Source organism: Laedolimicola ammoniilytica, assembly GCF_025567165.1.
In the GTDB taxonomy this organism is placed as follows: Bacteria; Bacillota; Clostridia; order Lachnospirales; family Lachnospiraceae; genus Laedolimicola; species Laedolimicola ammoniilytica.
Map to the genome: position 1 here is coordinate 1 of NZ_JAOQKC010000003.1, position 57,671 is coordinate 57,671.

Consider the following 57,671-nt stretch of genomic DNA (forward strand, 5'->3'; position numbering starts at 1 on the left):
TTTAAAGAAAGGAGAGTCCACTCAAAGAGCGAATATACAGAAACAAAAACTCAAGGTACAGAAACTTCATCATAAAATAGACGATATCCGTACGGACTATATCAACAAAACAATCGCAGAGATAGTGAAAACCAAACCATCTTATATAACGATTGAAGATTTAAACGTATCAGGAATGATGAAGAACAAACATCTATCAAAGGCAGTTGCTTCGCAGAAGTTTTATGAATTTAGAACGAAACTTCAAGCTAAATGCAAGGAAAGCGGAATTGAACTTCGTGTAGTAGACAGATGGTATCCATCATCTAAAACTTGTCACTGTTGCGGAGCTATCAGGAAAGACTTAAAACTTTCAGACAGAATCTTCCGATGTGACTGTGGTTATATCGAAGACAGAGATTTCAATGCTGCACTTAATCTGAGAGATGCTACGACTTACGAAGTTGCATAAATAAAGGCAAACGTAGGTATGTACCGAAGGCTATTTCGGGAATTAACGACTGTGGAGTGTACAAGAACTTGTGAGTAGATATGATTTTGGTCAATCCAAAGCATACACGATGAAACAGTAAGTAAAACTTGTGAGAGTTTACATTATCTCGATGTGAGTATATTTACATACATTTTGAGTGGCAGGAACTGACATGAAGAGTATCAAACCGGAAGAATTAGAGAAAAATGTATTTCATATGATCGGTAAGGAGTGGTTGCTGGTCACCGCCGAGAAGGAGGGCAAGGTGAACACCATGACCGCTTCCTGGGGCGGCCTGGGCGTCATGTGGGGCAAAAATGTGGCCTACATTGTGCTGCGTCCCCAGCGCTACACCAAGGAATTCGTGGACGCGGGGGAGACCTTTTCCCTGTCCGTACTGGACGAGGAGTACCGCAAGACCCTGAATTATCTGGGAACTGTGTCCGGACGGGATGAGGACAAGATCGCGAAAGCGGGATTGACGGTAGAGCATGAGGGAGAGACTCCTTATTTTGGCGAAGCCAATACGGTACTGGTGTGCAGAAAGCTGTACGCTCAGAACTACGATCCGGCCTGCTTCATCGACAAGTCCTGCGATGAAAAATGTTATCCGGACAAGGATTATCACACCATGTATATTGCAGAGGTGGAGAAGGTTCTGGTCAGAGAATAAAAAAGTGAATCTGGAATCAGACGTGAAAATGGCGGCCTTGCGGGAGAAATCCTGCGGAGCCGCCATTTTTTGACTGCGAAAATATTGTAAAACATTTGCTGCGCAATGAAAAATAAAGACTGAAAATTGCGTGGAAAATCAAAGGTTTTGTGAAAAAAATATATAAAGTAAGACTTTACGAAATGGATTTTATACAATGTGTCGGATAAAAAATGCCGTTTCCCATAGAAAAACAGAAAAGAAATGGAAAAGAACAGGTAAAGTTTCTGCGAAAAGTGCGAAAGATAGCGGAAAAGCAGAAAAAAGCAAGTTCGTGAAAAGAATATCAATATTCAACAAAGTGTATGATTGCTGATTTTGAAAGAGAACACTATAATAGGACACATAGTAGATAAGAGATACGAATGAATCACTTGTTAAATTATCTACAAAAAAACCACAGACGTCGGCCGCAGAAGGGCCGATAACTATGAAAGGAGAAGTTTTACAATGGGATTCAAAACTGACATCGAAATCGCACAGGAAACAGAGATGCTGCCGATTACTGACATCGCGGCAAAGGCAGGTATCGACGACAAATATCTGGAGCAGTACGGAAAGTACAAAGCAAAAATTGACTACAACCTGCTGAAGGAGAAACCGGCTGAAAACGGCAAGCTGATTCTGGTAACTGCTATCAACCCGACTCCGGCAGGAGAAGGAAAAACTACCACATCCGTAGGCCTGGCAGACGGTATGCAGAAGATTGGCAAGAAGGTTATGGTAGCCCTTCGTGAGCCGTCCCTGGGACCGGTATTCGGCGTAAAGGGCGGAGCAGCAGGCGGCGGATACGCACAGGTAGTTCCGATGGAGGATATCAACCTTCACTTCACCGGCGACTTCCACGCAATCGGCGCAGCGAACAACCTGCTGGCAGCGATGATTGACAACCACATCTTCCAGGGCAACGCTCTGAACATCGACCCGAGAAAGATTACCTGGAGAAGATGCGTAGATATGAATGACCGTCAGCTGCGTAACGTAGTAGACGGACTTGGCGGAAAGACCAACGGTATGCCGAGAGAGGACGGCTACGATATCACTGTAGCATCCGAGATTATGGCTGTTCTGTGTCTGGCTAAGGACATCACAGACCTGAAGGAAAGACTTGCAAGAATTATCATCGGATATACATACGGAAAGGTTTCCGAGCAGAAGCCGGTTACCGCTGGCGATCTGAACGCACAGGGCGCTATGGCAGCTCTTCTGAAGGACGCTCTGAAGCCGAACCTGGTACAGACTCTGGAGCATGTACCGGCTATCGTACACGGTGGACCGTTCGCAAACATCGCTCACGGCTGCAACTCCGTAACCGCTACCAAGATGTGCCTGAACCTGGCTGATTACACCATCACAGAGGCAGGCTTCGGCGCTGACCTGGGTGCTGAGAAGTTCCTGGATATCAAGTGCCGTATGGCAGGACTGAAGCCGAACGCAGTTGTTATCGTAGCGACTGTACGTGCTCTGAAGTACAACGGCGGCGTTCCGAAGGCAGACCTGAACAATGAGAACCTGGAGGCTCTGGAGGCTGGTCTTCCGAACCTGCTGAAGCACGTAAGCAACATCACCAACGTATACAAGCTTCCCTGCGTAGTTGCTATCAATGCATTCCCGACCGATACCAAGGCAGAGCTTGACCTGGTAGAGAAGAAGTGTAAGGAGCTTGGCGTAAACGTGGTTCTGTCCGAAGTATGGGCAAAGGGCGGCGAAGGCGGAGTTGCTCTGGCAGAAGAAGTTGTTCGTCTCTGCGAGCAGCCGAACGATCAGTTCACCTTCTCCTATGAACTTGAGGGAACCAGCATTGAGGATAAGCTGAATGCTATCGTAACCAAGATTTACGGTGGTAAGAGAGTCGTTCTGACAGCAAACGCTCAGAAGCAGGCAAAGCAGCTCGAGGCTATGGGCTTTGGCAACTGCCCGATCTGTGTAGCTAAGACACAGTATAGCCTGACTGACGACCAGACCAAGCTGGGCGCTCCGAAGGACTTCGAGGTAACCGTTCGTAACCTGAAGATTTCCGCGGGCGCAGGCTTCATCGTAGCCCTGACCGGCGAAATCATGACCATGCCTGGTCTGCCGAAGGTACCGGCTGCCGAGAGAATCGATGTAGACGAGAACGGCAAGATCAGCGGACTGTTCTAAGAAAATCCGGATTGCATCCGTATTTCCTCAGATGCTCCGCAGGAAACGCTTGAACAGCGTTTCTATAGAATAGCTACCCATTATAAACCTAAATAAATAGACACAAGGGAAGGACCATTTGGCCCTTCCCACTTGTGTGCATAGGGAAACAATGATATAATAAAAAAATAGTATTTTGATACATAAAGGAGAACGATATGGGATTTTCAACCAGCAGATGTGATGAATTTGTAGAGGTACTGGCTTCCAAAGCTCCCGTTCCGGGCGGCGGCGGAGCATCCGCACTAGTAGGCGCAGTGGGAACTGCCCTGGGCAACATGGTAGGCAGCCTGACCGTCGGAAAAAAGAAGTACGCAGACGTAGAGGAAGAGATGTACGCGCTGAAAGAGAAGGCAACCGCTCTTCAGAATGATTTCCTTCGTCTGATTGAGAGAGACGCAGAGGTTTTCGAGCCCCTGGCCAAGGCTTACGGCATGCCCCGCGAGACCGAGGAGGAGAAGGCTGAGAAGGCGCGCGTCATGGCGATCGTCCTGAAGGACGCCTGCTCTGTACCCATGGAGATCATGGAGAAGTGCTGTGAGGCGCTGGATCTTATCGTTGAATTTGCGGCAAAGGGTTCAGCCCTGGCCATCAGCGACGCAGGCGTAGGCGCTGCATTCTGTAAGGCAGCCCTGGAGGGAGCTTCCCTGAACGTATTCATCAATACCAAGTCCATGGCGGACAAGGAGTACGCGGCAGAGCTGAATGCAAAGGCAGACGCTATGCTGGAGAAGTACACCAAGATTGCGGACGACATTTTCGCAAGTGTCACAGCAAGACTGAGATAAAATAAAAGGAAGGAATAGGAAAAATGGCAAAGCAGTTATTAGGAAAAGAAGTAACAGCAGCACTGAACGAGCGCATCAAAGCAGATGTGGCAGCACTGAAAGAAAAGGGCATCAACCCGACTCTCGGAATCATCCGTGTGGGCGAGAACGAGAGCGATATCTCCTATGAGAGAGGCGCAACCAAGCGTTGTGAGACTCTGGGTGTGGCATGCGAGAAGATTCTGCTTCCGGCAGACGCTACCCAGGAGCAGGTTCTGGCAGCTGTAGATAAGGTCAACAAGGATGACAACATTCACGGTGTCCTGCTGTTCCGTCCGCTCCCGAAGCATCTGAACCAGACTGAGATTGAGAATGCCCTTGACCCGGCTAAGGACGTAGACTGTATGACCGACGGTTCCATGTCCGGCGTATTTACCGGCAAGGCAGTAGGCTTCCCGCCCTGCACACCGCAGGCGTGCATGGAGATTCTGGATCATTACGGAATCGACTGCACCGGCAAGAAGGCTGTTGTTATCGGACGTTCCCTGGTAGTTGGTAAGCCGGCTGCCATGATGCTGATCAAGAAGAACGCGACCGTAACCGTATGCCATACCAAGACTGTAGATATGCCCAGCGTAGCGCGCGAGGCAGATATCCTGATCGTGGCAGCAGGCCGTGCAGGCGTTGTAACCAAGGATTATGTGGCTCCGGGCCAGACTGTCATTGACGTGGGAATCAATGTAAATGCAGAAGGCAAGCTTTGCGGCGATGTGGCTTACGCAGAGGTAGAGCCCATCGTAGACGCCATCACCCCGGTACCGGGCGGCGTAGGAAGCGTAACTACTTCCGTGCTGGTTGGACATGTGGTAGAGGCAGCTAAGAGAAAATATATGTAAATAAGACAGCTTGGAAAGCTGCGTGAAAGGACAGCCCGGGCGGGGTAAAAATTCCGCTTTGGGCTGTCTTTTATTGACTTTTTCTCTGGGGTCTCGTACACTATGTATGATGAAACGAAAGAGAGGGAGGCATTTCCACCTATGAAGCTAAGTACTGCCATTCTGGCGGATAAATTAAAGTCTAAATTCGGCCTGCAGAATAAAAAGGCCCTGTCCGACAAGCTGCATCTGGAGCAGGTCTTGTTTTACGACGGTAGCGATGAAATGCAGCCAGACAAAATCTATATCTACAGCCAGAAGCCGGGGGCCGGGGAAATGCTGGTAGTGCCAGAGCAGGCGGTTCTGTTCTGTATCGGTAAAGTGCCGACCCGGAATACAGAGAACGACGGACAGGTCTTTCAGGTCATCGATGAGACCTCGCCCTTTGTGCTTTTTAATGAGATTCAGCGGATCTTTGATTACTATGATCGGTGGGAGAAGCGGTTGCAGGAGCTGACGCAGCAGGCGGACACGATACAGGAGCTTCTGGACGAGAGTTTCCGTATCTTCCTGAATCCCATTGTGGTAAGCTCGGCAGATTACTTTGTCATTGGTTATTCCAGTGTCATCGACACCCGGGAGGAGCTTTCCAGTCTGGTGGATCTGGATTCCGTCATCCAGTCCAGCGACGAGTACCGGAATGGTCGACGCATCCTGAACCAGCGGAAGAAGAGGGGCGCCTACTACCTGCCGGAATATATCACCGGGGCGAGAACCCTCCGTGTCAATCTGTTCGAGAACGATCAGTTCATTTACCAGGTCATGATGGTAGAGAGCTTAAGCCGCTTCAAGTCTTATGACGGCGCGCTTCTGGAATATCTGTCCGCTTATATTCAGATGGCGCTGACCCGCCTGATTGATTCCCGGGTAGAGATCGGCCACCGGCTGGACCGCATCTTATCCGACATTCTGTCGAATCCTGGACGGGTTAATCGGAGCGCGGAAAAATGGTTCTCCGAATTCGGGTGGCTTGCGACTCACCGCTATTTCTGCATCAGCCTGAAGGTCAACTCCCTGGATTGGGCGAACATGACCGTCCGTTTTATCTGTAAGCACATGGAAAGCATGATGGGAAAAAATGGAAGCTGCGCCTTTCAGTATAAAAATAACATCGCCATTTTCGTAAACCTGACTCTGCTGGAAACCGGAACCGAGGAGGTCCTGGAAAAAATGGTGAATTTCCTGAAAGATACCTTCTTGAAGGCCGGGGTCAGCAATGAATTTACGGGCTTCCATGAGATAGACGCCTATTATCGGCAGGCCGTGGCGGCTCTAGACGTGGGCTGCCGGAGAAAACCCTACCGGTGGATTTACCGCTTCGACGAGGTGGCTTTGGATTATGTGCTGGAGCGAAGCAGCGCGGAGCTTCCGGTGCGGCTGGTCTGCTCCGACAAGATTCTGAAATTGCAGGCCTACGACGAGGAACATCACACAGATTATTATCACACCTTGAAGACCTACGTGGAGAGCCAGCTGAACGCGGTGCAGACTGCCAAAAAACTGTTTATCCATCGAAGCACCTTTTTATACCGGATGGAAAAGATCGAGGAGCTGGTGAAGCTGGATTTGAATGATTACGATGCGCTTCTCTATGTGATGATGACCTTCCGGATTCTGGAGCAGGAAGAACAGACATAAGAAACAGAATAGAAGAAACGCCCCTTGCATATATTTTAACAGCATATATGGAAGGGGTATTTTTATGGACAAAAGTTCCGAATATAACCTGTATCAGGACATCCGAACCCGGACGGGAGGCGAGATTTATCTGGGGGTGGTGGGGCCGGTGCGGACCGGGAAATCCACCTTTATCAAGCACTTTATGGATTTGTGCGTGCTGCCGGGGATCACGGATGAGCATGAGCGAATCAGGACCCGGGATGAGCTGCCCCAGTCGGCGGCGGGCAAGACAATTATGACCACGGAGCCCAAATTTATCCCCAAGGAAGCGGCCACAGTGCAGATTTCCGAGGATGTGGAAATGAAGCTTCGGATGATCGACTGCGTGGGCTTTCTGGTACCCGGAAGCGAGGGGCATATCGAGGACGGGGCCGAACGGATGGTGAAGACGCCCTGGATGGAGGCGGAAATTCCATTTTCCGAGGCGGCGGAAATAGGGACCAGGAAGGTGATTACCGAGCATGCCACCGTGGGGATTGTGGTGACCTGCGACGGATCCTTCGGGGATATTCCCCGGGCCAATTACATAGAGGCGGAGGAGCGGACTGTGGAGGAGCTGAAAGGTCTTGGGAAGCCTTTTCTGATTCTGCTGAACTCGGAAAAGCCCTACAGCGGACCTGTGATCTCGGAGGCAGGGGCCATGCAGGAGAAATACGGCGTGGCAGTGCTGCCGGTGAACTGCCAGCAGCTTAAAAAAGAGGATGTGACGAAGATTCTGACTCAGCTTCTCTATGAATTTCCGTTGGTGCGCCTGGAGTTTTTCGCTCCCCGCTGGACGGAAATGCTGCCGGTGGAGCATAAGATCAAGCAGGATATGCTGGCCCGGATCCGGGAGCTGGCGGAGCGCCTGAATACCATCCGGGATGTGCGGCAGGAAAATCTGGCCTTCGACAGTACCTACGTGGAACGGGCTGTGCTTAAGGAGGTGCGGATGGACAGCGGCAGCGCCCGGGTGCAGTTTGAAGTGGATGAGAAATATTATTATGAGCTCCTAAGCGAACTGACCGGCAGCGATATTCCCGGCGAATACGAGCTGATTGCCCTGATCCGGGAGATGTCCCGAATGAAGCAGGAGTATGAGAAGGCCGAAGCGGCGCTGGCTTCCGTGCGGCAAAAAGGCTACGGCGTCATGCTGCCGGAGAAGGCGGACATTACCCTGGAGGAGCCGGAGCTCATTCATCAGGGCAGCAAGTACGGCGTCAAAATCCGCTCGGTAGCTCCCAGCATTCACCTGATCCGGGCGAATATCGAGACCGAGATTGCCCCTATCGTGGGAAATGAGTCCCAGGCTCAGGATTTGATGACCTATCTGAAGGACAGCGCGGGGAGCGGGGAAGGGATCTGGACCACCAATATCTTCGGAAAATCCGTGGAGGAGCTGGTGGAGGACGGTATCCGCAGCAAGATTTACCAGATCGGGGATGAGAGCCAGGTGAAGCTTCAGGATACCATGCAGAAGATCGTGAACGAGAGTACCGGCGGGCTGGTGTGTATCATTATTTAAAAGAGGAAAAATATGGAAGATCGGGATCTTCAGGGCGGAGATTCCGGTCTTTTTGTGCCGGATAGCGCCTCATAAACAAGAAAACCGTTTACCTCCGTCCGCATTTATGCTACACTATTGACTGTGTTCTTTGTACACTACAAGTTAATAGGAGGGAAGTAATGTTAGAAAAGTTGTTTAAACTGAAAGAGAATCATACGACCGTGAAGACGGAGATTCTGGCAGGTATCACCACATTTATGACCATGGCGTATATCCTGGCAGTCAATCCCAGCGTCCTTGGTGCAACGGGAATGGATCAGGGCGCGATTTTCACCGCGACGGTTCTCGCGTCTGTCATCGGTACCGTATGCATGGCCCTGTTCGCAAATTATCCGTTTGCGCTGGCGCCTGGTATGGGACTGAATGCTTATTTTGCGTATACCGTAGTCATCGGAATGGGATATCCCTGGCAGGCGGCGCTGGCAGCCGTATTTGTGGAGGGCGTTATCTTCATTCTGCTGTCCCTGTTCAATGTCCGTGAAGCGATCTTCAATTCCATTCCGGCGAACCTGAAAAAGGCCGTATCCGTAGGTATCGGTTTCTTTATCGCGTTCATTGGCCTGCAGAATGCCAAAATTGTGGTAGGCGGCGCGACGCTGGTAGAGTTCTTCTCCCTGGACGCAGTAGAGGGAGGCACCATGAACGATGTGGGAATCACCGTATTCCTGGCTATCGTGGGCGTGTTTATCACCTCTATCCTGGTCATTAAGAATGTAAAGGGCAACATCCTATGGGGTATTCTGGCCACCTGGATTCTCGGCATTATCTGCCAGTTTGCGGGCATCTACGTGCCGAACCCGGATCTGGGCTATTATAACCTGCTTCCGGATTTTTCTGCCGGAATCTCCATCCCGAGTCTGGCGCCGATTTTCTGTAAGCTGGACTTTACAGCGATTCCGCTGAGCCAGTTTGTCGTAATCGTATTCGCGTTCCTGTTTGTGGATATGTTCGATACCCTGGGAACTCTGATTGGTGTGGCTTCCAAGGCGGACATGCTGGATAAGGACGGCAAGCTCCCGAATATCAAAGGCGCGCTGCTGGCAGACGCTGTAGGTACTACCGCAGGAGCTCTTCTGGGAACTTCTACCACCACGACTTTCGTGGAGAGCGCATCCGGCGTTACCGAGGGCGGAAGAACCGGTCTGACATCCATGACCACCGCAATTCTCTTCGCATTGGCGCTGCTGCTCTCTCCGATCTTCCTGGCCATCCCGTCCTTTGCGACGGCTCCGGCTCTGATTGTGGTAGGTTTCTATATGGTAAATCAGGTAGGCATGATCGATTTCACCGATTTCGCTGAAGGCATCCCGGCTTTCATCTGCATGGCGGCTATGCCCTTCTTCTACAGTATTTCCGAAGGTATTTCCATGGGCGTTATTTCCTATGTGGTACTGAATGTGGCGACTGGTAAGGCGAAAGAGAAGAAGATCAGTATCGTGATGTATATTCTGGCGGTGCTGTTCCTGGCGAAATATTTCTTTATCTAAAGGAAGACAAGCGATGCTGGTAAAGATCTATACAGACGGTGCGGCCCGCGGTAACCCGGACGGTCCGGGAGGCTATGGCGTGGTGCTGCATTATACGGACAGCAAGGGGCAGCTCCATGAACGGGAGTACAGCCAGGGCTATCAGAAGACCACCAATAACCGGATGGAGCTGATGGCTGTGATCGTCGGCCTGGAGGCCCTGAAGCGGCCCTGTCAGGTGGAACTCTATTCCGATTCCAGATATGTGACGGACGCCTTCAATAAACACTGGGTGGACAGCTGGCTTAAGAAAAACTGGAAGGGCAGCTCCGGCCCGGTCAAAAATGTGGATCTCTGGAAGCGCCTTTTAAAGGCGAAGGAGCCTCATCAGGTGGAGTTTATCTGGGTCAAGGGCCATGACGGCCATCCCCAGAACGAGCGCTGTGATCGCTTAGCCACCACGGCGGCGGACGGTGACGACCTGATAGAAGATACAGGACTGAACACCTGAAAAATAAGAAAAATTAGAATAAAAACCGAAAATATTTCGGAAGCCGATGGTTTTCTGCAAAAAAGAAGACGCATCGGCTTTTCTTATAAGAAAATGTCGAAAGAATCAATTAGAATAAGTAATAAGCGGCCTCCGATCCGCCCTTGCAATTCAAAAAATCATGGTTTATACTTTTCTACGTACTTAATGAGAAAATCCTGAAGCGGCATCTTTTGCCGTTATCCGTACAGAAATGCATCTTTCATAGAAATTCATTACAGGACGGAGGTATCCCATGAATAAAGAACAAATCCATGAACAATATGAAGAAGACGAGAAGCTCCGGGAGGAATGCGGCGTGTTCGGAATCTATGATTTTGACGGCCATGACGTAGCTTCTACGATTTATTACGGCTTATTTGCCCTGCAGCACAGAGGACAGGAGAGCTGCGGTATCGCAGTCAGCGATACGAACGGCCCGAAGGGCGTGGTAAAGAGCCATAAAGGCATGGGCCTGGTAAATGAGGTCTTTACGCCGGAACAGTTAGACGCCCTGAAAGGCGATATCGGTGTGGGACACACCCGCTATTCCACCGCAGGCAGCAGCACCCGGGAAAATGCCCAGCCGCTGGTATTAAACTATGTAAAGGGAACCCTGGGATTAGCCCACAACGGCAATCTGGTGAACGCGCCGGAGCTTCGAAGAGAACTCGAGTATACCGGAGCGATTTTCCAGACTACAATAGATTCCGAGGTTATCGCCTACCATATTGCCAGAGAGCGAATCCATACCGCAAGCGTCGAGGAGGCAGTCTCCCGGGCCATGGACAAGATCAAGGGAGCCTATTCCCTGATCGTCATGTCCCCCAGAAAGCTCATCGGAGCCAGAGACCCCTATGGCTTCCGCCCCCTTTGTATCGGCAAGCGTGATAACGCCTACATCCTGGCCAGCGAGACCTGCGCCCTGGACACCATAGGCGCCACCTTCGTCCGGGATGTGGAGCCCGGCGAGATCGTGACGATTACGCCCAAGAGAGGGATTGAATCCGATAAGAGCCACTGTCTTCCGAAGGATCAGGAGGCGCGCTGTATCTTCGAATACATTTATTTTGCCCGTCCGGACAGTCATTTCGACGGGGTCAGCGTCTACCAGGCGCGGATTCAGTCCGGCAGATTTCTGGCTATGGACAGCCCGGTGGAGGCCGACCTGGTGGTGGGCGTGCCCGAGTCAGGTAATGCGGCGGCCCTCGGCTATTCCCTGGAGTCCGGCATCCCCTATGGCACCGCTTTTGTGAAAAACGGCTACGTGGGCCGTACCTTCATCAAGCCCGGTCAAAGCAGCCGGGAGTCCAGTGTCCGGGTGAAGCTGAACGTGTTGAAAGAGGCTGTGAACGGCAAGCGCGTCATCATGATTGACGATTCCATCGTCCGCGGCACCACCAGCGACCGCATCGTGAAGATGCTCCGGGACGCCGGAGCCAAAGAGGTACATATGCGGGTCAGCTCCCCGCCCTTCCTGCATCCCTGCTATTTCGGTACGGACGTACCGGCGGAGGAGCAGCTGATTGCCCACAACCGGACCATTGAGGAGATCCGCCAGGTTATCGGAGCCGATTCCCTGGCCTATCTGCGGACGGACCGCCTGGGTGAGATGATCGGCGGTATGGGCCACTGTACGGCTTGTTTCACTGGCAAGTATCCGATTGCGCCGCCTACGGAGGATATCCGGGGCAGCTTTGAGAAGTAAGCCCGGAAAAATAGGATTGAGATATCCGGATAAATATAGTAAAATAAATGGAAAAACAAAGAGGAGAGAGAACATGAGTACAGACAGATACGTAAGCCCATTATCTGAGCGCTACGCAAGTAAAGAGATGCAGTACATCTTTTCCCCGGACAAGAAGTTCCGCACCTGGAGAAAGCTCTGGATTGCCCTGGCTGAGACCGAGATGGAGCTGGGACTTCCCATTACCCAGGAGCAGATCGACGAGCTGAAGGCCCATCAGGACGATATCAATTATGATGTGGCCAAGGCCCGTGAAAAAGAGGTGCGCCACGATGTTATGTCCCACGTATACGCATACGGCTGCCAGTGTCCGAAGGCAAAGGGCATCATCCATCTGGGAGCTACTTCCTGCTACGTAGGCGACAATACGGACATCATCATTATGACTGAGGCCCTGAATCTGGTACATAAGAAGCTGATCAATGTATTGAATGAGCTGGCAGCTTTTGCAGATAAGTATAAGGACCTGCCGACCCTGGCGTTTACCCATTTCCAGCCGGCCCAGCCCACCACCGTGGGAAAGAGAGCGACCCTGTGGATGCAGGAGTTCTGCCTGGATCTGGAGGATCTGGAGTATGTCATTTCTACGATGAAGCTCTTAGGATCCAAGGGAACCACCGGCACCCAGGCCAGCTTCAAGGAGCTGTTTGAGGGCGACGAAGAGAAAATCAATAAAATCGATCCGATGATTGCAGAAAAGATGGGCTTCAGGGAGTGCTATCCGGTATCCGGCCAGACCTATTCCCGGAAGGTGGACACCCGTGTCCTGAACGTGCTGGCAGGCATCGCGGCCAGCGCTCACAAGATGTCCAACGACATCCGTCTTCTGCAGCATCTGAAAGAGGTGGAAGAGCCCTTCGAGAAATCCCAGATTGGTTCCTCGGCCATGGCATATAAGCGTAACCCCATGCGCAGCGAGCGTATTGCGTCCCTGTCCCGTTATGTCATCGTAGACGCCCTGAACCCGGCCATCACCAGCGCTACCCAGTGGTTTGAGCGTACTCTGGACGACTCTGCCAATAAGCGACTGTCTATCCCCGAGGGCTTCCTGGCTATCGACGGTATCCTGGATCTGTGCCTGAACGTGGTAGACGGTCTGGTGGTATATCCGAAAGTCATCTACAAGCACATGATGGCGGAGCTTCCCTTCATGGCCACCGAGAACATCATGATGGACGCGGTCAAGGCAGGCGGCGACCGTCAGGAGCTGCATGAGCGCATCCGTGAGCTTTCTATGGAAGCAGGTAAGAACGTCAAGGTCAATGGCGAAGAGAACAACCTTCTGGAGCTGATTGCCGCAGATCCGGCCTTCGGCCTTTCCCTGGAGGATCTTAAGAAGACTATGGAGCCCTCCCGCTATGTGGGACGCGCCCCGGAGCAGGTAGACGCGTTCCTGGGACAGGTGGTAAAGCCGATTCTGGAGAAATACAGCGATATTCTTGGAGAAAAAGCAGAAATTAACGTATAAACCCCTTGCAATTACGGGGGAAATGTGCTACATTGTAAGAGAATGAATAGCGCGGCCGACAAAGAGTGAACGAAAGTTCACTCTTTGTTTTTGAAATAAAAAACACGACCGCCCAGGGAAAGGAAGACTATGACAAAGAGAGAAGAGTACGAACAGAAGACAGAGAAGCTTCTCATACCCATCATGGAAGCCAACGGCTTCGAGCTGGTGGATGTGGAGTATGTAAAAGAAGCCGGCAACTGGTATCTGCGGGCTTACATCGACAAGCCGGGCGGAATCACCGTGGATGACTGCGAGGTGGTGAACCGGGAGCTGGGTGATCTGCTGGACCGGGACGATTTTATCGACGAGTCCTATATTCTGGAGGTCAGTTCCCCGGGCCTGGGCCGTCCCTTAAAAAAGGAGCGCGATTTCATCCGGAGTAAGGGCGAGGAGGTTGAGATCCGCACCTACCGCATGGTAGACAGACAGAAGGAATTCCGGGGCGTATTAAAAGCCTGGGATAAGGACACGGTAACTATTGAATATGAGGACGGACAGGAGCAGGTATTCGAGAGAGACAACATTGCGCTGATTCGTCTGGCGTTTGATTTTTAAATAGATTTGGGAATAACCAGGAGGAAAGAAAAGAATGAACACAGAACTGCTGGAAGCTCTGGAGCTTTTGGAGAAGGAAAAGGATATCAGCAAGGAAACCATGCTGGAGGCCATTGAGAACTCACTGCTGAAGGCCTGCGAGGCACACTTCGGCAAGGCCGACAACATCAAGGTTAATATCGACCCGGTGACCTGCCAGTTTTCCGTGCTTGCGGAGAAAAAGGTCGTAGAGCAGGTAGAGGATGATGTGACCGAGATCAGCCTGTCCAACGCGAAGATGATCGACCCCAAGTACGAGTTGGGCGATATCGTAAATGTGGAAGTGAAGTCCAAAGAGTTCGGCCGTATCGCCACACAGAACGCCAAGAACATCATTCTGCAGAAGATTCGCGAGGAAGAGCGCAAATCCCTGTTTAACCAGTATTACGGCATGGAGAAAGAGGTTGTGACCGGTGTTGTGCAGAGATATCTGGGCCGCAATGTCAGCGTGAATCTGGGTAAGGTGGACGCTATCCTCAATGAGAACGAGATGGTAAAAGGCGAGGTCTTCAAGCCCACCGAGCGTATCAAGGTCTATATCCTGGAAGTGAAGGACACCAACAAAGGACCGCGTATCCTGCTGTCCAGAACCCATCCGGAGCTGGTAAAGCGCCTGTTTGAGTCTGAGGTAACCGAGGTCCGCGACGGCACTGTGGAGATTAAGTGCATCGCCCGCGAGGCAGGATCCAGAACCAAGATTGCCGTATGGTCTAACGATCCGGATGTGGATCCGGTAGGAGCCTGCGTCGGCATGAACGGCGCCCGCGTCAACGCCATTGTGAGTGAGCTGCGCGGTGAGAAAATCGACATCATCAACTGGAACGAGAACCCGGCTCTGCTGATAGAGAACGCGCTGAGCCCGGCGAAGGTTATCGCGGTTCTTGCGGATCCGGAGGATAAGACAGCCAAGGTGGTCGTTCCGGATTATCAGCTGTCTCTGGCCATCGGTAAGGAAGGCCAGAACGCGAGACTGGCTGCCCGTCTTACCGGCTTCAAGATCGATATCAAGAGCGAGACCCAGGCAAGAGAGATCGAGGGCTGGCTGGATGTAGACGAGGAGTACGAGGAGTACGAGGACTTCGAGGACTACAAGGAGGCGCAGGCTCTGGAGGAGGCTGAGGCCGGAGAGACAGCAGAGGCAGAGGAAGAGAGTCAGAATGAATAAAAAAGTACCGATGCGCCAGTGTGTGGGCTGTCAGGAGATGAAGAGCAAGAAAGAGATGCTTCGCATCCTTAAGACCGCAGAGGATGAGATTGTGCTGGATGCCACAGGCCGGAAGAACGGCCGGGGCGCGTATCTGTGTTTTTCCAAAGAGTGTCTTTTGAAGGCGCGGAAGAACAAGGGACTTGAGCGCTCCCTGAAGATGGCCATTCCTCCTGCAGTGTACGACAGTCTGGAAAAGGAGTTGGATGAACTTGGCACAGAATAGAGTATTATCCATGATAGGTCTGGCCCAGAAGGCCGGCAAGACCGCCAGCGGCGAATTCGCCACCGAGCATGCGGTTAAGTCCGGAAAGGCCGCACTTGTCATTGTGTCGGAGGAGTCGTCCGACAATACAAAAAAGAAGTTCCAAAATATGTGTGACTACTACGAAGTACCCGTGTATTTCTATGGTGGAAAAGAGGAGCTGGGCCACGCAATGGGCAAGGAATTCCGTGCGTCCCTGGCGATTCTGGATGAGGGACTTGCGAAGAGCATAGAGAAAAATTTGAAACTTTAACTTTAACGGAGGTAGAAATTTGGAGGGAAACAGCCATATGAATACAAATGGAGAAGAGCAGGAAGTAAAGAAGAAGAAAAAAATCATTGCTGTATACAATACTCACAACAGTAAGACCGGCATCAAGGATCCGAGAGCCGAGAAGAAGCAGCAGGCAGCCCGCCAGGCACAGAGCCGTCCGGCAGCAGCAAAACCGGCTGCAACGCCCGCAAAGCCTGCGGCAGCACCGACACCGGCTCCGAAGACCGAGGCAGTAAAGCCTGCGGCAGCACCGGCAGCGAAGCCGACCGCAGAGACCGCGAAGCCCGCGGCAGCGCCCCAGAGCCGTCCGGCAGCATTCGAGAACGGAAGCAGACCGGCAGGCCAGGGGAGACCGACACAGAATCGTGACGGCCAGAGAAGAGAGGGCGGCTACCAGAACCGCGATGGTCAGAGAAGAGACGGCCAGAGAAGCGGCGGTTATCAGAACCGCGACGGCCAGAGAAGAGACGGTCAGGGCGGCGGCTACCAGAACCGCGACGGCCAGAGAAGAGACGGTCAGAGCGGCAGCTACCAGAACCGTGACGGCCAGAGAAGAGAGGGCGGCTACCAGAACCGCGACGGCCAGAGAAGAGACGGTGCAGGCGGCGGCTACCAGAGACGTGATGGTCAGGGCGGCGGCTATCAGAATCGTGACGGTCAGAACAGAGGAGGCCAGGGAAGAGACAATCGTCGCTCCTCCATGGATATCCCGGCAGCACCGGTAGAGCTTCGCAAGAATGAGAACCGCAGAGCGGAGAATAAGAATCGCAATGATGATACCAAGAAAGATAAGAACACAAAGTTCAATGATAACTGGAATGGTAAGCCGGGTCAGGGCGGACGTCGTCCGAACCAGGGCAGTAACCGCCCGAATCAGAAGGGCGGTAAGGGAGGTAAAGGCGCTCCTCAGAATCATCAGCCGGCACCCGCACCCAAGAAAGAAGACAATACACCCAAGGTTATTGAAATCCCGGAGATGATCAGCATCCATGATCTGGCGGAGAAGATGAAGATTCAGCCGTCCGTGATCATTAAGAAGCTGTTCCTGGCGGGCAAGATGGTAACTGTAAACTCCGAACTGGACTTCGAGGCAGCCGGCGAGCTGGCCATGGAAATGAACTTTGATCCGGTTCCCGAGGAGAAAGAGGATGTCATCGCGAAGATGCTGGAGGATAGCGAGGATAGAGAAGAGACTCTCGTATCCCGTCCGCCGGTAGTCTGCGTCATGGGTCATGTAGACCATGGTAAGACTTCCCTTCTGGACGCTATCCGTGATACTCATGTCATCGACCGTGAGGCAGGCGGCATCACCCAGCACATCGGCGCTTATGTGGTAACCATCAACGGCCAGAAGATTACCTTCCTGGATACACCGGGACATGAGGCGTTCACCGCCATGCGTATGCGTGGAGCCAACTCTACTGATATTGCCATCCTGGTAGTGGCAGCCGACGACGGTGTAATGCCCCAGACCATCGAGGCCATCAACCATGCCAAGGCCGCAGGCATCGAGATCATCGTTGCCATCAATAAGATCGATAAGCCCAGCGCAAACATTGAGCGCGTAAAGCAGGAGCTGACCGAGTACGAGCTGATCCCCGAGGACTGGGGCGGCAGCACCATCTTCTGCCCGGTATCTGCACATACCCATGAGGGTATCGATAACCTGCTGGAAATGATTCTGCTGACATCCGAGGTTCTGGAGCTGAAAGCCAACCCGAACCGCCGCGCGAGAGGTCTGGTCATCGAGGCAGAGCTTGACAAGGGCAAGGGCCCGGTGGCGACCGTACTGGTACAGAAGGGTACCCTGCATGTGGGCGACCCCATTGCCGTAGGCTCCTGTCACGGTAAAGTCCGCGCCATGATGGATGACAATGGCCGCCGCGTGAAAGAGGCAGGCCCGTCCAAACCGGTAGAGATTCTGGGTCTCAATGACGTGCCGAACGCCGGTGAGATCTTTGTATCCCCGGAGACCGACAAGGAGGCGAGAGCCTTTGCGGAGACCTATGTAAAGGAGAGCAGAGAGAAGCTCATCGAGGATACCAAGCTCAAGATGTCCCTGGACGATCTGTATTCCCAGATTCAGTCCGGCAACTTAAAAGAGCTGAACATCATCGTAAAGGCCGACGTACAGGGTTCGGTAGAGGCTGTAAAGCAGAGTCTCCTGAAGCTTTCCAACGAGGAAGTAGTCGTAAAGATTATCCATGGCGGCGTAGGCGCTATCAACGAGTCCGATGTGAGCCTGGCGGCAGCTTCCAACGCAATTATCATCGGCTTCAACGTGCGTCCTGACGCGACCGCGAAGGAGACTGCGGAGCGCGAAAAGGTAGACCTGCGTCTGTACCGTGTCATTTACGACGCCATCAACGATGTGGAAGCAGCCATGAAGGGCATGCTGGATCCCATCTTCGAGGAGAAGGTGCTGGGTCATGCGGAGGTACGTCAGATCTTCAAGGCTTCCGGCATCGGCAATATCGCAGGTTCCTATGTACTGGACGGTATATTCCAGAGAGGCTGCAAGTGCCGCATCACCCGCGAGGGCGAGCAGATCTTCGATGGCCCGCTGGCTTCCCTGAAGCGTTTCAAGGACGATGTGAAGGAAGTAAAGGCTGGCTACGAGTGCGGTCTGGTCTTCGAGAAGTTCAACGACATCAAGGAGCTGGATATCGTAGAGGCTTACACCATGGTGGAAGTGCCGAGATAGGGTGAAATAATATGAGAAAGAACAGTATTAAGAATACAAGAATCAACGGCGAGGTGCGCCGGGAGCTGAGTAACATCATTTTAAATGAGATCAAGGACCCGCGCATCTGCCCGATGACTTCGGTGGTAGAGGTGGAGGTGGCTCCGGATCTGAAGACCGCAAAGGCCTACATCAGCGTCCTGGGCGACAAGCAGGCCCAGGCAGATACCCTGGCGGGCCTTAAGAGCGCGGAAGGCTATATCCGCCGCGCTCTGGCGAAGTCCATCAACCTCCGTAATACCCCGGAGATCCGCTTTGTCATGGACCAGTCCATCGAGTACGGTGTCCATATGTCAAAGCTCATTGACGACGTAAACCAGGGCAGCAGTAAAGAAGAGGATGAAGAGGATGATCAGGCTTAAGAATGAGCTTGCGAATGTAAAGACCGTGGCGATCAGTGGCCATATCCGTCCGGACGGGGACTGTATCGGTTCCTGTCTGGGCGTGTGGAACTATATTCAGGATAATTATCCGGACATTCAGGCGGACGTATATCTGGAGCAGGTTGTATCCAAGTTCCGTTTCCTGAAGGGAGCGGATCTGGTAAAGACCGACTGCAGCGAGGAGAGGAACTACGACCTGTTCATTTCCCTGGACGCCAGCGACCGGGAACGGCTGGGAGAGGCCGTGAAGTATCTGGATACGGCGAAGCGGAGCGTGTGCGTCGATCATCATATTACGAATCCGGGTTTCGCGGATGAAAACTGGATCGTGGCGGATGCCAGCAGCGCCTCGGAGCTTGCCTGGGAGATTATGGAAGAGGAAAAAATTTCCAAGCACACGGCAGAGGCGCTGTATATGGGTATCGCTCATGACACCGGCGTCTTCCAGTATTCCAATACTTCTCCGAAGACCATGCAGATTGCGGGAAGCCTGATTGCCAAGGGCATCAATTTCAGTCAGATCGTGGATAATACGTTCTATAAGAAGACTTACATCCAGAATCAGATTCTGGGCCGGGCGCTGGTGGAGAGCATTCTTCTGCTGGATGGCCGGATCATCGTGGGCCGTGTCCGTCAGAAGGATATGGAATTCTACGGCGCCAGTCCGGCGGATTTGGATGGCATCGTCAGCCAGCTTCGGGTGACGGATGGCGTGGAGGTGGCGATCTTCCTCTATGAGACAGGCAATCATCAGTATAAGGTCAGCCTTCGTTCCAATGGCCCGGTGGATGTGAGTGCGGTCTGCGCTTATTTCGGCGGCGGCGGCCACGTGAAGGCGGCGGGCTGTACCATGTACGGCACCGTATATGACGTAATCAATAATCTGACGCTGCATATCGAAAAGCAATTAGAGCAATTACAGGATGTATAAGATAGCATGAATGGAGTAATCAACGTCTATAAAGAAGCGGGCTTCACCTCCCACGATGCGGTGGCGAAGCTCCGCGGCATTGTAAAACAGAAAAAGATCGGCCATACGGGAACTCTCGATCCGGATGCGGAGGGAGTTCTTCCTGTATGTCTGGGAAATGCCACAAAGCTCTGCGGACTTCTGACAGAAAAGGAGAAGACGTACAGAGCCGTTCTTTTGCTGGGCCAGACCACCGATACCCAGGATACTTCGGGGAAGGTGCTGACAGAGGCTCCGGTGAATGTGGGCGAGGAGGAGGTGCGGGAGACGATCTTAAGCTTCCTCGGCGACTATGACCAGATCCCGCCCATGTATTCGGCCCTGAAGGTCAATGGCAAGAAGCTTTACGAGCTGGCAAGAGCCGGCAAAGAGGTGGAGCGCCAGGCCAGACGTGTAAGGATTCTGGAGATTCAGATTCAGGAAATCCGACTCCCGGAGGTAGTATTTACCGTGACCTGTAGCAGCGGCACCTATATCCGGACGCTCTGTCAGGACATTGGTGAAAAGCTTGGCTGCGGCGGCTGCATGAAACGTCTGCTGCGGACGAAAGTAGACCGCTTTGAGCTGGCTGACAGTCATAAGCTGTCTGAGCTGGAGGCGCTGATGAAAGCGGGACGCATCGAAGAGGTGCTGCTCCCGGTGGACGACGTCTTTGCGGCCTGCCCGGCGGTACGGGTGAAGCCGGAGAGTGACCGCCTGATTCGAAACGGCAATCCCTTCGGCAAAGAGGATATCGCGGAGGTAACCGGAGAGCGCCCTGCGGAAGGGACGGAGCTGGAGCTCACCTGCGTCCGTGTATACAATTCCGACGGGGAGTTTTGCGGTCTCTACCGCCGGGAACAGGGCGGCAGGCGTTATAAGCCCGAAAAAATGTTTTTGGCATAAATGATAAGATAAAGGATTTACCATGAGATTAATAACCGGAACGACAGAATTTGAGACAACGGAAGCGACAGCCATTTCCCTGGGAAAATTCGATGGGCTGCATATGGGACATCAGCTTCTGGTTAACCGTATTTTAAAAAAGAAGGAAGAGGGGTTAAAAGCCCTGATTTTCACCTTTGATTTCGGAGATCGGCCCATGCTGCTCCTGACGGAGGAGCGGAGAGCCCTTCTGAAAAAATGGGGTGTAGACTGCCTGATAGAGTGTCCTTTTGTGGAATCTCTGGCCCATATGGAGGCCGAGGATTTCGTGCGGGAGATCCTGGCGAAACGGCTGCATGTGAAATACCTGGCCGTGGGTACGGATTTCCATTTTGGCCATAACCGGAAGGGCAGCTACCAGCTGCTGGAAGCCATGCAGGAAGAATGTGGCTTCAAAGTAGAGGTGGTGGAAAAGGCCTGCTATGATGGCGAGGAGATTAGCAGCACCCGGATTCGCCGGGAGCTGGAGCAGGGTCATATGGAGCTGGTGAACCAGCTATTGGGATACAATTTCTCGGTGACCGGCGAGGTGCTTCATGGCCGTCAGATAGGCCGGACCCTGGGACTTCCGACCACCAATCTGCTGCCTGGCCCCGGAAAGCTGCTGCCGCCCAACGGCGTCTACGCCACCCGGACCCGGATCGCGGATGAGATTTTTGAAGGCATCACGAACATCGGCCACAAGCCCACCGTGGGAGCCGAACCCCGCAGAGGCGTGGAGACTTTTCTCTTTGATCTGGATCGGAATCTGTACGGCGACGTCATCACCGTGAATTTCTACGGTTTTGAGCGGCCGGAACGGAAATTTGAATCCCTGGAAGCTCTGAAAGCGCGCATCGAGCAGGATGTGATCTGGGGCAGGGAGTATTTCAGATGAGACTTTTTTATTATCTGATAGCGGCGCCTGCATTATTTTTTCTACGGGTGCTGTTCTGGCCTTTTAAGACCATTTTCCGGTTTGTCGGCTGGTTTCACAGCTGGCGGAAAGCGCGGCGGAGGTTCCGCCGGGCTGACTATGACGACATGGACGGCTGGGAATTTGAGGAATATGTGGGAGAGCTCCTGGCGCGGGACGGCTTCATCCATGTGGAGGTGACCCGGGGTAGCGGCGATCAGGGCGTGGACGTGCTGGCCGAGCGGGACGGAACCTCCTACGCCATCCAGTGCAAGCATTACCAGGGAAAAATCAGCAATAAGGCGGTGCAGGAAGCCTACGCCGGGGCCGAGTTTTACGGCTGCGACGTGCCGGTGGTGGTGACGAACAGCTGGTTTACCCCGTCAGCGAAGGAACTGGCGGACGAGATCGGCGTGGAGCTGTGGGACCGGGACGAGCTGAACCGGCTGGTGCGTCGGACAAAATAAATGCAGGCTATGGTAACACGTTTAGAAATTATTTACTTGACAAATCTTCCCGATTATTATAAGGTGTAATAGGTTCTTAACAAATTTGTAATAATTAGAATAAGAACCATAATAAAGTGAGAGAAAATTAAACTGTGCAGCCGGAGTAACAGACTGGTTACATCACCGGATAATCAATACGGAGGATTGTATGTTTAAAAGATATAAAGCAGGATTTGTGATGGGTGCGATTTTTATGGCGATGGTCGGTATGCAGGTACAGGCTGCGTCCCTGGGAGAAAACCTGGGCGAAGGAATTGCATCCAATTTTGATCAGACTACAGATAGCGAAGAGCAGACCCAGGCCACCGCGGAGGTGGTATGGACCGGCACCCCGCTGGAGGGCTATGTGAATATCGCCATTGCCAGGGTGGACGACAGCCTGAACATCCGCGAGACTGCGGACGGCAACAGCTCCCTGGTGGGCAAGCTTCGCAAAAACGGTGCCTGCGAGGTACTGCATATGGACGGCGAGTGGGCGCATATCAAATCCGGTGAGGTGGAAGGTTATGTGAAGGCCGAGTATCTCTACACCGGACAGGAAGCCATCGACCTGGCCTTTGATCTGGGACAGACTGTGGCAAAGGTGACGACCAGTTCCCTTTACGTGCGGATGGAGCCCAGCACCGAAGCAGACTACTGGACTAAGGTTCCCGAGGGCGAGGAACTGCAGGTCATTGAGGATATGGGTGACTGGATTAAGGTGGACATCGACGGTGAGGATGGCTATGTGGCTGCCGAATATGTGGATGTATCCAGGGAGCTGGATACGGCCCTGACCCTGTCTGAGGCGCTGTACGGCGAGGGTGTTACCGACGTTCGGATCTCCATCTGTGATTTTGCCAAGCAGTATGTGGGCAACCGTTACGTATGGGGCGGCACCAGCCTGACCAAGGGCGCAGACTGCTCCGGCTTTACTATGGCGGTATATCGTAACTTTGGCATCTCCCTGCCCCATTCTTCCAGAGCCCAGGCTAACTGCGGCGCGAAAATCAGTGTCAGCGATGTGAAGCCCGGCGACCTGATCTTCTATGGCAGCGGCAAGCGGATCAACCACGTGGCCATGTACATCGGCGGCGGCCGTGTGGTTCACGCCAGCAACGCCCGCACCGGCATCACCATTTCCAATATGTACTACAGAAGCCCGGTGAGCGCGGCCCGGATTTTACAGGACTGATGAAAATCAACTCTTGACACCATGTAGACCCTATGGTATCCTATTACAGTATGAGTTTTAAATTTGCTGGTATCCGGTTATCGGACACTCCGACCATTGCTTGATACCCAGCGTATAAAAAATATAAGGAGGAAACATCATGATCGCAAAGGACAAGAAGCAGGCTATTATTGCAGAGTACGGTTTAAAAGAGGGAGACACCGGTTCACCGGAGGTACAGGTAGCTATCCTGACCGCACGTATCCAGGAGCTGACCGCTCATCTGCAGGCAAACCCGAAGGATCATCACTCCAGAAGAGGACTTCTGAAGATGGTTGGTCAGAGACGTAACATGCTTGCATACCTGAAGAAGATGGATATCGAGAGATATCGTAGCCTGATTGAGAGATTAGGACTGAGAAAATAAGTTTCCAAAAGGGCGGAGGAATCTCACGGTTCTTTCGCCCGGTTTTTGTGTAACCCATTCACGGTAGGAGAAATGTTCCGAGACCACTGATATACGCAGGAGTCCATCCCGCGCAAATCAGTAGTTTCGGTTTCTCCGTTACTATTCACTGCGTTCATAGTAACCGCTTCGCGATGCACAGAAATTACTTCGTAATTTCGCGCTAAAGCAACTCGGGATTTTGGTAAACCAAAACCCTCGCGGAATAGTGGATGTGGATAGTAGCGAGTCTCCTACCTCTAACCAGACAAGGAGAATATTATGTACAAGAGTTTTTCTATGGAGCTGGCCGGCCGCACTCTGACTGTAGACGTAGGACGAGTGGCAAAGCAGGCAAACGGCGCAGCATTCATGCACTACGGTGACACCACCGTACTTTCCACAGCAACTGCATCCGACAAGCCCCGTGACGGCATCGACTTCTTCCCCTTAAGTGTAGAGTACGAGGAGAAGCTGTATTCCGTAGGCAAGATCCCGGGAGGCTTCAACAAGCGTGAGGGTAAGGCTTCCGAGAACGCCATCCTTACATCCCGTGTTATCGACCGTCCCATGCGTCCGCTGTTCCCGAAGGATTACCGGAACGACGTAACCCTGAACAACCTGGTTCTTTCCGTAGATCCCACCTGCAGCCCGGAGCTGACAGCAATGCTGGGTTCCGCTATCGCTACCGCGATTTCCGATATCCCGTTCGCAGGCCCCTGTGCTATGACACAGATCGGCATGATCGACGGTGAGTTCATCGTAAACCCGGGTCAGGCAGACTATAAGGTATCCGACCTGAAGCTGACCGTAGCTTCCACCAGAGAGAAGGTCATCATGATCGAGGCGGGAGCCAATGAGATCCCCGAGGCAAAGATGATCGAGGCTATCTATAAGGCTCATGAGGTAAACCAGCAGGTTATCGCCTTTATCGACAAGATCGTCGCAGAGTGCGGCAAGGAAAAGCACAGCTACACCAGCTGCGCAGTACCGGAAGAGCTGTTCGCAGCCATCAAGGAGATCGTTCCGCCGGAAGAGATGGAAGAGGCTGTCTTTACAGACGAGAAGCAGAAGCGTGAGGAGAACATCCGCAAGATTACCGAGCGTCTGGAAGAGGCATTTGCAGAGAAAGAAGAGTGGCTGGAGGTTCTGGGTGAAGCTGTATATCAGTACCAGAAGAAGACTGTCCGCAAGATGATCCTGAAGGATCACAAGCGTCCGGACGGTCGTGAGATTACCCAGATTCGTCCGCTGTCCGCAGAGGTTGATATCATCCCGCGTGTACACGGTTCCGCCATGTTCACCAGAGGACAGACTCAGATCTGCAACATCTGTACCCTGGCTCCGCTGTCCGAGGCACAGCGTCTGGATGGCCTGGATGAAAATGAGACAAGCAAGCGTTATATGCATCACTATAACTTCCCGAGCTACTCCGTAGGCGAGACCAAGCCCAGCCGCGGACCGGGACGCCGTGAGATTGGACACGGAGCACTGGCTGAGCGTGCGCTGCTGCCGGTACTGCCGTCTGAGGAAGAGTTCCCCTATGCTATCCGTACTGTATCCGAGACCTTTGAGTCCAACGGTTCCACCTCTATGGCGTCTACCTGTGCTTCCTGTATGTCCCTGATGGCAGCAGGCGTGCCGATTAAGAAGATGGTAGCAGGTATCTCCTGCGGTCTGGTAACAGGCGAGACCGACGACGATTTCGTACTGCTGACCGATATCCAGGGTCTGGAGGACTTCTTCGGCGACATGGACTTCAAGGTAACAGGTACCACCGAGGGAATCACAGCGATCCAGATGGATATCAAGATCCACGGTCTGACCCGTCCTATCGTAGAGGGCGCTATCGCCCGCTGCCGTGAGGCCCGTCTCTTCATCATGGATAACTGTATGAAGCCCTGCATCAGCGAGCCGCGCAAAGAGGTTGGCCAGTATGCACCGAAGATCGTACAGATCCAGATTGATCCGCAGAAGATCGGCGATGTGGTTGGTCAGAGAGGAAAGACCATCAATGCCATCATCGAGCAGACCGGCGTGAAGATCGACATCGACGACAACGGCGCTGTATCCGTATGCGGAACAGACAAGGCTGCTATGGATAAGGCCATCGAGCTGATTCAGACCATCGTAACCGATTTTGAAGAGGGTATGATCCTTACCGGTAAGGTAGTCAGCATCAAAGAGTTCGGCGCATTCCTGGAGTTCGCTCCGGGTAAAGAGGGTATGGTACACATCTCCAAAATCGCAAAGCAGCGTATCAACCATGTAGAGGATGTGCTGACACTGGGCGACGTGGTAAAGGTTATCTGCCTGGGCAAGGACAAGATGGGACGCTTCAGCTTCTCCATTAAGGATCTGCCGGAAAACGCGTAAGGATTTCCGAAAAACAGCATTATGAAATAGAATCTGAAAGCCCGTCGGGAGAAATCCCGGCGGGCTTTTTTGTCGGTAAAAAGTATTCATAGGAAGCTGGCAGCGACAGAAGTTTCAGATGTTCCGTATCTTGCATGGATTCATATAAAAAATATTTGCATTTTTTAGTTACAAATTTATACTTTTTGGTAACTAAAAAGTGATATTTGCACTTTTTAGTTAAAAATCAATTTGTACTTTTCAATTTATCAATTATCTGATACAATACCTATAACATGAGGCAGCGGTATCCGGATGCCGTCGTGGATCCATTTGCATTTTCACTGAGAGAACATAACAATAGAGTATAACAGGAGGAGATAAGGAGTATGTGTGGTATTGTAGGATTTGTGGGAAATCATCAGGCAGCGCCGATTCTGCTGGACGGACTGTCCAAGCTGGAGTACAGAGGATATGATTCCGCGGGACTGGCAGTGCGTGACGGCAGCGGAGAGATAGAAGTGGTCAAGGCTAAGGGACGGTTGAAGATTCTGTCAGAGAAGACCAATGGCGGCCAGGCCCTGGCAGGAGACTGCGGCATCGGCCACACCCGCTGGGCGACCCACGGCGAGCCCTCCGAGAACAACGCCCATCCCCATTGCAGCGACGACGGCAATGTGGTCGGCGTACACAACGGCATCATTGAGAACTATCAGGAGCTGAAAGATAAGCTGCTGCGGAAAGGTTATCAGTTCTATTCCCAGACCGACACCGAGGTGGCGATCAAGCTGGTAGATTATTATTACAAGAAATACCTGGGTACCCCGGTGGATGCCATCAACCATGCCATGGTGCGTATCCGCGGTTCCTATGCGCTGGCTGTGATGTTTAAAGATTATCCGGAGGAGATCTACGTGGCCCGCAAGGACAGCCCGATGATTCTGGGCGTGGAGAATGGCGAGTGCTTCGTGGCCTCCGACGTCCCGGCCATCCTGAAATACACCCGGAACGTCTATTACATCGGCAACCTGGAGCTGGCCCGGCTGCAGAAGGGATCTATCACCTTCTATAACCTGGACGGCGACGAGATCGAAAAAGAGCCGGTGGAGATCAAATGGGATGCCGAAGCAGCTGAGAAGGCCGGTTTTGAGCATTTCATGATGAAAGAGATTCACGAGCAGCCGAAGGCCCTGCAGGACACCCTGAACTCGGTGGTCCGGGACGGTGTGATCGATCTGTCCGAGATGGGACTTTCTGATGAGGAGATTCAGGGCATCAGCCAGATTTACATGGTAGCCTGCGGCTCTGCCTATCATGCAGCCATGTCAGCCCAGTATGTCATCGAAGACCTGGCGAAAATCCCGGTCCGCGTGGAGCTGGCATCCGAATTCCGTTACCGTACCCTGCTGTTGGATAAGAAGGGGCTGGTAGTTCTGGTGAGCCAGTCCGGTGAGACCGCCGACACCCTGGCGGCTCTCCGGGAGGCCAAGAGCATGGGTATCCGCACCCTTGCCATCGTCAATGTGGTCGGCTCCTCCATTGCCCGGGAAGCAGACAACGTCTTCTACACCCTGGCCGGTCCGGAGATCTCTGTGGCCACCACCAAGGCCTACAGCACCCAGCTTCTGGCCTGCGACATCCTGGCTGTCCAGTTCGCGAAGGTACGCGGCGCGATCGATGAAGACCGCTACAAGGGCCTGATTGCGGAAATGGGAACCCTGCCGGAGAAAATCACCCGGATACTTCAGGATAAAGAGCGCCTCCAGTGGTTCGCCTCCAAGCAGGCCGCAGCCCACGACGTCTTCTTTATCGGACGCGGTATCGATTATGCCATCTCCCTGGAGGGCAGCCTGAAGATGAAGGAGATCAGCTACATCCACTCCGAGGCCTACGCTGCGGGCGAGCTGAAGCACGGTACCATCAGCCTCATCGAGGACGGAACTCTGGTCATCGGCATCCTGACTCAAAGCGATCTCTACGAGAAAACCGTCAGCAACATGGTCGAGTGCAAGAGCCGCGGCGCCTACTTGATGGGTCTGACCACCTACGGTCACTACAACATCGAAGACACCGCCGACTTCGTCACCTACATCCCGAAGACCGATGAACACTTCGCGGCCTCCCTGGCCGTGATCCCACTCCAGCTCATCGGATACTACGTATCCGTAGCGAGAGGCCTGGACGTCGATAAGCCCCGGAACCTGGCGAAGAGCGTGACGGTGGAGTAGGAATAAATAAAGTACAGAAACTACATCCTGAACAGGAGAACCGCGATACCTTCTCTCCGGAACGATAGTTGATTTTTTGTAGTGACGAGCAGACTGGCAGCGCCCGAAGGAGCCGCTGTCTGAGGCCCTTTAGGGCCGAGTTTGGCGATCGGGCGCGAATAAGCCGTCTGCGAGAAACAGAAAAATCGACGTGTTCCGGAGAGAAAATATCGCGGTTCTTTGTCTGTATATAGCCTAAATCTTTTTGTACTCCGCCTCCTCCCGGCACAGAAACCCGATTTCCCGGGGAGCGATAGGAAAAGGCAGCGGCAGCTCGATGAGAGAACCGCTATGCAGCTCCGTCTGCACAAATTGTCGGATCACCCCGGCAATGCCGAGCCCTACCCTGGCGAAATCAATGAGCAGATCCATGGAGGTAGTCTCCAGCACATTTTCCGGGAAAAGAGTATGTTCTTTCATATGCGCGTCCAGATACTGCCGGGTCAGATTTTCCCGGTTAAGCAGCATCAGGACGCCATTTTTAATGAAAGAAATAGAATCGTCGTCGGTCAGAACCTTCGGAAAAGGCTGCCCCAGCTGCCGGGCCAGATTGTCGAGATAATCCCGGGTAGTCACAAACGTATCCTGGATCTCCATGACCGGAGAGAAGAGCAGCGTCCCGGTCTCCTCCGGCCGCCCGGTCAGTCCCAGATCCAGCTCTCTGTTTTCCAGCATCTGCAAAGTCTGGTTAGTGGCCTGGCAGGAAATGGTGACCCGCAGGTGCGGATGGGTTTTGATAAAATCCTTAAGCCGGGGCATCAGAACATATTTACAGAGGGTTGAGCTGGCTCCGATGCGCAGCTGCCCTATGCCCAGTTCCCGGCGGAGACGCAGCTGATTTTCCGCATTCTCCAGGGTCTGGAAGGCTGATTTTACATGGGAGAAAAGCAGTTCCCCGTCTTCGGTCAGCTGGACCCCCCGGGAGGATCGGGTAAAGAGAGCCGTGTTCATAGACTGCTCCAGCTTTCGGATAGACTTGCTGACTGCGGGCTGGCTGATAAAGAGTTCGTCGGCGGCGTGAGAAATATTGCCGGTCAGGGCGACCGTGTAGAAAATGCGGTAGAGGGATAGATTCTGGTTCATGATTCAAATCCTTTCTGTAAAAAAGAGAGAAGCCTGACGCTGCAAAGAATTTCGGCAGGAATCATCAGGTTATTCCTAATCCTTTGAAACATAACTTATAGTTATAATAAATATTATTAATATGTATTTTGATTATATCAATAAATGTGCTAGAATACAAGAAGTTGAAAATAAAGACTGCACACCCGAAAGAAAACGATTTTCACAGATGTGCAGAAACTACAGATAAAAGGAGAATAAAATCATGGGAATGACAATGACACAGAAGATCCTCGCAGCCCACGCAGGACTTCCCGAGGTAAAAGCGGGACAGCTCATCGAGGCCGATCTGGATCTGGTTCTGGGAAATGATATCACCACACCGGTGGCTATCCGGGAGATGCAGAAGCTGAATAAGCAGGACGTATTCCATAAGGATAAAATCGCCCTGGTTATGGATCATTTTATCCCGAATAAAGACATCAAATCCGCAGAGAACTGCAAATGCGTCCGTGAATTCGCCTGTCGTCAGGAGGTAACCAACTATTTCGACGTGGGAGAGATGGGTATCGAGCACGCGCTGCTTCCGGAAAAAGGATTGACCGTAGCAGGCGACTGCATCATTGGTGCGGATTCCCATACCTGTACCTACGGAGCCCTGGGCGCATTTTCCACCGGCGTGGGAAGCACCGACATGGCAGCAGGCATGGCCACCGGCAAGGCCTGGTTTAAGGTACCGTCTGCCATCAAATTCAATATCGTAGGCAAGCCCTCCAAATGGGTCAGCGGTAAGGATGTGATCCTCCATATCATCGGCATGATCGGCGTGGACGGAGCCCTTTACAAATCCATGGAGTTCGTGGGCGAGGGTATTCAGAACCTGTCCATGGACGATCGTTTCACCATTGCCAACATGGCCATCGAGGCAGGCGGCAAGAACGGCATCTTCCCGGTAGACGAGAAAGCCATTGCCTATATGAAAGAACATTCCAGGAGAGACTATAAGATCTACGAGGCAGACCCGGACGCAGAGTACGACGAGGAGTATACCATTGATCTGAGCACCTTAAAATCCACCGTATCCTTCCCACATCTGCCGGAGAATACGAAGACCATCGACGAGATCACCGATCCAGTAGAGATCGATCAGGTAGTCATCGGTTCCTGCACCAATGGCCGTATGGACGACCTGCGGGCGGCCGCTGAGATCCTGAAAGGCCGCAAGGTGAAGAAGGGGCTTCGCTGCATCGTGATTCCGGGAACCCAGAAGATTTACATGGACGCCATGGATGAGGGACTCTTAAAGATCTTCATTGAGGCGGGAGCCGTAGTCAGCACACCGACCTGTGGACCCTGCCTGGGCGGATACATGGGTATTCTGGCAGCAGGCGAGCGCTGCGTATCCACCACCAACCGTAACTTCGTAGGCCGTATGGGCCATGTGGATTCTGAGGTATATCTGGCAAGCCCGGCGGTAGCCGCAGCCAGCGCCGTAACCGGCCGCATCAGCGCACCGGCAGAGCTTGGATTATAGGAGGAAGAGAAGATGCAGGCAAAAGGAAAAGTATTTAAATACGGAGACAATGTAGATACAGACGTAATCATTCCCGCCAGATATCTGGCCATTGCAGACCCCAGAGAGCTGGCGGAGCACTGCATGGAGGATATCGACAAGGATTTTGTAAAGAAGGTACAGCCCGGCAATATCATGGTGGCAGGCAAGAACTTCGGCTGCGGCTCATCCCGTGAGCATGCGCCGCTGGTCATCAAGGTGTCCGGCATCTCCTGTGTCATCGCGGAGACCTTCGCGCGTATCTTCTACCGCAACGCCATCAACATCGGCCTTCCGATTATCGAATGCCCGGAGGCGGCTAAAGACATCCAGGACGGCGACGAGGTGGAGGTAGACTTCGACAGCGGTATCATTTACAACCGCACCAATGGCAGGCAGTATCAGGGACAGGCTTTCCCGGAGTTTATGCAGAAGATTATTAAGGCCGAGGGTCTGATTAACTACATTAATCAGAAATAAAGAGAAATCGAGTATCGGGAGCCGCTGCCCATCGGCAGTGCCTTGCGGATATTTCGTGACATAAGGAAAGCATGAGGTTTGAAAATGACAGATTTTCAGAACCTCATGCTTTTTCTGTGACTTCTGTTTTTTTCATTTTATGTCGGCGGTGTAAACAGCGGCAGCTCCGGCGGCGCAAAGGTAAAGGAAAAGAAACAGATGACAATCAGAAGAAGCAGCACATAGACGGCCATAAGCGGCAGACGGAGCCCCGGGCAGCGGACTTCAAAATACCGGGACAGAAAAAAGGTCAGCAGCACACTGAAAATAAAAATCAGAATATCCAGCACCAGAAAATCCCGTCCCAAGAGCCCTGTATAGGTAAAAAAAGAGGACGCGATAAAAAACATGCCGACACAGACGGCCAGGAGCCTGGAGGTCAAAAACTGCCCGGAGGTCTTATACAGCACGATGATTTCAAAAAAGGTATAGAGCAGCACCGGGAAAAACAAAAGCTTCAGATGCTCCCAGACCGATTCATTGACCGGCGAATAGAGAGCGACAAAGGGGTTCTCTCCGCTCCATCCGTAGGTAAAATGCAAGAGCGTACCGACGATCAGCGTAAAAAGAATCCCGGCCGCCAGATTGACGCGTTCGCGGATTTTCATACAAATCCTCCTCCGATAAAATGCCATATTTCAGTTTAGAACAGAAAAGACTCCAAAATGTCTGTCCTATGAAAAATATTTTTGGTTTATTTCACAGGAATTATTCATAAAAAGGATAGTATAGGAAGAAAAATACAAAAACTGTTACAAAATTGTTACAAACGGGTTGACGAACTCCCGCGGCATTTTTATAATAAGGTATATGAACAGACTAAGAGATAGTGCAATCGTGCTGGGATTGGCAGGCATGCTTTTGATGGTGTCCGCCGATACGAAGGATGTGGAAGCGAAAATCTCTTACGAAAGTGAAAGTATTGACAGATCGACAGAGGATGATACCGCCGGGGCGCTTCGGGGAATCGGGACAGAGCTGCTTGGCGCTGTGGCGGAGAACCGTGTAGATTCCGGTCGGATGCGGCAGACTTACGCACAGGCAGACTGGCCGGAGGAAGAGGAGCAGCAGGAGACAGTTTCCGATATAGAAAATGAAGTTGAAGAAATGGAGGAAGAGATAGATCAGACCGTAGTTTTGGAGGAAGAAACAGCAGAGACAGAACCGGTGACAGAAGCCGCCGTAGTGCAGCCGGAACTGGTCGTCCCGGAGAATAGCATTTACGTCATCACCGCGGAGGACTATGACGCCCTCCTGCGCATCGTGGAAGCCGAAGCCTCCGGCGAGGATGAGACAGGCCGTCTGCTGGTGGCCAACGTGGTCCTGAACCGCGTCCGAAGCGCAGCCTTTCCGAATACAGTAAGCGAAGTCGTCTATCAGCGGAAGAACGGCAAAGCCCAGTTCTCACCGGTACACACCGGCAAGATAGCGCGCGTCACCGTCTCTGACGCCACCCACGCCGCCGTAGCCCGGGCTCTGGCCGGCGAGGACGTCTCCGAAGGCGCTCTCTACTTCGTAAACCCCACCCTGGCCGACGCCGGAAACCTTAAGTGGTTCCGAGAGCACCTGACGCTGCTCTTTGCTTACCATGGGCATGAGTTTTATCTCTAAAGCAAAATAAGGATCGAAGAATGCTCCGCCAGACCAAGTTCCGGCGGGGCTTTTTGATTTTCAGATTGCCGCAGACTTATGGCGATTCAGAAATGGAAAAAATGCAGAAACTGATCTATGATACATACAGGGAGAGGAAGACATGAATCGACAGATAACAATCCTGCAAAAACTGGGAGAGGGAACGGAATACACCATCCGACAACTGGCTGTATTATGCGAGACTTCGTATAAAATGATGCAGGACGAGCTATGGGATTTGAACGCAGTTCTGGAAAAGAAGAAATGTCAGACCCGGATAACTATTCAGAGTGGAAAAGGGGTAGCTTTGGAGCAGGCGGACAGGGGAGAAATCGACGCCCTGATTAGGGAGCTTCAGCAGAAGGAAGAACAGCGGGAACAGACAAAAGAATACTGGATCAAAAAAATCGCGTTCCAGCTTCTGTCCGAGGATTACCTGAAGGTAGATACCCTGTGTGAGCAGATGGCGGCGTCCAGAACCTATGTCAATAAATTTCTGACGGAGGCAAAGCAGCGGCTGGAAAAGAAGGATATCCATGTGTGCTCCCGTCCCCATTACGGCCTGTACAGTCAGGGAAGCGAAGAAAATATCAGAAGTTTTCTGTTTGAAGAGTTGGTGCATGAGCCGGAAAAGACGCAGAATGAACTGCTGCTTATCGAGCCTGTGGATCTGCTTCTTCTGAAAGAAGAAATCATGGCGTACATCCACAAATTTGAATTTCGGATGAGCGACGTGAATCTGGAACAGTTTCTGCTGTATAGTACGATTCTGGCAGTCCGGGTCAGGAAAGGAAAAACCGTAGAACAGTCCGGCGTTGAGCCGGAGCATGAGACCGGAGAATACATCTTATCCGAGCGGATCGCGTCATCGGTCGCGAACTTTGCGAACATCGAAATTGGTCGGGAAGAAATTTGGTGGATTCACCGTTTCCTAGTGGGAAAATGTGTGAAAAAAACGGGAAAACCGGAAAAAGAAACCGGAGTGCTGATTGAGTCTGTAATTGAAAAGGCCATCGCGCTGGTAAAAGAAAAATATGGCTTCGACTTTGAAAAAGATATCGAGCTGTACAGCTCTCTTGCCATTCACCTGAAAGCGCTGATGGAGCGGGTCAGCCTTCGGAATTATTCCGTAAATCCCATGCTGGACGAGGTGAAAAGCTATTCCCTTCTGGCCTACGATATGGCGGTGGACATCTCCATCTTAATCAATCGGATGACGGACGCGGTGCTTCCGGATGATGAAATCAGCTACATTGCCATTTATTTCCATCTGGCTATTGAGCGGAAGGGACGGAATCTGAAATATGTCCGGGCGCTGGTGGTCTGCCCCACCGGAAAAGGAATGTCAGAGCTGGTGACTGTGATCCTGAAAAAGCAGTATGGGGAATATCTGTCCGCCATCAAGACCTGTAGCTACTATGAGCTTCCGGGAATGCCTTTTGAGGAATACGATTATATCTTCACCATGGCTCCCTTAAAGCTGGAAGTTCCCCTTCCAGTCATCGAATTCAGCCTGAATGAATCCGTCTGCCGGGCCAGAGAAGTGAAGCTTAAGAGCCTGGGAATCGAGAAAAACACCTATCCGCTGCTTCAGTTTTCTTCGGAAAAATTGTTTTTCGCAGACGTCAGGGCGACGAATAAGCGGGAAGCCCTGGAAGAGATCACGGAGCGTCTGGGAAAGGTGATAAAGCTGTCGGAGGATTTCGTAGAATCCGTGATGCGGAGAGAAAAAATCGTACCCACAGAGCTGGAAAACGGCTTTGCGATTCCCCACCCGCTGGAACGGGGAAAGGCAGAACGTTCCTTCTTTTCCGTGACCGTCCTGATGACGCCTATTGTCTGGGACAAACGAAAAATAAGAATTATATTATTATCCTACATAGAAGGAGATTCTGAAAATCTGGGGCTGTTTTATGACAGCTTCGCGCAGCTGGTATCGAACCGGGAATATACGGCGATGCTGGCGGAAAAACCGACTTACGAATGCCTGACGGACATCGCGCGGCGGATAAGCCGGGAGTTAAATCTATAAATACGTACGTAAACATGCATGTTAGTAACATAAAAACAAAAGCAAACAAACATAAGGAGAGTGTATATGAAGAAGTTTTATAGCTTTATGGAGGAAAAACTGGTTCCCTTTACGAACCGGGTAGCTAGCATTCCGTTCTTAGTCGTTATGAGAAATGCAATGATGTCGCTGGTAGCGTTACTGGTAGTAGGTTCCATTGCGGCCATGATTGCGAAATTGCCGATTGATGCGTTTCAGACAGTGATGGCACCGGTGATTCCCTTATTTACCGCCATCAATCAGGCCACAACCGGCATGATGGGACTGACGGCGGCCATAGCCGTAGGTTATTACGGAGCTACCCAGTATGATGTGGATGTGGTTCCGGCTATGCTGATTTCCACCTGTTCCTTCCTGGCTTCCCAGCTTACGGAGGACGGCCTGAACACTGGAGGTCTGGATTCCAACGGCCTTCTGGCAGCCCTGGTTATCGGCTTTATTTCCGTAAAGGTGATGGCGTTCCTGAAAAAGAAAAATATCGGCGTGAAGATGCCGGCGGGCGTTCCGGAGGCAGTGGCGCAGTCCCTGAATTCTCTGGTCCCGATTACGGTTATGGTTATGGTATTCGCATTCATTTCCCGGGTACTGGGCTTTGAGATTAATGCGTTTCTGATCGGAATCATGCAGCCCTTTGCCAATATCTTCAATACCCTGCCAGGCTATGTGATTTACCATATGGCATGTGCGTTCTGCTTTTTCTGCGGACTGAACTCCTGGATCATTATGGCGCCGATTTTTCCGATTCTGGTATCCAACGGCGCAGCCAATGAGGCAGCTTATCTGGCAGGCGAGACTATTCCATATATCATCACCAACTCCACTGATATCCTGATCTGGGTAGGTGGAACCGGAGCAACCATGGCTTTGGTACTTCTGATGACCTTCCGGGTCAAGAGCGCGGCATACAAGGCGGTGGGAAAAGTATCCCTGCTTCCGGGCATCTTTGAAATCAACGAGCCGGTCATTTTCGGAACCCCGATTTGTATGAACCCGCTGTATTTCATTCCATTTGTTATCCTTCCGGGAATCCTGGCAGGAGCGACCTACGCGCTGATGGACGCAGGCATCGTGGCTATGCCCTGCATTGCCAACCTGACCTGGAGAACACCGCCCATCCTGATTGGCTATCTGATGTCCAACGGACATGTGAGCACCCTGATCTGGGCAATCCTGGTATTTGTCATCACCCTGGTGGTATACTACCCGTTCTTCAAGATTGGCGACAAAATGGAATACGAAAAAGAGTTGGAAGCTGAAAATGAGTAAAAATGAAAAAAGGGTCTGCGGTGGAGAAAGTCGCAGACCCGGAAAAGGAGAGACTGGTTATGGAAAAAATTCATGTATTATTGATGTGTTCCTCTGGAATGTCCTCAACAATTATCAAGGCAAATATGGCAAAGGCAGCTGAAAAAATGGGTATCGATCTGACGGTAGACGCCAAGGCAGAGTCCGCGGTAAACGTGGAGCGTGATATGAATCCGGCGGATATTATCATGCTGGCTCCGCAGGTGCGCTATATCAAGAGCGATATCGAGAAAAAGTCCGGCGGAAAACCGGTGGAGGTCATGAGCATGCGGGACTACGGGCTTGGCAACGGCGAGTCCATTCTGAAGGAAGCGTTAAAAAAATTGGAAAATTAAAAGAAAATTAGAAGGAAAATGTAAATGGAAGGAATGGAATTAACCTGTTTTCAGATCATCAGCGCAGTGGGAAGCGCCCGCTCCTATTATATCGAGGCCATCAAGGAGGCTCGTCATGGAAATATGGAGAAGGCATGGGAACTGATAGAAGCGGGAAGAGAAGATTTCGCGAAGGGCCATGATTATCATCTGGAGCTTTTGCAGAAGGAAGCGGATGGAAAACCCGTGGAGATACGGATGCTGCTGATTCACGCAGAGGATCAACTGATGAGTGCGGAGGATTTCGGAATTCTCGCAAAAGAGTTTGTAGAAATGTATGAGGAAATGCACGGACATGAAGCTGAGTGAGAAATTTATGTGGGGTGGAGCTACGGCAGATTTTCAGTATGAAGGCGGTTTCCAGGAGGGAAACAGAGGCTTAAGCACCCACGATTTTGAGACGGCAGGGGCCTATCAAAGTCCCCGGTATATCACATACCGGATGCCGGACGGCAGTGTAAAAAAGGCCAGAAGCAGCTTCTCAGATCCGGAGGATATTCCGGTGGAAGGAAAGCCCTGTATCTGTGAAGACGCATATTATCCCAGCCATAAAGCGGTGGATTTCTATCACAGATATAAAGAGGATATCGCCCTGATGGCGGAAATGGGGTTCAATACCTATCGTTTCTCCCTGTGCTGGAGCCGTATCTACCCCACCGGCGATGAGCTGGAACCCAATGAAGAGGGACTGCGCTTTTATGAGGCAGTTCTGGATGAACTGGAAAAATATCAGATAGAGCCGATGATTACCTTACACCACGATGAAATACCGGCATATCTGTCGGAAAAATATGACGGCTGGAGCAGCCGCCATGTGATAGATTGCTATCTACGGTATTGTCGGACGGTATTTGAGCGCTTTGGAAAGAGATGTCGCTATTGGCTGACCTTTAATGAAATTAATCAGGCCAGAGGTTATGCGTCCACAGGTACTCACAGGGCCGATAATCAGACCCATTATCAGGCGGTACACCATATGTTTCTGGCCAGTGCGAAGGCGGTCAAACTGGGCCATCAGATGATGCCGGGCAGTAAGTTTGGAGCTATGTACGCAGCCAGTGCCATTTATGCAGCCAGCTGCAGGCCAGAGGATGTATTTTACCAGCTGCAGTGCAGAAGAGACGTTTATTTCTGCATGGATGTGATGGTGCGGGGCTATTATCCGAGTTACACTGAAGCGGTGTTCCTAAGAAAGCAGGTGACGCTGAAGAAAGAGCCCGGGGATGCGGAGATTCTGAAAAATGGAACTTTGGACTTTATTTCTTTTAGTTACTATCGTTCCACCATCACCAACCAGTCTCGAGAGTATAATTTCATCGGTGGCGATCCGAATCCCTATTTGGAGACGACGCCCTGGGGTTGGCCCATCGACCCACTGGGACTCCGCTATGTGTTAAATGAGCTGTACGACCGTTATCAGGTTCCTCTGTTTATCGTAGAAAACGGTATGGGCGCTGTGGATGAACCGGATGCGTCAGGGTATGTGGAGGATGATTACCGGATCGCCTATCTGGAAGCCCATTTCCGCGCCATGATGGACGCTATCCTCATGGACGGCGTGGACTGCTTCGGCTATACCATGTGGGCCCCCATCGATCTGGTATCCCTTTCCACAGGAGAAATGAAGAAGCGCTATGGATTCGTCTATGTGGACATGGACGATCAGGGAAAGGGAAGCCTGGAGAGGCGAAAGAAAAAATCCTTTTCCTGGATGCGGCGGGTGATAGAGACCAACGGGGAATGTCTGGCTCAATGAGAGAAAAAAAAAAAGATAGATAGCATTTTTCATGGTTCCATGGTATGATAATTGCAAATACCATGGAACTATTTTTATATAAAGCGGAGAATCCTGCTTCGAAGGATTTTTCCTGGGGATTTTATTGCCACATGCAGAAGCGGAAAGACCCATGATTATGATATTGTGGAGGGGCCTATGGCAAATGATACAATCTGGAACTATGTAAATGATTTCCTTTCGGGACGTATTAACAGAAAACAGTTCTGGGCGCTGGCAGAATTTAAATATCCAACGCATCAGATTAGTTTTCACACATTGTCTGTGTTGGATTGTCTGAAGTTTGTAAGAAGTGAGGTCGTTTATGGGTGAGAAAGAGCGGAATGATTATTTTTATGTCTGTGCGCTGATTGAGTATATTGCAAGAGAGACGCGGAATCATCGGGGCGATATTGTCAGGACGATTGGGAAAAAGGGAATAGAAAAATTGCTGTGCGATGCGGAGGTAAATCATTGTCTGAGCTTTGAACAGGTCAGCGATGAGGTGATTTCCTATTATAAGATAACCCGGGGAGAATTTGATACAATATCCGGCTGTCGATATTCTGTGCCGAGTTTTCTCGATATCGGGAAGCTCTACAGTATTATGATAGAGGACTGTGCGGAAAAGGGAAAAGAAGTAGAGGAGTTGATAAAAATCTTTACTTCTTTTATCAGCGACGCCATATCAGATTTTAATTCGGATCTGTATTACCAGAATCCGGATTATCTGGAATGGTCCTATCGAGAGGGGCATCTGCTGGATTAAAAAACAGGGGTTGACAATAACAGCGACATTTGCTATCCTAGACTACAGATATTAGATAAATGCGAGGACGAGGAGTAGTACGATTCCCTTGGAGTTCAGAGAGCTGCTGGCTGGTGTGAAGTAGCGGAAGAGAGAATGGGAACTGACCTCAGAGCGGCTGTCCGAAATCCGGTGCCTGATTCTCAGAAAGATTTCAGGAAAAGGAAAGTAGAAGCAGACGGAGCCCGACCGTTACAGCGGGGAGGATATAAGGTTCGATAATTGTATTGATGAAGAATCCGTATCCGATGAGAGTGTGAATGAGATTCACGAAAATGGAGTGGTACCGCGTAAGGCGAATAAGTCTTCCGTCTCCGTTGGCAGCAGGCTGACGGAGGCGGATTTTTTTACGCGAGCAACGAGTCAAAGTCCGTGCTTGCACGAGACCTTGACGACTGCCGTGATAACGAGTAAAATTCGCGAAGCGTATTTTATCTCGTTGCGGAAATCCACGTTCCTGTAGGTTGCCATACCGCATATCTATTATCGAAATGCAGAATAACACAACACACAGAACAAAAGGAGAGAAAACATCATGATGAATTACAGGAAATACCAGAGACAGTACTTTTTACCGCCCTATCCCTGCATGAAATGGGCTGAGAAGGATTACGTGGATAAGGCTCCTATCTGGTGCAGCGTGGATCTGCGCGACGGCAATCAGGCCCTGGTGGTTCCCATGACCCTGGAGCAGAAGGTGGGCTTCTTCAAGCTCCTCTGCAAAGTAGGTTTCAAGGAGATCGAGGTGGGCTTCCCGGCAGCGTCCGAGACTGAGTATGAGTTCCTTCGCACTCTGATTGAGCAGGATCTGATTCCGGATGACGTGACCATCCAGGTACTGACCCAGGCCAGAGAGCATATCATCCGCAAGACCTTCGCTGCGCTGGAGGGCGCGAAGCAGGCCATCGTGCATGTATACAATTCCACTTCCGTGGCACAGCGGGAGCAGGTATTCCATAAATCCAAGGAAGAAATCCTGAAGATCGCCGTGGACGGCGCGGAGCTTCTGAAGAAGCTGGCGTCCGAGACCGAAGGCAATTTCCGTTTCGAGTACAGTCCGGAGAGTTTCACCGGAACCGAGCCGGAGTACGCACTGGAGGTGTGCAACGCCGTTCTGGATGTGTGGAAGCCCACGGCGGATAAGAAAGCCATCATCAACCTTCCGGTAACCGTACAGCATTCCATGCCCCACGTATACGCAAGCCAGGTGGAGTACATGTGCGAAAACCTGAAATACCGCGAGAACGTCATCGTTTCCCTGCATCCCCACAATGACCGGGGCTGCGGCGTGGCAGACACCGAGATGGGCCTTCTGGCAGGCGCCGACCGTGTGGAGGGCACCCTCTTTGGAAATGGCGAGCGCACCGGTAACGTGGACGTGGTAACTCTGGCTATGAACCTGTATTCCCAGGGCGTGGATCCGAAGATGGACTTCAGCAATATGCCGGAGGTCTGCGAGGCTTATGAGAAGTTCACGGGCATGAAGGTCAATGAGAGAAGCCCCTACGCGGGCGCGCTGGTATTCGCGGCCTTCTCCGGTTCCCATCAGGACGCCATTGCAAAGGGCATGAACTACCGGGTCGAGAACGATCCGGAGCACTGGACCGTACCCTATCTGCCCATCGATCCCACAGACGTCAGCCGCAACTATGACGCAGACGTGATTCGTATCAACAGCCAGTCCGGAAAGGGCGGCGTAGGCTATATCCTGGAGCACAACTTCGGCCTCAATCTGCCGCCGAAGATGCGGGAGGCTATGGGTTATGCAGCCAAGGACGCGTCCGATCACCAGAACAAGGAACTGATGCCGAAGGAGATCTTCGAGATCTTCAAGAAGAAGTTCGAGGGCATTACGGCTCCCTACAATATTACGGAAGTACATTTCAAACAGGTGGACGGTATCACCGCAGAGGTTCATACCGAGTATCAGGGAGAAAAGAAGGTTCTCTACGCTACCGGAAACGGCCGTCTGAACGCAGTCAGCAATGCGCTTAAGAAGGGATATGGCCTGGAGTACAGCCTGGTTACTTATCAGGAGCATGCTCTGGAGCAGAGTTCCAGCTCCCGCGCCATCGCCTATGTGGGCCTCCAGAAGCCGGACGGCACCTTGGCCTGGGGCGCAGGCGTGGATCCGGATATCATCCGCGCTTCCATCGACGCGCTTCTGACAGCCATCAACAATTCCGTGGCATAGAAAGCAGGATAAAAACAAGCGGAAACATGAGGCCTCTCCACGTTCAGAGGCCTCATTTTACATGTACGCCTGTGGCGGACATGCTGTGCCAAAACTGTGGTTTTTCAAAGTTCTGTGGAAATGCCGGATAGAATGGGCTATAATATAAAATAAGAAGAAAAACGGAAAGGAAAGAAACGGGTATGCGGATCGCACTGGCACAGACGGAGCCTCTCTGGGAGGCAAAACACGAAAACTTTGAGCGCGCGGAGCGCTTTTTGCAAGAAGCGAGAGAGCGGCAGGCGGAATTTGTTTTATTTCCGGAAATGAGCATGACCGGCTTTTCCATGCATCCGGAGAAGATCGGGGAACCGGCGGAGAAACCGGAGACACTGCGGTATTTTGCAAAGAAGGCGGCAGAATACGGCCTGTATATCGGCATGGGCTATGTGGAATATCGGGAGCCAAAGTCCTATAACCGTTATGCGATCATCAGCCCGCAGGGCGAGATTTTAACGGATTACAGGAAGATTCATCCCTTTACGTTTGGAACCGAGTCGGTGCATTACGCAGGCGGCGATACTTTAAGCTTCTGCAAGGTAGGTGACTGGACGGTCTCGCCCTTTATCTGCTACGATCTGCGTTTCCCGGAGATCTTTCAGCTGGCCTCCCCGCAGGCGGAGCTCATCGTAGTACCAGCCAATTGGCCGGAGGACCGGGTAGGGCATTTTAAAACCTTACTGAAGGCCCGGGCTATTGAAAACCAGTGCTACATCGCCGGAATCAACCGGGTGGGACATGCCAGAACCTTAAGCTACAGCGGGGATTCCATGATTGTAGATCCGTTGGGGAATGAACTGGCCCATGGAGGAAGAGAAGAAGAGCTGCTGGTGGCGGACTTGGATTTGGACATGGTGCGGAAGTACCGGGAGACTTTTCCGGCGAAGGTTGACCGGAAGCCGGAGCTATACCGGAAGCTGGCGGATGGGCTGCATATCTAACTTTCGACGTAATGATTTAACGTAATAAAGAGCTGCGCATTGACGCGGCTCTTCTGTTCTGTTATAATGATTGAGAATTTTGTGAGAAAAAGAATCACGATTTGCAGTTTCAGCCCGGCAAAAGGGCGGTCTGGCAGATGCGTTGATCAGAATACGAGAAAAGGGGACGACAACTATGGATTTGTTATACAGAAGTACCAGAGATTCCAGTGTGCAGGTGACAGCCTCCCAGGCTATCTTAAAGGGCCTTTCCGCAGACGGCGGCCTGTTCGTGCCGGTGGAGATTCCGGCGCTGGATGTGAGCCTGGATGAGCTGGCGAAAATGAGCTATCAGGAGACGGCTTACGCGGTTATGAGCAAGTTCCTGACGGATTTCACGGAAGGAGAACTGAAGCACTGCATCGACAGCGCTTACGACGAGAAGTTTGATACGCCGGAGATCGCGCCGCTTGTGAAGGCGGACGGCGCTTATTTCCTGGAGCTGTTCCATGGTTCCACCATCGCGTTCAAGGATATGGCGCTTTCCATCCTGCCCCATCTGATGACCGTTTCCGCAAAGAAGAATCAGGTGAAAAATGAGATCGTGATCCTGACCGCCACCTCCGGCGATACCGGCAAGGCAGCTATGGCAGGCTTCGCGGATGTGCCGGGTACCAGAATCGTGGTATTCTACCCGAAGAACGGTGTGAGCCCCGTGCAGGAGAAGCAGATGGTGACCCAGAAAGGCAAGAACGTGAAGGTCATCGGTATCCACGGCAATTTCGACGACGCCCAGAGCGGCGTGAAGGCCATCTTTGGCGATAAGGATCTGGCGAAGGAAATGGACGCTGCAGGCTTCCAGTTCTCCTCCGCGAACTCTATTAACATCGGCCGTCTGGTTCCGCAGATTGTGTATTATGTATATGCTTACGCGAAATTATACGCAAATGGGGAAATTGAGAAGAACGAGAAGATCAATGTGGTCGTTCCCACCGGCAACTTCGGCAACATCCTGGCGGCCTACTACGCGAAGCAGATGGGTCTGCCCATCGCGAAGCTGATCTGCGCTTCCAATGACAATAAGGTGCTTTACGATTTCTTCCAGACCGGCAGCTACGACCGGAACCGGAAATTTGTGCTGACCACTTCCCCGTCCATGGATATTCTGATTTCCAGCAATCTGGAGCGTCTGATTTACCGCATCGCCGGTCACGACGATAAGGCGGACGCGGCGTTCATGAAGTCCTTAAGCGAGAATGGCAAGTACGAGATTACACCGGCCATGCGGGAGAAGCTGGGTGATTTCTATGGCAATTACGCGACTGAGGCGGAGGCTGCGAAGACGATTCATGATCTGTATGATGAGAACGGCTATGTCATCGATACCCACACAGCGGTAGCGGATTGTGTATACAAGAAATATCAGGCAGAGACCGGCGACCGGACCAAGTCTGTGATCGCGTCTACCGCAAGCCCCTTTAAGTTCACCAGAAGCGTCCTGGAGGCCATGGGCGTGGACTGCGAGGGTAAGGATGACTTCGCACTGGCGGATGAGCTGTCGAAGCTGTCCGACGTGGCAGTTCCGAAGGCGGTAGAGGAGATCCGCACCGCTCCGGTTCTGCATGATACTGTAGTGGAAGTGCCGGATATGAAGGCGGCAGTCAGGACATTTCTTGGCATGTAGACGCTCATATTGGCAGACATGGTATCCTGCCGGATGGCATCCAAAGCGGAGCGGCATATCCGGAGGATAAAATTACGATAAGAAAGAACAGCGCTGTCCGCGAGCCGGGCAGCACTGTAGTAGGTGAAAAATGGATAATATATGGAGTCTCCTCGATATCATCTTCGTGGGCGCAGGCGTGTACATGCTGTATGCCTGGTTCCTGCTGACCACAAAGGGCGAGATTAAACAGGAAGTTCTGATGAGCAAGGATATCAATTTAAAGAAGTGTAAAGATTTGGAAGGCTATAAAGCCTATATTGCCCCGAAAATGATCGTATTCGCCGTCGGCGCCCTGATCTACGGTGGAGCCGGCCTGGTGAACAGCTACGTCACCCCACTCCCGTCCATCGTGTACAACGTGCTGATGGTGGTGTTCCTGATTGATTTGGTCTGGTTCGCGCTGATGTCGCGGAAGGGGACGGAGAAATTCTGGTAAAAAAGTGTATCGATCCCGGCAGTGAGCGAAAAACTGCCGGGATTTTTGCGTTATAAAGGGTCAGTTCAATATATGGAAGACAGCAAAGATGGATCCGGTTATCGTTCGTTCAGCTTCACATACTCTTGCCGCTCCGCCACGCTCTTATACGCCGGGCGGATGATCTTACCATTATTGGCCAGCTCCTCGATGCGGTGGGCGCTCCAGCCCACGATACGGGCCATGGCGAAAATGGGAGTATAGAGCTCCAGGGGCAGATCCAGCATGCTGTATACAAAGCCGCTGTAGAAGTCCACGTTGGCGCTGACGCCCTTGTAGATCTGACGCTCCTCACCGATGATCTGCGGAGCCAGACGCTCCACCATGGAGTAGAGGGCGAATTCCTCTTCACGGCCCTTTTCCACAGAGAGACGCTTGACGAAGGACTTGAAGATGTTCGCACGGGGGTCTGAGAGGGAGTAGACCGCGTGGCCCATACCATAGATGAGACCCGCGTGGTCGAAGGCTTCCTTGTGGAGCAGGGCCCGCAGGTAAGCGCCCACCTCTTCCTCGTTGGTCCAGTCCTTTACCTGCTGCTTCATATCCTCGAACATCCGCACGACCTTGATGTTCGCGCCGCCGTGCCGGGGACCCTTTAAGGAGCCCAGAGAAGCGGCTACTGAGGAGTAGGTGTCGGTGCCGGAGGAGGAGACCACGTGGGTGGTGAAGGAGGAGTTATTACCGCCGCCGTGCTCCATATGAAGCACCAGGGCGATATCCAGAATCTTCGCCTCGAAATCCGTGTATTTGCTGTCGGGCCGCAGGGTGTAGAGAATATTTTCGGCGGTGGACAGCTCCGCTTTCGGCGGGTGGATGTAGAGACTCTTGCCGTCGTGGTAATGGGCGTAGGCCTGGTAGCCGTAGACCGAGAGCATCGGGAACAGGGCGATGAGCTGCAGGGACTGGCGCAGTACGTTCGGGATAGAGATATCGTCGCCCCGGTCATCGTAGGAGTAGAGGGTCAGCACGCTTCTGGCCAGGGTGTTCATCATGTCCTTGCTGGGGGCCTTCATAATGATATCCCGCACGAAATGGGTGGGCAGGGAGCGGTAGGATCCAAGAAGCTTTTTAAAAGACGCAAGCTCTTCGGTGTCCGGCAGCTCGCCGAAGAGTAGCAGGTACGTGATTTCCTCGAAGCCGAAGCGGCCCTCCGACACGAAGCCACGCACCAGTTCTTCAATATCCATGCCCCGGTAGAAAAGCTTGCCCTCGCAGGGAATCAGCTTGCCCTCCACCATGTCGTAGGCGTGAATCTCGCCGATCTCCGTGAGACCCGCCAGCACGCCCTGGCCGCTGATATCGCGCAGGCCCCGCTTGACGTCATATTTCTTATAAAGCTCTGCGTTGATCTGGCTGGTTTCCTCGCTTAAGCGGGAGAGATCCAGAATTTCGGGTGTGATTTCGGAATATGAATTGATCTGCATAGGCAAAATCTCCTTTCGAAAGTATAACAGATGTTCTGTTGGTAACGGGTGTCCTGTGATGTTCAGATAAAACAGACCGCGAAAATGAAAGAGTATGCATTAAGTTACTTTGCACAGACACTATTCCGCGAGGTGTTTTGGCATGTATATGCCAAAATCACGAGTTAAGTTTGCGAAGCAAACGCTACTTCTTGAACTTTGTTCAAGAAGGTTCCTTCTGTGCATCGCGAAGCGTGTTACTGTGAACGAAGTAAACAGTAGCTTTAGCGGCGTATTGGTGTTATCATATCATAAAATGAACAGAAAATCATGGGAAAAACAGAAAGTTTACAGATTTTTAAGAATTTAGTTACAAATGAGAATGTGGACGAAATGATACGCAGTCAGGAATTTCCATTGGAAATTCCTGACTATGGGGCGATTGCCCCATAGTTAAAAAAGGATGCAGCTTTCCTGTGAAAAGCTGCATCCTTTTTTACTGCGCGTCAATTCTGGTAAAATAAATTGTATTTTTATAGATACTTTTCCTTGACTTTTTTTTCACAAGATGTGATAATATGAGACGTGGGCGGATAGCCCTGTATGCAGAATGGCAGCTACATGCAGAGTGGCCCTTTAGTTACTGTTCACGTTGTTCACAGTAACACCCTTTATATTACATATAAGAAAAGAAAGAGGTCGAGTGAAAGATGGCAAAGATTGATTTAACTCAGTACGGTATCACCGGAACTACAGAGATTGTACACAATCCTTCTTACGAGATGCTTTTCGAAGAGGAGACAAAGCCGGGTCTGGAAGGCTTTGAAGTAGGCCAGGAGAGCGAGCTTGGCGCAGTGAACGTTATGACAGGTATCTATACCGGACGTTCCCCCAAAGATAAATTCATCGTTATGGATGAGAATTCCAAGGACACCGTATGGTGGACATCCGAGGAGTATCCGAACGACAACCATCCGGCAACTCAGGAAGCATGGGCTGCTGTAAAGGATATCGCAAAGAAAGAGCTGTCTGGTAAGAAGCTGTACGTAGTAGACGCATTCTGCGGCGCGAACAAGGACACACGCATGGCTATCCGTTTCATCGTAGAGGTGGCTTGGCAGGCTCATTTCGTAACGAACATGTTCATTCAGCCGACCGCTGAGGAGCTGGAGAACTTTGAGCCGGACTTCGTTGTATACAACGCATCCAAGGCAAAGGTAGAGAATTATAAGGAGCTGGGTCTGAACTCTGAGACCGCAGTTATGTTCAACATCACCAGCCGCGAGCAGGTTATCGTAAATACCTGGTACGGCGGAGAGATGAAGAAGGGTATGTTCTCCATGATGAACTACTATCTGCCGCTGAAGGGCATCGCTTCCATGCACTGCTCTGCAAACACAGATATGGAAGGAAAGAACACCGCTATCTTCTTCGGACTTTCCGGAACTGGTAAGACCACCCTTTCCACAGACCCGAAGCGTCTTCTGATCGGCGACGACGAGCACGGCTGGGACGACAACGGCGTATTCAACTTCGAGGGCGGCTGCTATGCAAAGGTTATCAACCTGGACAAAGAGTCTGAGCCGGATATCTACAATGCCATCAAGAGAAATGCTCTTCTGGAGAACGTAACTCTGGACAAGGACGGCAAGGTTGACTTCGCAGACAAGAGTGTTACAGAGAATACACGTGTATCTTACCCGATCAACCACATCGAGAAGATCGCGCAGAATGTAAATGTTATTTCTTCCGGTCCGGACGCGAAGAACGTTATCTTCCTGTCCGCAGACGCATTCGGCGTACTTCCGCCGGTATCCGTTCTGACACCGGAGCAGACTGAGTACTACTTCCTGTCCGGATTCACTGCAAAGCTTGCAGGAACCGAGCGTGGAATCACCGAGCCGACACCGACCTTCTCCGCATGCTTCGGCCAGGCATTCCTGGAGCTGCATCCGACCAAGTACGCTCATGAGCTGGTTAAGAAGATGAAGAAGAGCGGCGCTAAGGCATACCTGGTAAATACAGGATGGAACGGCACAGGCAAGCGTATCTCTATCAAGGATACCCGTGGAATCATCGACGCTATCCTGAACGGCGATATTCTGAATGCAGAGACCAAGACCATTCCGTACTTCAACTTTGAGGTACCGACAGCTCTTCCGGGAGTTGACACAGGAATCCTTGACCCGCGCGACACTTATGCAGACGCTGCAGAGTGGGATGCAAAGGCAAAAGACCTGGCACAGCGTTTCGTTAAGAACTTCGCGAAGTACGAGAGCAACGCAGACGGCAAGGCACTGGTTGCAGCAGGTCCGCAGCTCTAATTCACAATTATTAAAACCCGCAAGGGACGTGGATTTTTCCGGAAGCAATTCCGCTTTTCGCCACACGGTAAGGCTTATGCCCCGCCGTGTGGCGAATTTTGTTTTGAGGTAAATAAGAGTTATGAATGATACATTTATGAAAGAAAAACCGATTCTGGATCTGGTATTGTCCATGTCTCTGCCCATGGTACTGTCTATGCTGGTCAATTCCCTGTACAACATCGTGGACAGTTATTTCGTGGCCAGCATCCAGGAGGAGGCCATGACGGCCCTGTCCCTGGTCTACCCGATTCAGAACCTGCTCAACGCTATCACCATCGGTTTCGGCGTCGGCATCAACGCGACCATCGCCTTTTACCTGGGTGCAGGACGGAAAGAACAGGTGGATCAGGCCGCGACCACAGGCTTTTTTATCAATGCGGTCCAGAGTCTGGTGTTGATGGTGGCCTGTCTTGTGATTATGCCTGCGTTTCTGCGGCTGTATTCGAAGGACGCGCTGGTCATCGACTACGCGCTCCGCTATTCCCGCATTGTATTTGCCTTCGCGGCGATGATTTCCTTCAGCTTAAGCTTTGAGAAGATTTTTCAGGCCGTGGGCCGGATGAAGGTGTCCATGGTAAGCCTGATGGCAGGCTGCATCAGCAATATCCTTCTGGATCCGATGCTGATTTTCGGAATTGGGCCATTTCCGGAGATGGGGATCGAGGGTGCGGCCCTGGCTACCGGTATCGGTCAGACCGTCAGCGTGGCCGTCTATCTGGTGATTTATTTTGCCCGGCCCATTCCGGTGCGTATCAGCCGGAAACACCTGATTTTCGAAAAGGATGTGCTGAGGCGTATCTACGGCGTGGGCATTCCGGCGACCCTGAACCTGGCGGTGCCGTCCCTGACCATCTCTGCCCTGAACGCGATTCTTGCCGGATTTTCGGAAGGATACGTGCTGGTGCTGGGCGTATATTATAAACTACAGACCTTCCTGTATCTGACCGCAAATGGCATCGTGCAGGGCATCCGCCCGTTAGTCGGCTATAACTACGGCGCGGGCGAGGAACAGCGGGTGCGGAAGATTTACCGGACGGCGCTTAGCCTGGCGGCGGTGATCATGGCCTTCGGTACGGTCATCTGCGTCCTGTTTCCGAACCAGCTGTTCGGCCTCTTTACGGAAAATGCCGCGACAGTGCAGATGGGAGCCGAAGCTCTGCGCATCATTTCCCTGGGCTTTCTGGTATCCTCTGTGTCCATTATCTCCGGCGGCGTGCTGGAGGGGCTGGGCCTGGGCGTGCCGTCCCTGATAATCTCCCTGCTCCGCTACCTGGTACTCCTGGTTCCGGCAGGCTTCATCCTGAGCCGCTTCCTGGGCGCAGCAGGCGTCTGGCACGGCTTCTGGCTGACCGAATGGGCGACCGCGGCGGCCGCGTTTGTGATTTACAAAAAAGCGGTAAGTAAGCTTTTTGCTAACCATTCATAGCCACGATTCCGCGAGATGTATTACTGAGAATAAAGTGAACAGTAATAATTTTTTCTGTTGCCAAATAGTATCATTTGCAGTATAATAATTTCATGAGTTGAGTAACTTATAAGTGAAACGGAATGAATTCCTGGGGTGTGCGTGAACCCGCTATTTTGAACCTACATTTACGTTCATGGGATTCCAATATCTCTGTCCCGGATGTCAGGCCTCCGAATGTGCAGTGGAAGGCAGAAAGGCAGTTGAGGTTACCCACCTAGCATTAGCTAGGCGTCAAAATCGCGGAAACGGCACTTTGGGTTTACAAGAAAGATAAGGGCAGTCGGAGACGGCTGCCTTTTCTTGTGCTTTTCGCAGAAAATGGGGGACGGATGGACAAGAGGAAGCTTTGGAAAATGAAACTCGGACTGTTGGCGCTGGGAGTTCTGGTGCTGGGCGGGATGCTAAGCCTGCAAAAGAAAAGCGGCGGAACCGGGCCGGAATCCGAGACACAGAATCAGAACATAGAATTAGAAGAAAATGGAATTCAAGGGACAGACGCAGAGGAAGCGGAAGAACTGGAAAATACAGAGCCGGAGCCGCTGCCCTACACCGGACAAATCCGCGTTCTTTTAAAGACGGACGGTTTCGCGGAAACCCTTCATGAAAAAGTAAGCCTTGCATCGGAACATGGTTCCGAATTGACGCTGACAGACAGGGAGACGGGCGAAAAACTGGATTCTGGCAGCCAGCTGGAGCTGACCCGGGAGGACGGCGTCCTGTTCCTGAACGGAGAACCGCTGGCGGAGACGCCCATCTGCCTGCGCGTTACCGGGGAGGATACCCGCATCCGGGTGAATTCCCTGATCCGCAGCGGCGGTCATCCGGTCTACGAGGGCGCACTGGAGGTATGGCCGACCGACGGGGGCTTCTATCTGGTCAATGAGCTGCCGCTGGAGACCTATCTGGCCTGCGTGGTACCCAGCGAAATGCCCTCCGGTTACAGTACGGAGGCCCTGAAGGCTCAGGCTGTCTGTGCCCGGACCTACGCCTGTCAGGAGATGGAAGTATGGGCTTATCCCGAGTGCGAAGCCCACGTGGACGACAGCGTCAGCTTCCAGGTCTACGGCAATACGGATCGGAGCTACAGTACCGACCGGGCCGTGGCAGAGACAGCGGGGCAGATTCTGACCTATGGGGGAGAGCCGATCACAGCGTACTATTTTTCCACCTCCTTCGGGGCCACCGGCAATCAGGCAGTCTGGTGGGAGGGCAGCCCGGCGGAGACGCCTTATCTGACCGGAAAATGCGTGGACGCCTCCGGGGAGAGCGTGGACTTAAGCTCGGAGGAAGCCTTTGCCGCCTTTCTGGAGACGGAGCATCCGGGCGGCTATGACGCGGATATCAGCTGGTACCGCTGGGAGACTGAGATTGGAAACCAGGCGCTCTCAGAAAATCTGAACCAGGCTCTGGCAGCCCGCATGGCGGCTAATCCCGACGCCATCCTGACCCGCCTTGGCAGCCGTCTGGAGAGCCGTTCCATCAAAACCATCGGCCGGATCCGCGGCATCGACGTGCTGGAGCGAAACGCAGGCGGAGCCATTACCCGTCTGCAGATCCGGGGCAGCCGCCACACCATCGAGGTCAGCACCGAATACAATGTGCGGGCTCTCCTGAATGTGCAGGGCGGGAGTATCCGGCGGCAGGACGGAAGTAAAGTGGACGGCAGCGCGCTATTGCCCAGCGCCTGCATGGAGATTACGCCCTTATTTGACAAAAAGGGGGAGCTGTCCGGCTGGCGCTTCAGAGGCGGCGGCTACGGTCACGGCGTGGGTTTAAGCCAGAACGGGGCCAACGGCATGGCGAAGCAGGGGAAAAGCTTCGCGGAGATCCTGCATTTCTTCTATACGGATGTGGAATTGACGGATATCAGTGAGATATGATAAAATTATTTTTTAGAGAACCAAAGCTTGACGGGGGAATTATGAAGCTTGTGAAAAAATGCGTCAAATTAATCAGGGGCTTTCTGAACGCCATGCAGGAGGACTGCGTAGGAGCGTATGCGGCACAGACCGCATACTTTATTATGCTGTCCTTTTTTCCATTCATCATCCTTCTGGTGACCCTGGTTCAGTATACCTCCCTGACGCCTGCCGACATCTATCGGGCGACGCAGGCGGTCTTTCCGCCCAGCATGGACGCCTTCGTGCTGGGAATCATAAACGAAGTGTATAGCAAGACGGCAGTCACCATTTCCCTGTCCGCGATCATGACAGCCTGGTCCGCAGGCAAGGGTTTCATGGGTCTGATCCAGGGCATGAACATGATTTACAATGTGGAGGAGCGCAGAAACTATATCATCCTCCGCCTGCAGTCTGCCCTGTATACAGTGGTTTTTGTAGTAGCCATCATTCTGTCCCTGGTAGTCCTGGTCTTTGGTAATTCCCTGCACAAGATGGCCATGGAATATATTCCGATTCTGACTTATGTGACGGGAATCATTCTGAGGCTGAAGGGTATGGTATCCATAGCGATTCTGGCGGCACTCTTCATGCTGCTGTACCGTTTCGTGCCGAACCGGAAGGTGCGGATCATCCGGCAGGCTCCCGGCGCGGCTTTCTCGGCAGTATGCTGGTACGTATTTTCCATTGTTTTCTCCCTGTACGTGGAGTACTCCCCTGGCCTGGCCAATATGTACGGCAGCCTGACCACCATCGTGCTGGTGATGCTGTGGCTGTACTTCTGCATGTACATCATCCTCATCGGCGCGGAGATCAATTCCTACTTCGAGGATCAGTTCCGGCGGGTATCCTATTACCGGCGGATGCTGCGGGAGCAGAAGCGGGAGGAGAAAGAGGAAAAAGAAGAGAAGAAGGAACAGGAGAAAAAATAGAGGACAGAGGGAAAAAAAATCCCCGGGATATGGAAGCGAAAAGCCATATCCCGGGGAATTTGTTTGGCGGGAGTGTTTCGTGGAGTAGCATACTTCACGAAAATAAAAAGCTGGATTTCTCCAATTTTCCTGTCTATGATAGCACAGTTTTCTTAAAAGGTAAACCTTTTTCTTAATCAAGCCCAGTTCTTGGGTGAATATTCCAAAATAAGTATAACTTTAATCAGCGAAATATCGTAAAGGTTCCTGTTTTTTCGTGAAGTATGCTAATTCACGAAAATCCCCCATTTTTATCAGTCAGTAAACGTTCAGAAATGAGGAAAACAGATGGCTTCAGAACCATATTTTGTGCTGACATTGCCCTTAAAACCGGATATCCGGCAACAGCATATCCTGGAAAAGAGATTTGCGGTCAACGGCTGGATTTATAACGCCCTGCTTCAGAAGGCAGGGAAACGCTACCGCCAGATGGCCCAGACAAAGGCATTTCGCAGAATTCGCGAAGCGCTGGCGACAGAGAGTGACAAGGCAGCCCGGAAAGAGCTTCTGCAGGAGCGGGACGCACTGATCGCGCAGTATGGCCTCACAAGAGCCGCTATCTGCAGGGACGCCACCGGTTACCGGAGATATTATAAGGCGCACACAGACAGCCCGGTGACCCAGAACCTGGCGGCGGATGTATGGAAAGCTGTGGACGCTCTGGTTCAAGGTCGGGCGGAACGGGTACATCCGAAGAAAGAGCTTCGAAGCCTGTCGGGGAAAACCAATCAGACCTCCATCAAATATCGAAATGGAGAAATCCTGTGGAAGGATCTGGTCCTTCCGGTGGGCCGGAAGGGCAACGCTTATGAGACAGCCGCCCTGAAAAAAGAGCTTCGCTTCTGCCGGATCAAACAGGAAGAGATCCGCGGAAAAAAACGCTATTTTGCAGAGCTGGTACTGAAGGGGACGCCACCGCAGAAGCATGCGGAGGAGAGCCCGGATGAGACCGTCGGTCTGGCTCTCGGTTTCCGGAAAATCGCGGCAGTCAGCCGGAAGGAAGCCTGTCTCCATGAGCTGCCGGAGAAATCCCGGAGGCTGGAGCAGGAGAAGCAGAAGCTTCAGGCATACATGGAGCGCAGCAGGCGGGCACAGAACCCGGCGAACTACGAGCTGGATGGCCGCGTCCGAAAAGGCAGCAGAGAGTGGCGGATATCCCGGAATTATCAGAAGGCCGGAAGGCGGTATCGGGAGCTTTGCAGAAAACAGAGAGCATGGCAGAAGCAGGAGCAGTTTGAGCTTGCCCGGAAAATCGCAGCAGCCGGAACCACATTTTATATAGAAGATATTAATTTCGCCAAGCTGCGGAGAAGAAAGCCGAACGGCGCTTACGCCCAGATGCGCAGCCCTGTGGGCTTTCGGACCATCCTGGAGCAAAAGCTTATGCAGCAAGGCAAGGAGCTGATTTACGTACAGCCCTTCCTCCTGAAGGCCACCGGATTCAATCATCACACCGGCACCTACCAGAGGATGCCTCTGCGGAAGAGTTGGCGCGTAGTAGACGGCCAGCGGGTGGACAAGAAGCTGTACAGCGCATTTTTACTGAACCATGTGGCGGAAGATTTGAAACAGTTTGACCTGAACGCATGTGAGAAAGACTTCTCTGCATTTGTGGAGTTACAGACAGAATACCTGCAGAAGGCAGGCTGAGATTTATCGGTAATCATACCGGGAAAATCCCGGTGTATTCATATACGGTCTTGGAGCGGGCCAACCTCCGTCATGGAGAAAAGCTCCTGTAACAGCGGGAAAAGGCAGTGTTACTTCGGTTCTCTGCAAACGCCGTCGTAGCAGGAGACCTTCGAAAGAAGAGCTCTGGTATAGGATATTTAATTTTGAACAAGAAACCCGACACTCCGAATCGTCGCCAAGCCGCGTTCGGAAAGAGGGCGGTCATCCTTTTGCAGAACCATCCGGGCAGAGCGCGGAGTGGCGAAGCACGCCCATCTGGAGGAATAGACAATGTGGTATGTCATTCAGGTTCCCACGGGACAGGAAGAACAAATCATCGAAGAAGCGAAGAAATACGAGGTCACAGAGTTCCTGACAGAGCTCTTCACACCCCGCTGGGAAAACCAGAAAAAGATACAGGGAGAATGGAAAGAGCTTACAGGCGTCATTTTCCCGGGTTATCTCTTTGTCATCACAGAGACGCCGGAGGCATTGTATCAGACCCTGAAGCGTATTCCCAGGCTCACGAAGCTACTGGGAACCGGTGAAAAATGGACGCCACTATCGGAAAAAGATATTTTTCTGCTGGAACTTCTGTCCGGCAGAGAGCGAATACTCCGAATGTCCCGGGGCTATCAGAAGGATGGCAGAATCTATGTAACGGAAGGCCCGTTAAAGGGATTGGAACATCTGATATGCCGGGCGGACCGGCATAAGCGGATTGCCTGGCTGAAGGTGAAGCTGCTGGGAGAGGCGCGGAGACTGAAAGCGGGGCTGGAGATTGTGAAAAAAATAGAGAAAAAGGAAGAAAGCACATGTATTTAAAAATAAAAAAAATAATGGATTCGTTTCTGGCGGCAATGGGGTTGATCGTGTTATCACCCCTTTTTTGTGCCCTAATTATCTGGATCAAACTGGATTCCAAAGGACCGGTTCTGTTCAAACAGAAACGAATCGGAATTCATAAAAAGACATTTCACATATTGAAATTCCGTACCATGCGGATCGACACGCCGAAGGATATGCCGACCCATATGCTGGCCGACCCGGATCAGTATATTACAAAGGCAGGACATTTTCTGCGGAAAACCTCTCTGGATGAGCTGCCGCAGATTATCAATATTCTGATGGGCGATATGAGTATCATTGGGCCCCGTCCGGCCCTCTGGAACCAGTATGACCTGATAGCCGAGCGCGACAAATACGGAGCCAACGACGTCCTTCCGGGACTGACCGGCTGGGCGCAAATCAACGGCCGTGACGAACTGGAGATCCCGGTAAAAGCAAAGTTGGACGGCGAATATGTGGCGAAGCTCCGTAAGGGCAGCTTAAGCGGCTTTCTGATGGATACCCGCTGCTTCTTCGGGACCATCGTCAGCGTCCTGCGATCCGATGGCGTCGTAGAAGGCGGAACCGGAGAAATGAAGAAGCAGAGAGAGCAGAAGGCGGGAAAGCAGTTATGAAAAAAGTCTTGATTACAGGAGCGAACAGTTATATCGGTATGTCCTTCGAAGCCTGGGCGAAGAAGGAGCATCCAGGTGAATTTCAGATTGATACAGTAGATATGATAGATGGAAGCTGGCGGGAAAAGAGCTTCGCGGGATATGACACGGTGTTTCATGTAGCAGGAATTGCCCATGCGGATGTGGGAAAAGTGTCCGAAGAGCGCAAAGCTTTCTATTATAAAATCAATCGGGATCTGGCTATCGAGACAGCAGAGAAAGCGAAGTCAGACTGCGTGGGACAGTTTGTGCTGATGAGCAGCATGATTATCTATGGAGAAAGTGCCGGACTCGGAAAGCGAAAAATTGTGACAAAAGAGACAAAGCCTCATCCGGCAAACTTCTACGGCGATAGTAAATGGCAGGCAGATAAGGGCGTCCGCAAATTGGGAAGCGATAGCTTTCATGTGGCAGTTCTGCGTCCGCCGATGATTTACGGAAAAGGCAGTAAAGGAAATTATCCGCTGTTGGCAAAAATGGCGAAGAAGCTTCCTGTATTCCCGGATATCAAAAATGAGCGGAGCATGCTCTATATCGATAATCTCTGTGAATTCCTGTGTCTGCTGATGCAGTCCGGGGAAGCAGGAATTTATTTCCCACAGAACGCGGAATATGTGCGAACCAGCGAAATGGTACGTGAAATAGCAAAAGCAGCGGGTCATAAGATCTGGATTACAAAGCTTCTGAATCCGGCTGTATGGATAGCCGGGAAGATTCCGGGAAAGATCAGCGGAATGGTGAATAAGGCGTTTGGGAATATGTGTTATGCTCATAAAATGAGTGTATATGAAGGAGTGAGTTATCAGAAAGTAAGTTTAAAAGAGAGTATTGAAAAAAAAGAAGAAAGCTATATGGAAATTAATGAAGATGGAACTTTAAATGATCTTGTTTCTGTTATAACGCCTGCATACAATTGTGAAGAAACAATACGAGAAACGATTGAAAGCGTAATTGCGCAAACATATACAAATTGGGAAATGATAATTGTCAATGATTGTTCAAGTGATCACACAGTAGATGTAGTTGATAACTATGCAAAAAAGGATGCTCGTATTAAACTTGTTAATTTAAAAAAAAATTGTGGTTCAGCTGTCGCACGTAATGCTGCATTAGAAATAGCAAAAGGCAGATATATCGCATTACTAGATTCTGACGATCTATGGAAAGCACAAAAATTGGAAAGACAGATAAGGTTTATGAAAAACAATAAATGTGCATTTTCATTCACGGCTTACGAGGCGTTTAAAAATTCGAATGATAAAGAGCGACGATTGTATGAGGTCCCATGTTGTATTGAATATGAGAAATACCTGAGTAATACGATTATAGGTTGCTTAACTGTTGTTATTGATAGAGTACAGATACCAGATTTTCACATGGAAAAAGGTTATTTAGAGGATATTCTTACGTGGATG

Annotated in this window: 49 protein-coding genes, 1 other RNA gene, 1 pseudogene and 1 other annotated feature (1 of these 52 running past the window's edge); of the genes and pseudogenes, 48 read left to right on the forward strand and 3 right to left on the reverse strand. The window is 51.8% G+C overall.

Translation table 11 applies throughout. The features are described 5' to 3' along the window. From OCV63_RS02565 to glmS, 25 genes are all read left to right on the forward strand, one after another. The coding region (locus OCV63_RS02565) for an RNA-guided endonuclease InsQ/TnpB family protein (protein WP_158361863.1) at window positions 1-451 on the forward strand (451 nt) is incomplete at its 5' end. Between the two features lie 193 nt (window positions 452-644). Beyond that, entirely contained in the window at window positions 645-1,145 is a 501-nt protein-coding gene (locus OCV63_RS02570) for a flavin reductase family protein (RefSeq protein WP_158361864.1), read from the forward strand. Between the two features lie 489 nt (window positions 1,146-1,634). After that, window positions 1,635-3,326: a formate--tetrahydrofolate ligase gene (locus OCV63_RS02575; RefSeq protein WP_158361865.1), complete on the forward strand. Its 1,692-nt coding sequence runs from the start codon at window positions 1,635-1,637 to the stop codon at window positions 3,324-3,326. 197 nt (window positions 3,327-3,523) lie between these two features. Next, window positions 3,524-4,153, forward strand: a complete 630-nt coding sequence (locus OCV63_RS02580) for a cyclodeaminase/cyclohydrolase family protein (protein ID WP_158361866.1) — start codon at window positions 3,524-3,526, stop codon at window positions 4,151-4,153. Between the two features lie 23 nt (window positions 4,154-4,176). Beyond that, on the forward strand, window positions 4,177-5,028 hold the full coding sequence (locus OCV63_RS02585) for a bifunctional 5,10-methylenetetrahydrofolate dehydrogenase/5,10-methenyltetrahydrofolate cyclohydrolase (RefSeq protein WP_158361867.1): 852 nt from the start codon (window positions 4,177-4,179) through the stop codon (window positions 5,026-5,028). A 141-nt stretch (window positions 5,029-5,169) separates the two neighbouring features. Continuing rightward, window positions 5,170-6,705: a PucR family transcriptional regulator gene (locus OCV63_RS02590; RefSeq protein WP_262670609.1), complete on the forward strand. Its 1,536-nt coding sequence runs from the start codon at window positions 5,170-5,172 to the stop codon at window positions 6,703-6,705. A 64-nt stretch (window positions 6,706-6,769) separates the two neighbouring features. Beyond that, complete coding sequence (spoIVA, locus tag OCV63_RS02595; RefSeq protein ID WP_158361869.1) at window positions 6,770-8,251, forward strand: stage IV sporulation protein A; 1,482 nt, start codon at window positions 6,770-6,772, stop codon at window positions 8,249-8,251. A gap of 161 nt (window positions 8,252-8,412) precedes the next feature. Next, window positions 8,413-9,780, forward strand: a complete 1,368-nt coding sequence (locus tag OCV63_RS02600) for an NCS2 family permease (protein ID WP_158361870.1) — start codon at window positions 8,413-8,415, stop codon at window positions 9,778-9,780. Between the two features lie 13 nt (window positions 9,781-9,793). Beyond that, window positions 9,794-10,270, forward strand: a complete 477-nt coding sequence (gene rnhA / locus OCV63_RS02605; RefSeq protein WP_158361871.1) for a ribonuclease HI — start codon at window positions 9,794-9,796, stop codon at window positions 10,268-10,270. A 274-nt stretch (window positions 10,271-10,544) separates the two neighbouring features. Then, on the forward strand, window positions 10,545-11,996 hold the full coding sequence (gene purF / locus OCV63_RS02610) for an amidophosphoribosyltransferase (protein ID WP_158361872.1): 1,452 nt from the start codon (window positions 10,545-10,547) through the stop codon (window positions 11,994-11,996). A 73-nt stretch (window positions 11,997-12,069) separates the two neighbouring features. Further along, on the forward strand, window positions 12,070-13,503 hold the full coding sequence (purB, locus tag OCV63_RS02615) for an adenylosuccinate lyase (protein WP_158361873.1): 1,434 nt from the start codon (window positions 12,070-12,072) through the stop codon (window positions 13,501-13,503). A 129-nt stretch (window positions 13,504-13,632) separates the two neighbouring features. Next, window positions 13,633-14,100, forward strand: coding sequence for a ribosome maturation factor RimP (locus OCV63_RS02620; RefSeq protein WP_158361874.1), 468 nt, complete (start codon window positions 13,633-13,635; stop codon window positions 14,098-14,100). Between the two features lie 34 nt (window positions 14,101-14,134). Next, window positions 14,135-15,304, forward strand: coding sequence for a transcription termination factor NusA (gene nusA / locus OCV63_RS02625; RefSeq protein ID WP_158361875.1), 1,170 nt, complete (start codon window positions 14,135-14,137; stop codon window positions 15,302-15,304). Continuing rightward, a complete protein-coding gene (gene rnpM / locus OCV63_RS02630) occupies window positions 15,297-15,569 on the forward strand; it encodes an RNase P modulator RnpM (RefSeq protein WP_158361876.1) in 273 nt (90 codons plus the stop codon). The genes nusA and rnpM overlap by 8 nt, the downstream gene beginning before the upstream one ends. Then, window positions 15,550-15,861, forward strand: a complete 312-nt coding sequence (locus OCV63_RS02635; protein WP_416861992.1) for a L7Ae/L30e/S12e/Gadd45 family ribosomal protein — start codon at window positions 15,550-15,552, stop codon at window positions 15,859-15,861. Before rnpM ends, OCV63_RS02635 begins: the two co-directional genes overlap by 20 nt. A 37-nt stretch (window positions 15,862-15,898) precedes the next feature. Next, window positions 15,899-18,586 (forward strand): translation initiation factor IF-2, encoded by a 2,688-nt coding sequence (gene infB / locus OCV63_RS02640; protein WP_158361878.1) that lies wholly within the window; start codon window positions 15,899-15,901, stop codon window positions 18,584-18,586. Between the two features lie 11 nt (window positions 18,587-18,597). Further along, on the forward strand, window positions 18,598-18,987 hold the full coding sequence (gene rbfA / locus OCV63_RS02645) for a 30S ribosome-binding factor RbfA (protein ID WP_158361879.1): 390 nt from the start codon (window positions 18,598-18,600) through the stop codon (window positions 18,985-18,987). Then, a complete protein-coding gene (locus tag OCV63_RS02650; RefSeq protein WP_158361880.1) occupies window positions 18,974-19,939 on the forward strand; it encodes a DHH family phosphoesterase in 966 nt (321 codons plus the stop codon). The genes rbfA and OCV63_RS02650 overlap by 14 nt, the downstream gene beginning before the upstream one ends. A 6-nt stretch (window positions 19,940-19,945) precedes the next feature. After that, complete coding sequence (gene truB, locus OCV63_RS02655; RefSeq protein ID WP_158361881.1) at window positions 19,946-20,863, forward strand: tRNA pseudouridine(55) synthase TruB; 918 nt, start codon at window positions 19,946-19,948, stop codon at window positions 20,861-20,863. 22 nt (window positions 20,864-20,885) lie between these two features. Further along, window positions 20,886-21,779 (forward strand): bifunctional riboflavin kinase/FAD synthetase, encoded by an 894-nt coding sequence (locus OCV63_RS02660; protein WP_158361882.1) that lies wholly within the window; start codon window positions 20,886-20,888, stop codon window positions 21,777-21,779. Next, a complete protein-coding gene (locus OCV63_RS02665) occupies window positions 21,776-22,264 on the forward strand; it encodes a restriction endonuclease (protein ID WP_158361883.1) in 489 nt (162 codons plus the stop codon). Before OCV63_RS02660 ends, OCV63_RS02665 begins: the two co-directional genes overlap by 4 nt. 190 nt (window positions 22,265-22,454) lie before the next feature. Beyond that, complete coding sequence (locus OCV63_RS02670) at window positions 22,455-23,480, forward strand: C40 family peptidase (RefSeq protein ID WP_158361884.1); 1,026 nt, start codon at window positions 22,455-22,457, stop codon at window positions 23,478-23,480. 139 nt (window positions 23,481-23,619) lie between these two features. Next, window positions 23,620-23,886, forward strand: a complete 267-nt coding sequence (gene rpsO / locus OCV63_RS02675) for a 30S ribosomal protein S15 (protein ID WP_158361885.1) — start codon at window positions 23,620-23,622, stop codon at window positions 23,884-23,886. Window positions 23,887-24,186: 300 nt separating this feature from the next. Continuing rightward, window positions 24,187-26,280 (forward strand): polyribonucleotide nucleotidyltransferase, encoded by a 2,094-nt coding sequence (locus tag OCV63_RS02680; RefSeq protein WP_158361886.1) that lies wholly within the window; start codon window positions 24,187-24,189, stop codon window positions 26,278-26,280. A gap of 368 nt (window positions 26,281-26,648) precedes the next feature. After that, a complete protein-coding gene (gene glmS / locus OCV63_RS02685) occupies window positions 26,649-28,487 on the forward strand; it encodes a glutamine--fructose-6-phosphate transaminase (isomerizing) (RefSeq protein ID WP_158361887.1) in 1,839 nt (612 codons plus the stop codon). 234 nt (window positions 28,488-28,721) lie between these two features. Here glmS and OCV63_RS02690 read toward each other — a convergent pair whose 3' ends face one another. After that, on the reverse strand, window positions 28,722-29,609 hold the full coding sequence (locus OCV63_RS02690; protein WP_158361888.1) for a LysR family transcriptional regulator: 888 nt from the start codon (window positions 29,607-29,609) through the stop codon (window positions 28,722-28,724). A 244-nt stretch (window positions 29,610-29,853) separates the two neighbouring features. Between OCV63_RS02690 and leuC the strand changes: the two genes are divergently transcribed. Both leuC and leuD read left to right on the forward strand, forming a co-directional pair. Then, complete coding sequence (gene leuC / locus OCV63_RS02695) at window positions 29,854-31,122, forward strand: 3-isopropylmalate dehydratase large subunit (protein WP_158361889.1); 1,269 nt, start codon at window positions 29,854-29,856, stop codon at window positions 31,120-31,122. A gap of 12 nt (window positions 31,123-31,134) precedes the next feature. Next, complete coding sequence (gene leuD / locus OCV63_RS02700) at window positions 31,135-31,620, forward strand: 3-isopropylmalate dehydratase small subunit (protein ID WP_158361890.1); 486 nt, start codon at window positions 31,135-31,137, stop codon at window positions 31,618-31,620. Window positions 31,621-31,757: 137 nt separating this feature from the next. Here the strand turns inward: leuD and OCV63_RS02705 are convergent, their stop codons facing one another. Further along, window positions 31,758-32,267, reverse strand: coding sequence for a DUF6512 family protein (locus OCV63_RS02705; protein ID WP_158361891.1), 510 nt, complete (start codon window positions 32,265-32,267; stop codon window positions 31,758-31,760). 202 nt (window positions 32,268-32,469) lie between these two features. Here OCV63_RS02705 and OCV63_RS02710 point away from each other — a divergent pair, with 202 nt between their 5' ends. The 12 genes and pseudogenes from OCV63_RS02710 (at window position 32,470) to OCV63_RS02765 (ending at window position 44,938) form a co-directional block, all read left to right on the forward strand. Continuing rightward, the gene (locus tag OCV63_RS02710; RefSeq protein WP_158361892.1) at window positions 32,470-33,270 is read left to right on the forward strand and encodes a cell wall hydrolase; all 801 of its coding nucleotides are present in this window, start codon (window positions 32,470-32,472) and stop codon (window positions 33,268-33,270) included. 142 nt (window positions 33,271-33,412) lie between these two features. Continuing rightward, window positions 33,413-35,323 carry a BglG family transcription antiterminator gene (locus OCV63_RS02715; protein ID WP_158361893.1) on the forward strand — a complete coding sequence of 637 codons (1,911 nt, stop codon included), beginning with the start codon at window positions 33,413-33,415 and terminating at the stop codon, window positions 35,321-35,323. A 66-nt stretch (window positions 35,324-35,389) separates the two neighbouring features. Then, the gene (locus OCV63_RS02720) at window positions 35,390-36,628 is read left to right on the forward strand and encodes a PTS sugar transporter subunit IIC (RefSeq protein WP_158361894.1); all 1,239 of its coding nucleotides are present in this window, start codon (window positions 35,390-35,392) and stop codon (window positions 36,626-36,628) included. Between the two features lie 59 nt (window positions 36,629-36,687). After that, window positions 36,688-37,002 (forward strand): PTS sugar transporter subunit IIB, encoded by a 315-nt coding sequence (locus OCV63_RS02725; protein ID WP_262670610.1) that lies wholly within the window; start codon window positions 36,688-36,690, stop codon window positions 37,000-37,002. A gap of 24 nt (window positions 37,003-37,026) precedes the next feature. Beyond that, a complete protein-coding gene (locus OCV63_RS02730) occupies window positions 37,027-37,350 on the forward strand; it encodes a PTS lactose/cellobiose transporter subunit IIA (protein WP_158361896.1) in 324 nt (107 codons plus the stop codon). Beyond that, a complete protein-coding gene (locus OCV63_RS02735; protein WP_158361897.1) occupies window positions 37,337-38,797 on the forward strand; it encodes a glycoside hydrolase family 1 protein in 1,461 nt (486 codons plus the stop codon). The genes OCV63_RS02730 and OCV63_RS02735 overlap by 14 nt, the downstream gene beginning before the upstream one ends. A gap of 117 nt (window positions 38,798-38,914) precedes the next feature. Further along, window positions 38,915-39,148: pseudogene (locus OCV63_RS02740) on the forward strand (DUF3990 domain-containing protein); the annotation flags it as partial. After that, the gene (locus OCV63_RS02745) at window positions 39,141-39,584 is read left to right on the forward strand and encodes a hypothetical protein (protein WP_158361898.1); all 444 of its coding nucleotides are present in this window, start codon (window positions 39,141-39,143) and stop codon (window positions 39,582-39,584) included. The pseudogene OCV63_RS02740 and the gene OCV63_RS02745, both read left to right, overlap by 8 nt. Window positions 39,585-39,639: 55 nt before the next feature. After that, window positions 39,640-39,942: a binding site (T-box leader), on the forward strand. Between the two features lie 216 nt (window positions 39,943-40,158). Beyond that, window positions 40,159-41,817: a 2-isopropylmalate synthase gene (locus tag OCV63_RS02750; RefSeq protein WP_262670611.1), complete on the forward strand. Its 1,659-nt coding sequence runs from the start codon at window positions 40,159-40,161 to the stop codon at window positions 41,815-41,817. Window positions 41,818-41,999: 182 nt separating this feature from the next. Continuing rightward, entirely contained in the window at window positions 42,000-42,797 is a 798-nt protein-coding gene (locus OCV63_RS02755) for a nitrilase-related carbon-nitrogen hydrolase (RefSeq protein ID WP_158361899.1), read from the forward strand. Window positions 42,798-42,972: 175 nt separating this feature from the next. Then, window positions 42,973-44,460: a threonine synthase gene (gene thrC / locus OCV63_RS02760; protein WP_158361900.1), complete on the forward strand. Its 1,488-nt coding sequence runs from the start codon at window positions 42,973-42,975 to the stop codon at window positions 44,458-44,460. A gap of 130 nt (window positions 44,461-44,590) precedes the next feature. Next, window positions 44,591-44,938: a hypothetical protein gene (locus tag OCV63_RS02765; protein ID WP_158361901.1), complete on the forward strand. Its 348-nt coding sequence runs from the start codon at window positions 44,591-44,593 to the stop codon at window positions 44,936-44,938. Window positions 44,939-45,036: 98 nt separating this feature from the next. Here the strand turns inward: OCV63_RS02765 and OCV63_RS02770 are convergent, their stop codons facing one another. Then, entirely contained in the window at window positions 45,037-46,401 is a 1,365-nt protein-coding gene (locus tag OCV63_RS02770; protein WP_158361902.1) for a citrate/2-methylcitrate synthase, read from the reverse strand. 689 nt (window positions 46,402-47,090) lie between these two features. On the opposite strand from OCV63_RS02770, the gene pckA reads away from it, so the two are divergent. The 9 genes from pckA to OCV63_RS02815 form a co-directional block, all read left to right on the forward strand. Further along, on the forward strand, window positions 47,091-48,704 hold the full coding sequence (pckA, locus tag OCV63_RS02775) for a phosphoenolpyruvate carboxykinase (ATP) (protein ID WP_158361903.1): 1,614 nt from the start codon (window positions 47,091-47,093) through the stop codon (window positions 48,702-48,704). Between the two features lie 121 nt (window positions 48,705-48,825). Further along, entirely contained in the window at window positions 48,826-50,172 is a 1,347-nt protein-coding gene (locus OCV63_RS02780) for an MATE family efflux transporter (protein ID WP_158361904.1), read from the forward strand. 124 nt (window positions 50,173-50,296) lie between these two features. Then, window positions 50,297-50,478: non-coding RNA, 6S RNA (ssrS, locus tag OCV63_RS02785), on the forward strand. An 89-nt stretch (window positions 50,479-50,567) separates the two neighbouring features. Beyond that, window positions 50,568-52,094, forward strand: a complete 1,527-nt coding sequence (locus tag OCV63_RS02790; RefSeq protein WP_262670612.1) for a SpoIID/LytB domain-containing protein — start codon at window positions 50,568-50,570, stop codon at window positions 52,092-52,094. A gap of 41 nt (window positions 52,095-52,135) precedes the next feature. Next, window positions 52,136-53,044, forward strand: a complete 909-nt coding sequence (locus OCV63_RS02795) for a YihY/virulence factor BrkB family protein (protein ID WP_262670613.1) — start codon at window positions 52,136-52,138, stop codon at window positions 53,042-53,044. A 327-nt stretch (window positions 53,045-53,371) separates the two neighbouring features. Then, window positions 53,372-54,733, forward strand: a complete 1,362-nt coding sequence (locus tag OCV63_RS02800) for a hypothetical protein (protein ID WP_158361907.1) — start codon at window positions 53,372-53,374, stop codon at window positions 54,731-54,733. Between the two features lie 312 nt (window positions 54,734-55,045). Then, window positions 55,046-55,579, forward strand: a complete 534-nt coding sequence (gene loaP / locus OCV63_RS02805; protein WP_158361908.1) for an antiterminator LoaP — start codon at window positions 55,046-55,048, stop codon at window positions 55,577-55,579. Then, the gene (locus tag OCV63_RS02810; protein WP_158361909.1) at window positions 55,570-56,217 is read left to right on the forward strand and encodes a sugar transferase; all 648 of its coding nucleotides are present in this window, start codon (window positions 55,570-55,572) and stop codon (window positions 56,215-56,217) included. Before loaP ends, OCV63_RS02810 begins: the two co-directional genes overlap by 10 nt. Beyond that, window positions 56,214-57,671, forward strand: the 5' portion of a protein-coding gene (locus OCV63_RS02815) for a glycosyltransferase (protein ID WP_262670614.1). The gene runs 228 nt beyond the window's last position; only the first 1,458 of its 1,686 coding nucleotides appear in the window; it begins with the start codon at window positions 56,214-56,216; the stop codon falls past the right edge of the window. Before OCV63_RS02810 ends, OCV63_RS02815 begins: the two co-directional genes overlap by 4 nt.

What these genes read in the sequence shown, in the direction of transcription:
- OCV63_RS02570 (WP_158361864.1), top strand. Translation starts at nt 645, where the DNA reads ATGAAGAGTATCAAACCGGAAGAATTAGAGAAAAATGTATTTCATATG.
- OCV63_RS02575 (WP_158361865.1), top strand. Translation starts at nt 1,635, where the DNA reads ATGGGATTCAAAACTGACATCGAAATCGCACAGGAAACAGAGATGCTG.
- OCV63_RS02580 (WP_158361866.1), top strand. Translation starts at nt 3,524, where the DNA reads ATGGGATTTTCAACCAGCAGATGTGATGAATTTGTAGAGGTACTGGCT.
- OCV63_RS02585 (WP_158361867.1), top strand. Translation starts at nt 4,177, where the DNA reads ATGGCAAAGCAGTTATTAGGAAAAGAAGTAACAGCAGCACTGAACGAG.
- OCV63_RS02590 (WP_262670609.1), top strand. Translation starts at nt 5,170, where the DNA reads ATGAAGCTAAGTACTGCCATTCTGGCGGATAAATTAAAGTCTAAATTC.
- spoIVA (WP_158361869.1), top strand. Translation starts at nt 6,770, where the DNA reads ATGGACAAAAGTTCCGAATATAACCTGTATCAGGACATCCGAACCCGG.
- OCV63_RS02600 (WP_158361870.1), top strand. Translation starts at nt 8,413, where the DNA reads ATGTTAGAAAAGTTGTTTAAACTGAAAGAGAATCATACGACCGTGAAG.
- rnhA (WP_158361871.1), top strand. Translation starts at nt 9,794, where the DNA reads ATGCTGGTAAAGATCTATACAGACGGTGCGGCCCGCGGTAACCCGGAC.
- purF (WP_158361872.1), top strand. Translation starts at nt 10,545, where the DNA reads ATGAATAAAGAACAAATCCATGAACAATATGAAGAAGACGAGAAGCTC.
- purB (WP_158361873.1), top strand. Translation starts at nt 12,070, where the DNA reads ATGAGTACAGACAGATACGTAAGCCCATTATCTGAGCGCTACGCAAGT.
- OCV63_RS02620 (WP_158361874.1), top strand. Translation starts at nt 13,633, where the DNA reads ATGACAAAGAGAGAAGAGTACGAACAGAAGACAGAGAAGCTTCTCATA.
- nusA (WP_158361875.1), top strand. Translation starts at nt 14,135, where the DNA reads ATGAACACAGAACTGCTGGAAGCTCTGGAGCTTTTGGAGAAGGAAAAG.
- rnpM (WP_158361876.1), top strand. Translation starts at nt 15,297, where the DNA reads ATGAATAAAAAAGTACCGATGCGCCAGTGTGTGGGCTGTCAGGAGATG.
- OCV63_RS02635 (WP_416861992.1), top strand. Translation starts at nt 15,550, where the DNA reads ATGAACTTGGCACAGAATAGAGTATTATCCATGATAGGTCTGGCCCAG.
- infB (WP_158361878.1), top strand. Translation starts at nt 15,899, where the DNA reads ATGAATACAAATGGAGAAGAGCAGGAAGTAAAGAAGAAGAAAAAAATC.
- rbfA (WP_158361879.1), top strand. Translation starts at nt 18,598, where the DNA reads ATGAGAAAGAACAGTATTAAGAATACAAGAATCAACGGCGAGGTGCGC.
- OCV63_RS02650 (WP_158361880.1), top strand. Translation starts at nt 18,974, where the DNA reads ATGATCAGGCTTAAGAATGAGCTTGCGAATGTAAAGACCGTGGCGATC.
- truB (WP_158361881.1), top strand. Translation starts at nt 19,946, where the DNA reads ATGAATGGAGTAATCAACGTCTATAAAGAAGCGGGCTTCACCTCCCAC.
- OCV63_RS02660 (WP_158361882.1), top strand. Translation starts at nt 20,886, where the DNA reads ATGAGATTAATAACCGGAACGACAGAATTTGAGACAACGGAAGCGACA.
- OCV63_RS02665 (WP_158361883.1), top strand. Translation starts at nt 21,776, where the DNA reads ATGAGACTTTTTTATTATCTGATAGCGGCGCCTGCATTATTTTTTCTA.
- OCV63_RS02670 (WP_158361884.1), top strand. Translation starts at nt 22,455, where the DNA reads ATGTTTAAAAGATATAAAGCAGGATTTGTGATGGGTGCGATTTTTATG.
- rpsO (WP_158361885.1), top strand. Translation starts at nt 23,620, where the DNA reads ATGATCGCAAAGGACAAGAAGCAGGCTATTATTGCAGAGTACGGTTTA.
- OCV63_RS02680 (WP_158361886.1), top strand. Translation starts at nt 24,187, where the DNA reads ATGTACAAGAGTTTTTCTATGGAGCTGGCCGGCCGCACTCTGACTGTA.
- glmS (WP_158361887.1), top strand. Translation starts at nt 26,649, where the DNA reads ATGTGTGGTATTGTAGGATTTGTGGGAAATCATCAGGCAGCGCCGATT.
- OCV63_RS02690 (WP_158361888.1), bottom strand. Translation starts at nt 29,609, where the DNA reads ATGAACCAGAATCTATCCCTCTACCGCATTTTCTACACGGTCGCCCTG.
- leuC (WP_158361889.1), top strand. Translation starts at nt 29,854, where the DNA reads ATGGGAATGACAATGACACAGAAGATCCTCGCAGCCCACGCAGGACTT.
- leuD (WP_158361890.1), top strand. Translation starts at nt 31,135, where the DNA reads ATGCAGGCAAAAGGAAAAGTATTTAAATACGGAGACAATGTAGATACA.
- OCV63_RS02705 (WP_158361891.1), bottom strand. Translation starts at nt 32,267, where the DNA reads ATGAAAATCCGCGAACGCGTCAATCTGGCGGCCGGGATTCTTTTTACG.
- OCV63_RS02710 (WP_158361892.1), top strand. Translation starts at nt 32,470, where the DNA reads ATGAACAGACTAAGAGATAGTGCAATCGTGCTGGGATTGGCAGGCATG.
- OCV63_RS02715 (WP_158361893.1), top strand. Translation starts at nt 33,413, where the DNA reads ATGAATCGACAGATAACAATCCTGCAAAAACTGGGAGAGGGAACGGAA.
- OCV63_RS02720 (WP_158361894.1), top strand. Translation starts at nt 35,390, where the DNA reads ATGAAGAAGTTTTATAGCTTTATGGAGGAAAAACTGGTTCCCTTTACG.
- OCV63_RS02725 (WP_262670610.1), top strand. Translation starts at nt 36,688, where the DNA reads ATGGAAAAAATTCATGTATTATTGATGTGTTCCTCTGGAATGTCCTCA.
- OCV63_RS02730 (WP_158361896.1), top strand. Translation starts at nt 37,027, where the DNA reads ATGGAAGGAATGGAATTAACCTGTTTTCAGATCATCAGCGCAGTGGGA.
- OCV63_RS02735 (WP_158361897.1), top strand. Translation starts at nt 37,337, where the DNA reads ATGAAGCTGAGTGAGAAATTTATGTGGGGTGGAGCTACGGCAGATTTT.
- OCV63_RS02745 (WP_158361898.1), top strand. Translation starts at nt 39,141, where the DNA reads ATGGGTGAGAAAGAGCGGAATGATTATTTTTATGTCTGTGCGCTGATT.
- OCV63_RS02750 (WP_262670611.1), top strand. Translation starts at nt 40,159, where the DNA reads ATGATGAATTACAGGAAATACCAGAGACAGTACTTTTTACCGCCCTAT.
- OCV63_RS02755 (WP_158361899.1), top strand. Translation starts at nt 42,000, where the DNA reads ATGCGGATCGCACTGGCACAGACGGAGCCTCTCTGGGAGGCAAAACAC.
- thrC (WP_158361900.1), top strand. Translation starts at nt 42,973, where the DNA reads ATGGATTTGTTATACAGAAGTACCAGAGATTCCAGTGTGCAGGTGACA.
- OCV63_RS02765 (WP_158361901.1), top strand. Translation starts at nt 44,591, where the DNA reads ATGGATAATATATGGAGTCTCCTCGATATCATCTTCGTGGGCGCAGGC.
- OCV63_RS02770 (WP_158361902.1), bottom strand. Translation starts at nt 46,401, where the DNA reads ATGCAGATCAATTCATATTCCGAAATCACACCCGAAATTCTGGATCTC.
- pckA (WP_158361903.1), top strand. Translation starts at nt 47,091, where the DNA reads ATGGCAAAGATTGATTTAACTCAGTACGGTATCACCGGAACTACAGAG.
- OCV63_RS02780 (WP_158361904.1), top strand. Translation starts at nt 48,826, where the DNA reads ATGAATGATACATTTATGAAAGAAAAACCGATTCTGGATCTGGTATTG.
- OCV63_RS02790 (WP_262670612.1), top strand. Translation starts at nt 50,568, where the DNA reads ATGAAACTCGGACTGTTGGCGCTGGGAGTTCTGGTGCTGGGCGGGATG.
- OCV63_RS02795 (WP_262670613.1), top strand. Translation starts at nt 52,136, where the DNA reads ATGAAGCTTGTGAAAAAATGCGTCAAATTAATCAGGGGCTTTCTGAAC.
- OCV63_RS02800 (WP_158361907.1), top strand. Translation starts at nt 53,372, where the DNA reads ATGGCTTCAGAACCATATTTTGTGCTGACATTGCCCTTAAAACCGGAT.
- loaP (WP_158361908.1), top strand. Translation starts at nt 55,046, where the DNA reads ATGTGGTATGTCATTCAGGTTCCCACGGGACAGGAAGAACAAATCATC.
- OCV63_RS02810 (WP_158361909.1), top strand. Translation starts at nt 55,570, where the DNA reads ATGTATTTAAAAATAAAAAAAATAATGGATTCGTTTCTGGCGGCAATG.